Annotated in this window: 46 protein-coding genes and 1 riboswitch (2 of these 47 only partly in view); of the genes, 27 read left to right on the top strand and 19 right to left on the bottom strand. The window is 46.4% G+C overall.

The window, feature by feature from the left end:
- The 3 genes from ACLHR0_RS01120 to ACLHR0_RS01130 all read left to right on the top strand — a co-directional run.
- Nucleotides 1-2,281: the 3' portion of a SusC/RagA family TonB-linked outer membrane protein gene (locus ACLHR0_RS01120; RefSeq protein ID WP_429045665.1), read on the top strand. 1,007 nt of this gene lie to the left of the window's left edge; the window shows 2,281 of its 3,288 coding nt (coding positions 1,008-3,288); its start codon lies off the left edge, out of view; the stop codon is at nucleotides 2,279-2,281.
- 24 nt (nucleotides 2,282-2,305) lie between these two features.
- Entirely contained in the window at nucleotides 2,306-3,943 is a 1,638-nt protein-coding gene (locus ACLHR0_RS01125; RefSeq protein WP_429045663.1) for a RagB/SusD family nutrient uptake outer membrane protein, read from the top strand.
- A gap of 166 nt (nucleotides 3,944-4,109) precedes the next feature.
- On the top strand, nucleotides 4,110-5,063 hold the full coding sequence (locus ACLHR0_RS01130) for an endo-beta-N-acetylglucosaminidase H (RefSeq protein WP_436484291.1): 954 nt from the start codon (nucleotides 4,110-4,112) through the stop codon (nucleotides 5,061-5,063).
- A gap of 56 nt (nucleotides 5,064-5,119) precedes the next feature.
- On the opposite strand, the gene zwf is transcribed toward ACLHR0_RS01130, so the two are convergent.
- Both zwf and ACLHR0_RS01140 read right to left on the bottom strand, forming a co-directional pair.
- Nucleotides 5,120-6,625: a glucose-6-phosphate dehydrogenase gene (zwf, locus tag ACLHR0_RS01135; RefSeq protein WP_429061177.1), complete on the bottom strand. Its 1,506-nt coding sequence runs from the start codon at nucleotides 6,623-6,625 to the stop codon at nucleotides 5,120-5,122.
- 85 nt (nucleotides 6,626-6,710) lie between these two features.
- Nucleotides 6,711-7,103 carry a hypothetical protein gene (locus ACLHR0_RS01140; protein WP_436484292.1) on the bottom strand — a complete coding sequence of 131 codons (393 nt, stop codon included), beginning with the start codon at nucleotides 7,101-7,103 and terminating at the stop codon, nucleotides 6,711-6,713.
- Between the two features lie 181 nt (nucleotides 7,104-7,284).
- On the opposite strand from ACLHR0_RS01140, the gene ACLHR0_RS01145 reads away from it, so the two are divergent.
- The 7 genes from ACLHR0_RS01145 (at nucleotide 7,285) to ACLHR0_RS01175 (ending at nucleotide 15,427) form a co-directional block, all read left to right on the top strand.
- Nucleotides 7,285-7,779, top strand: a complete 495-nt coding sequence (locus ACLHR0_RS01145) for a molybdopterin-dependent oxidoreductase (RefSeq protein WP_436484293.1) — start codon at nucleotides 7,285-7,287, stop codon at nucleotides 7,777-7,779.
- 87 nt (nucleotides 7,780-7,866) lie between these two features.
- Nucleotides 7,867-9,183, top strand: a complete 1,317-nt coding sequence (gene eat, locus ACLHR0_RS01150; RefSeq protein WP_370909852.1) for an ethanolamine permease — start codon at nucleotides 7,867-7,869, stop codon at nucleotides 9,181-9,183.
- Nucleotides 9,180-10,538 (top strand): glutamine synthetase family protein, encoded by a 1,359-nt coding sequence (locus ACLHR0_RS01155; protein WP_436484294.1) that lies wholly within the window; start codon nucleotides 9,180-9,182, stop codon nucleotides 10,536-10,538. The genes eat and ACLHR0_RS01155 overlap by 4 nt, the downstream gene beginning before the upstream one ends.
- A 10-nt stretch (nucleotides 10,539-10,548) precedes the next feature.
- Nucleotides 10,549-11,685: an iron-containing alcohol dehydrogenase gene (locus ACLHR0_RS01160; RefSeq protein WP_436484295.1), complete on the top strand. Its 1,137-nt coding sequence runs from the start codon at nucleotides 10,549-10,551 to the stop codon at nucleotides 11,683-11,685.
- A gap of 3 nt (nucleotides 11,686-11,688) precedes the next feature.
- On the top strand, nucleotides 11,689-12,405 hold the full coding sequence (locus ACLHR0_RS01165) for a gamma-glutamyl-gamma-aminobutyrate hydrolase family protein (protein WP_436484296.1): 717 nt from the start codon (nucleotides 11,689-11,691) through the stop codon (nucleotides 12,403-12,405).
- Nucleotides 12,402-13,766 carry an aldehyde dehydrogenase family protein gene (locus ACLHR0_RS01170; protein WP_436484297.1) on the top strand — a complete coding sequence of 455 codons (1,365 nt, stop codon included), beginning with the start codon at nucleotides 12,402-12,404 and terminating at the stop codon, nucleotides 13,764-13,766. The genes ACLHR0_RS01165 and ACLHR0_RS01170 overlap by 4 nt, the downstream gene beginning before the upstream one ends.
- Nucleotides 13,767-13,909: 143 nt before the next feature.
- Nucleotides 13,910-14,121: riboswitch (cobalamin riboswitch) on the top strand.
- A gap of 175 nt (nucleotides 14,122-14,296) precedes the next feature.
- On the top strand, nucleotides 14,297-15,427 hold the full coding sequence (locus tag ACLHR0_RS01175; protein ID WP_436484298.1) for a DUF5074 domain-containing protein: 1,131 nt from the start codon (nucleotides 14,297-14,299) through the stop codon (nucleotides 15,425-15,427).
- A 65-nt stretch (nucleotides 15,428-15,492) separates the two neighbouring features.
- On the opposite strand, the gene ACLHR0_RS01180 is transcribed toward ACLHR0_RS01175, so the two are convergent.
- The 7 genes from ACLHR0_RS01180 to ACLHR0_RS01210 form a co-directional block, all read right to left on the bottom strand.
- The gene (locus ACLHR0_RS01180; protein WP_436484299.1) at nucleotides 15,493-16,503 is read right to left on the bottom strand and encodes a PDDEXK nuclease domain-containing protein; all 1,011 of its coding nucleotides are present in this window, start codon (nucleotides 16,501-16,503) and stop codon (nucleotides 15,493-15,495) included.
- Between the two features lie 262 nt (nucleotides 16,504-16,765).
- On the bottom strand, nucleotides 16,766-17,848 hold the full coding sequence (locus ACLHR0_RS01185) for a DUF2652 domain-containing protein (RefSeq protein WP_436484300.1): 1,083 nt from the start codon (nucleotides 17,846-17,848) through the stop codon (nucleotides 16,766-16,768).
- A 70-nt stretch (nucleotides 17,849-17,918) separates the two neighbouring features.
- Nucleotides 17,919-19,880, bottom strand: coding sequence for a hypothetical protein (locus tag ACLHR0_RS01190; protein ID WP_436484301.1), 1,962 nt, complete (start codon nucleotides 19,878-19,880; stop codon nucleotides 17,919-17,921).
- Nucleotides 19,881-19,924: 44 nt separating this feature from the next.
- The gene (locus tag ACLHR0_RS01195) at nucleotides 19,925-21,523 is read right to left on the bottom strand and encodes a solute:sodium symporter family transporter (protein WP_429045646.1); all 1,599 of its coding nucleotides are present in this window, start codon (nucleotides 21,521-21,523) and stop codon (nucleotides 19,925-19,927) included.
- A 12-nt stretch (nucleotides 21,524-21,535) separates the two neighbouring features.
- Nucleotides 21,536-22,552 carry a GntR family transcriptional regulator gene (locus ACLHR0_RS01200; RefSeq protein ID WP_436484302.1) on the bottom strand — a complete coding sequence of 339 codons (1,017 nt, stop codon included), beginning with the start codon at nucleotides 22,550-22,552 and terminating at the stop codon, nucleotides 21,536-21,538.
- 48 nt (nucleotides 22,553-22,600) lie between these two features.
- Nucleotides 22,601-23,674 carry a UDP-glucose--hexose-1-phosphate uridylyltransferase gene (locus ACLHR0_RS01205; protein ID WP_436484303.1) on the bottom strand — a complete coding sequence of 358 codons (1,074 nt, stop codon included), beginning with the start codon at nucleotides 23,672-23,674 and terminating at the stop codon, nucleotides 22,601-22,603.
- 6 nt (nucleotides 23,675-23,680) lie between these two features.
- Nucleotides 23,681-25,888 (bottom strand): alpha-galactosidase, encoded by a 2,208-nt coding sequence (locus tag ACLHR0_RS01210; protein ID WP_436484304.1) that lies wholly within the window; start codon nucleotides 25,886-25,888, stop codon nucleotides 23,681-23,683.
- A 112-nt stretch (nucleotides 25,889-26,000) separates the two neighbouring features.
- On the opposite strand from ACLHR0_RS01210, the gene ACLHR0_RS01215 reads away from it, so the two are divergent.
- A complete protein-coding gene (locus ACLHR0_RS01215; RefSeq protein WP_436484305.1) occupies nucleotides 26,001-26,309 on the top strand; it encodes a hypothetical protein in 309 nt (102 codons plus the stop codon).
- Nucleotides 26,310-26,338: 29 nt separating this feature from the next.
- Here ACLHR0_RS01215 and ACLHR0_RS01220 read toward each other — a convergent pair whose 3' ends face one another.
- The 5 genes from ACLHR0_RS01220 to ACLHR0_RS01240 form a co-directional block, all read right to left on the bottom strand.
- Nucleotides 26,339-26,683, bottom strand: a complete 345-nt coding sequence (locus tag ACLHR0_RS01220) for a winged helix-turn-helix transcriptional regulator (protein ID WP_436484306.1) — start codon at nucleotides 26,681-26,683, stop codon at nucleotides 26,339-26,341.
- Nucleotides 26,684-26,753: 70 nt separating this feature from the next.
- Nucleotides 26,754-27,389, bottom strand: coding sequence for a DUF4142 domain-containing protein (locus ACLHR0_RS01225; RefSeq protein WP_436484307.1), 636 nt, complete (start codon nucleotides 27,387-27,389; stop codon nucleotides 26,754-26,756).
- A 60-nt stretch (nucleotides 27,390-27,449) separates the two neighbouring features.
- Complete coding sequence (locus tag ACLHR0_RS01230; protein ID WP_436484308.1) at nucleotides 27,450-29,618, bottom strand: amylo-alpha-1,6-glucosidase; 2,169 nt, start codon at nucleotides 29,616-29,618, stop codon at nucleotides 27,450-27,452.
- Between the two features lie 17 nt (nucleotides 29,619-29,635).
- Nucleotides 29,636-30,712: a glycosyltransferase family 4 protein gene (locus ACLHR0_RS01235; RefSeq protein ID WP_436484309.1), complete on the bottom strand. Its 1,077-nt coding sequence runs from the start codon at nucleotides 30,710-30,712 to the stop codon at nucleotides 29,636-29,638.
- A gap of 82 nt (nucleotides 30,713-30,794) precedes the next feature.
- Nucleotides 30,795-31,022 carry a dodecin family protein gene (locus ACLHR0_RS01240; RefSeq protein ID WP_436484310.1) on the bottom strand — a complete coding sequence of 76 codons (228 nt, stop codon included), beginning with the start codon at nucleotides 31,020-31,022 and terminating at the stop codon, nucleotides 30,795-30,797.
- Nucleotides 31,023-31,332: 310 nt separating this feature from the next.
- Here ACLHR0_RS01240 and ACLHR0_RS01245 point away from each other — a divergent pair, with 310 nt between their 5' ends.
- The 15 genes from ACLHR0_RS01245 (at nucleotide 31,333) to ACLHR0_RS01315 (ending at nucleotide 52,661) form a co-directional block, all read left to right on the top strand.
- Complete coding sequence (locus ACLHR0_RS01245; protein WP_436484311.1) at nucleotides 31,333-31,590, top strand: hypothetical protein; 258 nt, start codon at nucleotides 31,333-31,335, stop codon at nucleotides 31,588-31,590.
- Between the two features lie 824 nt (nucleotides 31,591-32,414).
- Nucleotides 32,415-33,017 (top strand): RNA polymerase sigma factor, encoded by a 603-nt coding sequence (locus ACLHR0_RS01250; RefSeq protein ID WP_370909831.1) that lies wholly within the window; start codon nucleotides 32,415-32,417, stop codon nucleotides 33,015-33,017.
- 58 nt (nucleotides 33,018-33,075) lie between these two features.
- Complete coding sequence (locus ACLHR0_RS01255) at nucleotides 33,076-34,269, top strand: FecR domain-containing protein (protein WP_436484312.1); 1,194 nt, start codon at nucleotides 33,076-33,078, stop codon at nucleotides 34,267-34,269.
- A 258-nt stretch (nucleotides 34,270-34,527) separates the two neighbouring features.
- Complete coding sequence (locus ACLHR0_RS01260) at nucleotides 34,528-38,112, top strand: SusC/RagA family TonB-linked outer membrane protein (protein WP_436484313.1); 3,585 nt, start codon at nucleotides 34,528-34,530, stop codon at nucleotides 38,110-38,112.
- Between the two features lie 11 nt (nucleotides 38,113-38,123).
- Nucleotides 38,124-39,548 carry a RagB/SusD family nutrient uptake outer membrane protein gene (locus ACLHR0_RS01265; protein ID WP_429045622.1) on the top strand — a complete coding sequence of 475 codons (1,425 nt, stop codon included), beginning with the start codon at nucleotides 38,124-38,126 and terminating at the stop codon, nucleotides 39,546-39,548.
- Nucleotides 39,549-39,575: 27 nt separating this feature from the next.
- Nucleotides 39,576-40,502, top strand: a complete 927-nt coding sequence (locus tag ACLHR0_RS01270) for a hypothetical protein (protein ID WP_436484314.1) — start codon at nucleotides 39,576-39,578, stop codon at nucleotides 40,500-40,502.
- A gap of 146 nt (nucleotides 40,503-40,648) precedes the next feature.
- Entirely contained in the window at nucleotides 40,649-41,578 is a 930-nt protein-coding gene (locus ACLHR0_RS01275; RefSeq protein ID WP_429045619.1) for an ABC transporter ATP-binding protein, read from the top strand.
- Between the two features lie 21 nt (nucleotides 41,579-41,599).
- A complete protein-coding gene (locus tag ACLHR0_RS01280; RefSeq protein ID WP_436484315.1) occupies nucleotides 41,600-43,900 on the top strand; it encodes a Gldg family protein in 2,301 nt (766 codons plus the stop codon).
- Between the two features lie 14 nt (nucleotides 43,901-43,914).
- Nucleotides 43,915-45,264, top strand: coding sequence for a MutS-related protein (locus ACLHR0_RS01285; RefSeq protein WP_436484316.1), 1,350 nt, complete (start codon nucleotides 43,915-43,917; stop codon nucleotides 45,262-45,264).
- Nucleotides 45,261-46,571, top strand: coding sequence for a MutS-related protein (locus ACLHR0_RS01290; RefSeq protein ID WP_436484317.1), 1,311 nt, complete (start codon nucleotides 45,261-45,263; stop codon nucleotides 46,569-46,571). Before ACLHR0_RS01285 ends, ACLHR0_RS01290 begins: the two co-directional genes overlap by 4 nt.
- A gap of 65 nt (nucleotides 46,572-46,636) precedes the next feature.
- Nucleotides 46,637-49,441: a M16 family metallopeptidase gene (locus ACLHR0_RS01295; RefSeq protein ID WP_436484318.1), complete on the top strand. Its 2,805-nt coding sequence runs from the start codon at nucleotides 46,637-46,639 to the stop codon at nucleotides 49,439-49,441.
- A 273-nt stretch (nucleotides 49,442-49,714) separates the two neighbouring features.
- Nucleotides 49,715-50,629, top strand: a complete 915-nt coding sequence (locus ACLHR0_RS01300; RefSeq protein ID WP_436484319.1) for a hypothetical protein — start codon at nucleotides 49,715-49,717, stop codon at nucleotides 50,627-50,629.
- Between the two features lie 114 nt (nucleotides 50,630-50,743).
- Entirely contained in the window at nucleotides 50,744-51,604 is an 861-nt protein-coding gene (locus ACLHR0_RS01305; protein WP_436484320.1) for an NmrA family NAD(P)-binding protein, read from the top strand.
- Between the two features lie 80 nt (nucleotides 51,605-51,684).
- On the top strand, nucleotides 51,685-52,206 hold the full coding sequence (locus tag ACLHR0_RS01310) for a hypothetical protein (protein WP_429045589.1): 522 nt from the start codon (nucleotides 51,685-51,687) through the stop codon (nucleotides 52,204-52,206).
- 113 nt (nucleotides 52,207-52,319) lie between these two features.
- Nucleotides 52,320-52,661, top strand: coding sequence for a HopJ type III effector protein (locus ACLHR0_RS01315; protein ID WP_429045588.1), 342 nt, complete (start codon nucleotides 52,320-52,322; stop codon nucleotides 52,659-52,661).
- A gap of 81 nt (nucleotides 52,662-52,742) precedes the next feature.
- Here ACLHR0_RS01315 and ACLHR0_RS01320 read toward each other — a convergent pair whose 3' ends face one another.
- Nucleotides 52,743-53,525 (bottom strand): phytanoyl-CoA dioxygenase family protein, encoded by a 783-nt coding sequence (locus ACLHR0_RS01320; RefSeq protein WP_436484321.1) that lies wholly within the window; start codon nucleotides 53,523-53,525, stop codon nucleotides 52,743-52,745.
- A 228-nt stretch (nucleotides 53,526-53,753) separates the two neighbouring features.
- Here ACLHR0_RS01320 and ACLHR0_RS01325 point away from each other — a divergent pair, with 228 nt between their 5' ends.
- Complete coding sequence (locus tag ACLHR0_RS01325) at nucleotides 53,754-55,217, top strand: TlpA family protein disulfide reductase (RefSeq protein ID WP_436484322.1); 1,464 nt, start codon at nucleotides 53,754-53,756, stop codon at nucleotides 55,215-55,217.
- A 50-nt stretch (nucleotides 55,218-55,267) separates the two neighbouring features.
- Here ACLHR0_RS01325 and ACLHR0_RS01330 read toward each other — a convergent pair whose 3' ends face one another.
- The 4 genes from ACLHR0_RS01330 to ACLHR0_RS01345 all read right to left on the bottom strand — a co-directional run.
- The gene (locus ACLHR0_RS01330) at nucleotides 55,268-55,906 is read right to left on the bottom strand and encodes an NAD(P)H-binding protein (RefSeq protein ID WP_436484323.1); all 639 of its coding nucleotides are present in this window, start codon (nucleotides 55,904-55,906) and stop codon (nucleotides 55,268-55,270) included.
- Between the two features lie 40 nt (nucleotides 55,907-55,946).
- Nucleotides 55,947-56,762, bottom strand: a complete 816-nt coding sequence (locus ACLHR0_RS01335; RefSeq protein ID WP_429045583.1) for a DJ-1/PfpI/YhbO family deglycase/protease — start codon at nucleotides 56,760-56,762, stop codon at nucleotides 55,947-55,949.
- A 49-nt stretch (nucleotides 56,763-56,811) separates the two neighbouring features.
- On the bottom strand, nucleotides 56,812-57,510 hold the full coding sequence (locus ACLHR0_RS01340; RefSeq protein WP_436484324.1) for a putative quinol monooxygenase: 699 nt from the start codon (nucleotides 57,508-57,510) through the stop codon (nucleotides 56,812-56,814).
- A 126-nt stretch (nucleotides 57,511-57,636) separates the two neighbouring features.
- Nucleotides 57,637-57,671 carry the end of an alpha/beta fold hydrolase gene (locus tag ACLHR0_RS01345; RefSeq protein WP_436484325.1) on the bottom strand. The gene runs 778 nt beyond the window's last position, so only the last 35 of its 813 coding nucleotides appear in the window; its start codon lies beyond the right edge, outside the window; it ends in the stop codon at nucleotides 57,637-57,639.

The following is a 57,671-nucleotide window of genomic DNA, read 5'->3' on the forward strand; positions in this document are numbered from 1 at the left end:
TGGTAAAGTGGGGCGCACTACTATCAATATATCATCCGGATTCAATGTTAGCCAGGCTGCCTATAAGCCAAAGTTCCAGAACAACTATGGCCAGTCGGCCGACCCAACCACCAAAAGCTGGGGCAGCAAAATCAGCGGCGCAACCGATAATGTATCCGATTTCCTTCAAACAGGACGCAACTTCACCAACGCCATCAGCCTGGCCGGTGGTTCTGAAAAAGCGCAAACTTATTTTTCTTATGCCAATACCTCCGCGCGAGGTTTAGAGGCAGGCAATAAACTCGGTCGTCACAACCTGAGCTTCAAAGAAACCGGTCACTTTCTGAATGATAAACTCACCGCTTCTGCAGATGTGAATTACATGACCCAGAAAATTGACAACACGCCTTTGTCCGGGTTTTACTTCAACCCCCTCACCGGTTTATATCTTTTCCCGCGCGGAGTGGATATCAGCCCTTACCGGGACCAGTATGAAATTCCTGATCCTTCCCGGAATAACCTCATGGTGCAGAACTGGCCTTTTTCAGAAGATGTGCAGCAGAATCCCTGGTGGATCCTCAACCGCAACACCAATTCGCTTTCGCGCAACAGGATACTCGCCAATGCCAGCCTGAAATATGACATCAACTCCTGGTTGAATGTACAGGGAAGAGGAAGTATTGACCGTATGAATGATGTGTATGAGCAAAAGATATACGCCGGCACTCAAACCACGCTGGCCTCCAAGAACGGCGGTTATAACTATACCAACAATACCACTACGCAACAATACGGAGACCTGATCGCCAATTTTAATATCCCGGCAAATGATTTTCATTTTACGGGTATCGTTGGCGGTAGTATCCGCGATGTTAAAACAAACGGTATCTATTTCGCAGCAGGTCAGGAAGGTTTATATCTCCCGAATATATTCACCATCCAGAACATGAAAACGATCAACGCAGCGAACTCCGGTAGCTCACAGGAGAAACACAGCCAGTGGCAATCTGTTTTCGGAAGTGTGAATATTTCTTACAAAGACTGGGCATACATGGATCTGACGGCAAGGAATGACTGGGCCTCCAACCTGGCGTTTACCAACCAGTTATCTTACTTTTATCCATCAGTGGGATTGAATGTAATCCTCACCCAACTGCTTAAAATGCCAGAGGCTATTACCTACGGTAAGATCCGTGGTTCCTATGCTATTGTAGGCAATTCTCCGCTGGCCTACCAGAGTAATACACCGGATAACCTGATCAATACCGGCGGTAACGTAAAAGTGAATACCACAGCTCCATTCAGGGATCTGAAACCGGAAAAAACAAAGTCACTGGAACTGGGTACAGAATGGCGCTTTTTCGACAGCCGTCTGAGCGTGGATCTCACTTACTATAAAACCAATACCACTAACCAGACCATGGAAATTGCCGCACCTAATGCAACCTTGTATAACACCTACTTTATTAATGCAGGTGATATCCAGAACCAGGGTGTAGAAGCCATGATACGGTATGATGTGTTGCGCGATACAAAACTGAAGTGGAATACTGCTTTAAACTATGCAGTAAATGACAACAGGATCATTTCCCTGTCGCCGTTTGTAGACCGTTTCAGCCTGACCGGCGACGGCACCGGCGCCAACTACGCTTCACAATTTAAGGTAGGCGGTTCGTTTGGCGACATTTACGGTACGGTGTTAAACCGTGATGCACAGGGACGTGTGATCATTAACAATGGCGCTCCTTCTCTCGCAGGCGGCCAGATGCAATATCTTGGTAATGCCAATACCAAATGGCAATTAGGCTGGAACAATAATTTTGCATACAACAACTTTACCTTATCCTTCCTGATAGATGGTAAGTTTGGCGGACAGGTAATGTCTGTAACTCAGGCAATGATGGACGGATACGGCGTTTCTGCTACTTCCGGCCAGGCAAGGGATGCCGGTGGCGTAAAAGTAAACGGGGCAGATGCCAATGGCAATCCGGTTACCTCTGTGGATGCAGAGAAATGGTACAATGTGGTAGGCGGCAGAACGGGTGCTTCCGGGGAATATATGTACAGCGCTACTACTGTAAGACTGAGAGAAGCATCGCTGGGATATACCATCCCGTTGAAAAGCAATGCAGTGAAGGCACTGAAGGTATCTGCCAACGGCCGTAACCTGTTTTACTTCTCTAAGAAAGCTCCATTCGATCCTGAGCAAACCATGTCTACCTCCAATGGTCTGAGTGGTGTGGATGTATTTATGTTACCTGCTTCCCGCAGCTATGGCGTTACTGTAAATGCCACTTTCTAATCATTTACCGCAAAACTGAAAACGATGAAACTGTATAATAAAATGAAGCGTTACAGATCTGGTTTACTGGTGGCCACTGCCGCCCTGGTAACCGGGATGAGTGCATGTACCAAAAACTTTGAACGTTATAATACCGACAATACCGGCGTAACGGATGGTCAGCTGGGACCCGATTTTAATTCACTGGGGCTGTACCTTAAATCCGCGCAGATGTCGATCCTGAACTTTTCCGGCGGCGGGGATCCCAACTCTTACCAGGTACAACAGAACCTCAATGCCGACTGTTTTTCCGGTTACTTTATGACACCCAATCCATTCAGCAGCTCCAATAATACTAATTACGGCCTGGTGCCGGGCTGGAATGGGGAAGCGTATAAAGTGGGTTATCTCAATGTGATGTCGCCGGTAGTGAAGCTGAGGGCAAGCGGCATAGATAAAAACTTCCCGGCAGTATGGGCAGTGGCGCAGATAATACAGGTAACCGCCATGAGCCGTGTAACCGATATTTACGGCCCTATTCCGTATAGCCGTGTAGGTGAAGGCCTGTCATCTGTTCCATACGACAGCCAGCAGGATGTATACAAGCGTTTCTTTGCACAGCTGGACACCGCAACAGAAAGTTTGCGCGCCCAGGTTAACAGCGGCACGCAGCTACCTTTCGACTTTTCCAATTTTGATGTTGTTTACAACGGCAATTTTGCGCAGTGGCTGCGCTTCGCTAACTCGCTGCGGTTACGCCTGGCCATGCACATCGTAAAAGCTGATCCGGCCAGCGCAAAAACGGAAGCAGAGAAAGCGCTGAACCCTGCCAGCGGCGGCATCATCACCGATAATGCCGATAACATGACCGTAAAAGTAACCGGCGACTTTACCAATCCACTTGTTTTCATTGCGAAAAACTGGGCAGACATCCGCATCGGCGCCTCTTTGCAGTGCTACCTCACCGGTTTTAAAGACCCGCGGGTTTCAAGGTACATGGACAAAGCCACTGATCCTGCCACCGGGCTTAAAGGCGTATACAAAGGCATCCGTATCGGTAGCCTGGTAGATAAACCGAAATACCAGACCTATTCTTCCTTAAATACAGAAGATGGCGCTTCTCCTGCTTTTACCCTGAAAACGCCAATGCAGGTAATGACTGCCGCAGAAGTGTATTTCCTGCGCGCAGAAGCAGCTGTAAGAGGCTGGAGCAATGCAGGCGGTAGTGCGCAACAATTGTATGAGCAAGGAGTTACTACGTCCATGGCGCAGTGGCAGGTAAGCGCTCCCGGCTATCTTGCCAATGATTCAAGTCATGCCGATGCTTACACCGATCCTAAGAATGCAGCGAATAATATAGGCAGTCCATCTTCCATTACTATTAAATGGAATGAAGGCGATGATGTGGCTAAGAAAATGGAACGCATCATTACACAAAAATGGTTGGCCATGTTCCCCGAAGGACAGGAAGCGTGGACAGAATTCCGCCGTACCGGCTATCCTAAATTGTTCCCGGTAGTGAACAACAATAGCGGTAATACCATTGACGCGGCCATACAGATCCGCAGACTGCCATTCCCGCAAAATGAATATAACACCAATCCTGCTGCAGTGGCGGCTGCCGTGCAGCTGCTGAGTACACCGGCAGATAACGGGGGTACCCGTCTCTGGTGGGATAAATAAAAATAAAGAGCATTTAAGGAGATGGCCGGTAAATGGCCGGCCATCTCTTCTATTACTATCTTTAAGTTAACCTGAGCATACGTTTGTTATAAGAGCCACCAGACCGGAAAACCCGTAACCAAAATTTGAACCCAGATTTCCTGATCATTTAAACATTCATTCCATTATGAAAAAACAATTTCACCCGTTACGGCTATTGGCCGTAGGAATGGCGTGCGCCGCCCTGTTTTTTACCGCCTGTAAAAAAGAAAACAACACCAGCATTTCAACCGATCCCGGCAAAATCGCCACCGGCGCGCATGTAGAAACCGTTACCAAAGCCGGAGGCATGTCCGTTTGCTATGTGGAAGTAAACAGCAACAGTTTACTCAATACCGGCAAGTACACCTTAACCACCGGCGGGCAACAGCTGTTTGATATTGCCATTATTTTTGCCGCCAATATCAACTACAACACCAGTACCCAGAAAGCCGTGCTGTACAACAATCCCAACGTATCCAACGTGCTGGCCAACAAGGCTACGCAAATTGTGCCCCTGCAAAATAAAGGGATGAAAGTATTGCTGTCTATTCTCGGCAATCACCAGGGCGCGGGCTTCTGTAACTTCACCAGCAGAACCGCTGCACGTGCCTTTGCCCAACAGCTCAGCGACACCGTTACGTACTACGGACTGGATGGAATTGACTTTGATGATGAGTATGCCGACTACGGCAACAACGGCACCACGCAGCCAAACGACAGCTCCTTTGTGATGCTGGTAGATGAACTGCGTAAGCTGATGCCCACAAAAATTATCTCCTTCTACTACTATGGCCCGGCAGCATCCAGGTTATCGTGGGGTGGGAAAAAAGTGGGCGACTTTGTTAACTACAGCTGGAATGCTATTTATGGCTCTTATTCCGTACCTAACGTAGCCGGCCTTACAAAGGCACAGTTAGGCCCTGCGGCGGTGGACATTCAGAGTACCAGCCAGAGCACTGCCAATTCACTGGCCACGCAAACGAAGAACAACGGTTATGGTATTTATCTCTGGTACAACCTTACCAGCACCGATAAACATGTGTACTTCTCCGGTGTATCCAGTATCCTCTACGGCAGTAATGTTACCTACACGCCTTAATAAAAAGAAAGGAGTCGTTTATAAAAACGACTCCTTTCTTTTTATTCGATACTCTTCTATTTAATACTGTCTTCCCTTGCCGATAAACGGAACCAGTCCTTCGCGTAAGGCTTTAGCAGGGCGGTAGCCGCTGTGGGCCCCCAGGTGCCGGCCTTATACAAATGCAGTTCTTTCGCCGGGTATTTTTTCCAGGTATCCAGGATGGGCATTACTACTTTCCAGGCAGCTTCCACCTGGTCTGCACGCATGAACAAAGTAGGGTTACCATCCAGCACATCCAGCAACAATGCTTCGTATGCTTCGGGAATTGTTTCTGTATAAGATTCCTGGTAAGTGAAATCCATCTCCACCGGTTTTAATTTCATCTTCAAACCAGGCACTTTACTTTCAAACAACAAACTTATTTCCAGCTCCGGCTGGATACTGATGATCAGCCTGTTGGGCGTGATATCGTCTTTAAAAATTTTATGGGGAGAATCTTTAAACTGCACCACAATTACAGACGATTGCACCGGCATGGATTTTCCCGTGCGTAAAAAGAAAGGCACGCCTTTCCACCGGTCGTTGTCAATAAATAATCTTGCAGCCACAAAGGTTTCCGTATTGGAAGCGGACAGCACATGTTCTTCCTTACGGTAGGGCAAACGTGGCACACCGTGTACATTACCGGCCGTATACTGGCCACGGATAACGTTTTTCAGCACCTGTGCCGGTGTATACGGCCTGATGTCTTTGAGTACTTTTACTTTCGCATCGCGGATCAGTTCCGACTGGTAAAACTCCGGTGAATCCATCGCAACAATACACAACAGCTGCAGCAGGTGATTCTGCACCATATCACGCAGGGCGCCGCTGCCTTCGTAGTAGCCGCCGCGTTTTCCTACGCCTACTTCTTCTGCCACGCTGATCTGCACATGATCAATATATTTTTTATTCCACAGCGGTTCAAATACATAGTTGGCAAAGCGGAACGCCATAATGTTCTGCACGGCTTCCTTACCGAGGTAGTGATCAATTCGGTAGATCTGTTTTTCAGCAAAACGTTTTGTCAGGAAGCGGTTGAGTTTTTTAGCCGTATCAAGGTCGGTGCCGAAGGGTTTTTCCACTACGATACGGTCCAGGCCATCGCGGTTGCAAATGGTGTGCTTGTATAAGCCTTCCGCAATGATTTCGATAAAGCGTGGCGCCACTGCAAAGTAAAAGATGCGGGAACCGTTTTGTTTCTGCTTCTTTCCAAACGCATCCAGCTTTTCTTTCAGGCCGGTATAGGTTTCTGTTTTCAGGAAATCGCCCTGGAGGTAAGAGATATTTTTAGCAAATCCTTCCCATTCTTTCGGATCTGCTTTGCCGTTGCGGCTAAACTCATTGATCCCTGCCAGCAGGTCGAGTTTAAAGGCAGTTTCATCTTCGGGCAGGAAATCCACGCAATAAATGGTGAATACAGGCGGAAGGTGTTTATCGGTGTACAGATTATAAAGCGCAGGAATCAGTTTTCTTTTAGTCAGATCCCCTTTGGCGCCGAAGATGGTAATGGCGGCGGGGAGTGTTTTTCCAGTTTTCATCTAAGCATCGGTTTATTCCCCTGTAATTTAAGCATCATTCCTGTAATCTTTTCATCCATTTTTGGATGCCGGTGGATTCAAAAGATTACCGGTTGCGGGCCAGTATGGCGGCGCAAACGGCCAGGATACACGTCATTGGCGTGAAGATCAGCTGCTCCCATTTATTGATGGAGATGAGGTTACCCAGGGTGTTTACAAAAAATAAAAGACACATCAGCCACAGTACCAGGCTTAAAACCTTGCCATTGGCGGGCAGCTTCAATAGCTTCCTTTTCCCCAGCACCACCAGCAGGAAAAATACATTCACCAGAACAGAGATAGCCTCTAACCGGTACATTTCCATTGGTGACCTCAGTCTTCCTCCCCATACAAGGGAATAAGGTAAAACTTTCGCCACGATCAGCAGGTGAAAAAGAATAAGCAGGGAGAAAATAGTGATCATCACTATCCCCGCTATTTTTGGCATACGGATACTCATAAAGCGATTAACTTGCGTCAAAGGTAAGAATAGCGGCGTTAAACGGGCGGGAAAGAATTTAAACCGCATTGGACCCGGATTAAACATTAGCCTAATAATGCATATTAATGTCAGATGGAGTTACGTTTTTTGTCTGCAAAGTGATATTATTGTCTTCTATTCTTTTAATTTAAAAACGATCATGCTTTTCAAATTAACCGGGTTATTTCTCGCTATACTGGCAACATCCGTCGTATCCGCACAAACGTCTTCTGCCACCATCATTGTACAAGGGGAAGTTACCCACCCGCTGAAACTCAATGCCGATGATATCAGCAGGATGAAAAAAACGGAAGTCACGGCTACTGATCATGACGGGAAACCGCATCGTTATTCCGGTATACCTGTAGCGGACCTTTTGCAGCGGGCAGGCGTAACACAAGGCGCTCAGCTGAGAGGAAAAAATATGTCCAAATACCTGCTGGTGAAAGCCAGCGATGGATACGAAGCAGTATTTGCCCTTGCAGAACTGGATACCGCCTTCACCAACCGGGTAGTGATACTGGCCGACCAGGTGGACGGGCAGCCGCTGCCGGCCGGCATAGGGCCATTCAGAATAGTAGTGCCCGGCGAAAAGAAGCCGGCGCGTTGGGTACGGGAAGTAACCACTATGACCATACGATTTGCAAAAGAATAGGTCCGGCTGGAAAGGTCTTCTTCCCTGTAGTAAAATAATATTTTAATTTATATTATATTACACATACACGCAATAGAGATCTTTCAAATGACACAAAACAAGGGCTTAAAGAAAACACTGACTCCCTTTATGTTGTGGGGACTTGGAGTAGGATACGTTATTTCAGGAATGTATTTTGGTTGGAATCTTGGCCTTGAAAAAGGCGGTACAGGAGGTATGGCCATTGCCACACTTGTGATCATGGTGATGTATGTAACGTTTACTTTCAGCTATGCTGAACTGGCCTGCGCCATCCCCAAAGCAGGAGGAGTTTTTGACTACGCAAACAGGGCAATGGGAAAGAATATCGGCTTTATTGCCGGTATAGCCCAGGTCATTGAATTTATCCTGGCGCCGCCTGCCATTGCATTCGCCATCGGCGCTTATTTCAACGCTTTTTTTCCGCAGGTACCCATCCTCACCAGTGCCATTGCCATTTATTTTGTGTTCACCGGGCTGAATGTTTATGGTGTAAAAGCTGCTGCTTCTTTTGAGGTGATCGTTACCGTTTTTGCTGTGGGAGAACTGTTGCTCTTCGCCGGTTTGTCGTTGCCGAAATTCCAGGCGGTCCACCTTACCAACAACGCACTTCCCAACGGATGGGGCGGCGCCTTTGCCGCCATCCCTTTTGCCATCTGGTTTTTCCTTGGTATCGAAGGCATTGCCAATGTAGCCGAAGAAACCAAAAACCCGCAGCGCGATATCAGCAAAGGTTTTGGATGGGCCATCCTCACGCTGGCCATTCTCTGTGTCCTTATATTTATTTCCGCCACCGGCATTGCCGGATGGGAGGCAATTGTATATAAGAACGGGATCAGCGGGGAAACCTCCGACTCTCCTCTCCCGCTGGCGCTGGCAAAAATTACCGGGAGCAGTCACCTGATGTATCACCTGCTGATCACCGTAGGATTATTCGGGCTGGTGGCTTCCTTTCACGGACTTATCCTCGCCGCCGGGCGCTCTACTTACGAGATGGGCAGGGTACACAACCTTCCTGCTGCCCTCGGTAAAATTTCACCGCGGTTCCATACGCCCGCCAACGCGCTTCTTGGCAACATGGTGATCGGGATACTGGCACTGCTTTCGGGCAAAACTTCCGAAATCATTATCGTATCCGTTTTCGGCGCGCTCACCTTGTATATCATTTCCATGGTGTCTATTATTATTTTGAGAAGACAGGAGCCTGATCTGCCACGGCCTTTCCGGGTAGCCTTCTACCCTGCCTTCCCGGTAATTGCACTGGTGATCGCCAGCATTTCCATTGTTGCGATGTTTTTCTTCAACCTGCAACTTGGACTGATCTATTTCTCCCTGCTGGCCGTTTCCTTTTTGTTGTACAAAATTTTTAAACCTGCTCACACATGACAACTTCCGAAATATTAACGTACGTAAAAAACCATCCGTCGGGTAAGGTAAAAGTAGCGGTAGCGGACATCGACGGTGTACTGAGAGGGAAATATATTGCAGCAGAAAAATTTGCGTCTGTAACAGAGAGCAGGCTGGGATTCTGCGATGTTACCTTTGGCTGGGACATGAGCGATGTGGTGTACGACAACGTGAAATATACCGGCTGGCATACCGGTTATCCCGATGCACAGGTAAAAATTGACCTCAGCACTTTCCGGAAAATTCCCTGGGAAAACGATGTGCCTTTTTTCCTCGGGGATTTTGTACAGGCCGACAATGCACCGGTGTACACCTGTCCGCGGCAGCTCCTGAAAAAAGTGCTGGCAGATGCCGAAAACAGTGGCTTCCTGCCGTATTTCTCACAGGAATTTGAATGGTTTAACTTTACAGAAACGCCTGATACCGTTCACCAGAAACAGTTCCGCGACCTTACGCCTTTATCGCCCGGCATGTTTGGATATTCTATCCTGCGCAGCGCGTTAAAGAATGAGTACATGAGCAGCCTGTTTGAACAACTGGTAAAATTTGATATCCCGGTAGAAGGATTACATACAGAAACAGGGCCCGGCGTTTATGAAGCAGCTATTAAGTATGGCAGGGTTTTACAGGCGGCCGACCAGGCCATACTGTTTAAAACCGCGGTAAAAGAGATCGCGTACAAACATGGCGTAATGGCCACCTTCATGGCTAAGATCCATGAAAGTCTGCCGGGCTGCAGCGGGCATGTGCACCAGAGCCTCTGGGATGCGGGCAGTCAACAGAATTTATTTTACGACGAACACGACGAACATAAAATGAGTGCCATCATGAAAAGTTACATCGCCGGGCAGCTGCACTGTTTACCTTTCATATTACCCATGATAGCGCCTACCATTAACAGCTACAAACGGCTGGTAGAAGGCGCCTGGGCTCCTACTACGCTCACCTGGGGCATAGACAACAGAACGGTGGCATTACGGGCCTTGCCGGGCGATAAAAAGGCCACCCGCCTGGAAACGAGGGTAGTTGGCTCGGATACCAACCCCTACCTCGCATTGGCCGCCTGCCTGGCCGCCGGGTTGTATGGCGTGAAAAATAAAATGGTGCTTGAAAAAAAATTGACCACCGGCAATGGGTACAAAGACACCTCGAATGGTGTATTACCACAGAACCTTCATGTGGCCACCCAACAAATGAAGGAATCGGCCCTTGCAAAAGAACTGTTTGGTGAACCTTTTGTGGAACATTTTACGTTAACCAGGGAATGGGAGTGGCGGCAATATGCCAAAGCAGTGACCGATTGGGAACTTAAAAGATATTTCGAAATCATCTAAGCATCAGCATATGGCATTTCAGTATAATTTTCCTACTACTATCCGTTTCGGCGCAGGCGTCATCAGCGAGCTGCCAGCCTATTTACAGAAAAACGGATTATCACGGCCCATGATCGTTACCGATCCAACGATAGCTGGATTATCATTTTTTAAATCGATCGTGAATGACCTGCAGGCACATCACATCTCCGTGGAAGTATTCAGTGATATCCACAAAAACCCGGTGAAGAGCGATGTGTATAAAGGCACAGATCTCTGGGATCATACACAACGCGACAGTATCATCGGTATTGGCGGGGGCGCCGCGCTGGATGTGGCACGCGCCATTGTGCTGCGGGTTAATCACCGGGAAGACCTGTTTAAATACGACGACCTGATAGGCGGCGATATTTATGTGACCAACGACGTACCTCATTTTATCACCGTACCTACTACCGCCGGCACGGGTAGCGAAGTGGGCAGAAGCGCCATCATTGCCGACGACGACACCCATCAGAAAAAAATACTGTTCTCACCCAAACTGATGGCGAAGATTGTATTTGCGGATCCGGCCCTTACCATGGACCTGCCGCCGTTTATCACCGCCGCCACGGGCATGGATGCATTGACCCACAACATGGAAGCATTCCTGGCAAAGAATCCACATCCCCTGTGTGATGGCATTGCCCTGGAAGGTATCTATCTCATTAAAAACTCACTGGAAAAAGCTACTAACAAACCGGACATAGAAAGCAGGAGCAACATGCTCATGGCTTCCATGATGGGCGCTATCGCTTTTCAGAAAGGACTGGGCGTGGTGCATTCCCTTGCACATCCCCTCTCCTCCCTGCTGGACACGCATCACGGTCTCGCTAATGCCGTAAATATTCCTTATGGTATGCAATTCAATATTGCGGGCTTTGAAGAGAAGTTCCGGCGCATCGCCAGAACACTGGAGTTAAAAGAAGAAACCGGCGAAGCAGTGGTACAATATCTTTTCGATCTTAATGCAAAGATAAATATCCCGCATCACCTCCGAGATATCGGTGTTACCAACGCACATGTGGACACACTGGCAGATCTGGCACTTGCCGATTTCGCCCATCCCAATAACCCTAAACCGGTTACCCGGGAAGATTTCAAACAGTTGTACCTAAACGCGCTTTAGATCATGAAGAAAAAGATAGGGATCAGCTATACGGAAGCCAGTTTTGTCAATTATGAAAACTGGTTTACACCCGAAGACCTCGGCGATGACCTCGAAGTGGTGATCCTTTCCTTCCTGCGTAATAACGTGGAAGATATTTATACCTGCGATGGCCTGGTGCTTACCGGTGGCGTGGATGTGATTCCCTCGCTGTATGGCGGCGTCGAAAACTATCCGCATCAGCCGCAGGAATTTTTGCCGGAAAGGGATGCTTTTGAAAAACGCATCTACGAGTATTCCCAACAGCAACGGCTGCCTGTATTAGGCATCTGCCGCGGGTTACAATACATCAACATCCTGGAAGGCGGGAAAGTGTATGAAGACATCGGTGAAGCCGCCAACAAAATTCATAAAAAAGATACCAGCGATAAAATACACGGCGTAAATATCCGGAAAGACTCATTGCTGTACAGCATTACCGGCCAGGAAAAAGGACAGGTGAACAGCGCGCATCACCAGGGCATCCACCCGGCCAGGCTGGGAAATAATATTATGGTAAGCGCCACCTCCGACACCAGCGATGAAATGATTGAGGGTATTGAGTTCAAAGATAAAACCGGTAAAGGCTTTATGCTTTGCGTGCAATGGCATCCGGAAAGAATGCCGGAGAAAGAAAGCAACCCGCTTTCCCAACAAATCAAAACACAATTTCTTCAAGCAGTTAGAAACCATACGAAATGAGAATCTTTAATCCTGCCACCGCACAAACCCTCGCCGTTCTCAGAGAAGATTCACTGGCAAGGGTAGTTGAAAAAACCGCGTTGCTGCGGCTGGCATTCGACCGCTGGTCGGCCAAGCCACTGGCAGAACGCATCAAAGTAATTACCCGGTTCAACCAGCAGCTGGAAAAGAGAGTGGAAAAACTGGCGGGCGTGCTTACAGCTGAAACCGGAAAACCATTGCAGCAATCACGCAATGAAATCAACGGCGCCGTAGCCAGGATTAACTGGATGCTGGAGAACGCAGAGAAGTACCTGTCGGACGAATGGGTAACGAATACAGATAGCTTAAAAGAAAAAATCTCCTACGAACCACTGGGCGTTATCTGCAATATCTCCGCCTGGAATTATCCCTACCTGGTAGGTGTAAATGTTTTTATTCCGGCCCTGCTGGCGGGCAATACTGTGTTGTATAAACCTTCCGAATATGCTACCCTAACGGGTATGGAAATAGAGAAACTTTTTTACTATGCCGGTCTTGAGCAAAATGCTTTCAAGGTAGCCATTGGCGGGAAAGCCACCGGCGAAAGCCTCATGGATCTGCGGGTAGACGGCTACTTCTTTACCGGCTCTTATAAAACCGGTAAATACATTTATGAAAAAGTTGCTTCCAGGATGCTGCCCTGTCAACTCGAACTGGGTGGAAAAGATCCGCTGTATGTAACAGACGACATCGAAGATATCGCAGCAGTGGCATCAGCTACAGCCGACGGCGCCTTTTATAACAACGGCCAGAGCTGCTGCGCAGTAGAACGCATTTATGTACATGAAAAAGTATACGATGAATATGTAGCTGAATTTGTAAAAGCAGTGAAATCCTGGAAACTGGGACTACCTACAGACGAGGGCGTGTACTTTGGCGCCATCACGAGAAAGGAACAGTTAAAAGTACTCGAAAACCAGGTACTGGAAGCCCGTGCAAAAGGCGCCACGCTGAAACTCGGCGGTCATATCATTGTACATGATGGCAACTTCTTTGAGCCCACCGTTCTCACGGATGTGGATCACAACATGAAAATTATGCAGGAAGAAAGCTTTGGCCCGGTGATAGGCATCATGAAAGTAACCAGTGATAAAGAAGCTATTCAATTAATGAACGATACGGAGTATGGTCTTACTGCATCGGTATACTCTTCCAATGGTGAAAGGGCGCAGGAAATCCTTTCGCAGGTAAATGCGGGTACCGGCTACTGGAACTGTTGCGACCGGGTTACAGCAGGATTGCCGTGGGCGGGCAGGAAGCACTCCGGCTTTGGCGCAACGTTATCGCACCAGGGATTGAGAGCGTTTACCAAAACGAAGGCGTGGCAGATGAAGGGATAAGTTTTATAGAAATATTGTTTGTAAAGCGTGATGCAATGTTGAATTGCATCACGCTTTTTTTATGAGTTAACAGGTTACAAAGGCAACCCATCCACTGAAATTCCTCCTACCACATCATTTTGGCAATTATACCTAATTACCGTAGGTTTGCTTCCGCATTTGGTTCCGCCCCGTGGCGGATTAAAAGGGAATCCGGTGTAAAACCGGAGCTATCCCCGTAGCTGTAATCCTGCATTTATCGTCAGATAAATTGTTTTTCCGGATGAACTCCATACCACTGTCTGCCTGTCCGGCAGATGGGAAGGTCCCGGAAAAGCAGGTAAGCCAGAAGACCTGCCTCTTGTAATTAATCATTCAACGCTTTCGGGTGAAATGCTACGAATGTGGGCCTGCCAGCCATTTTATGCGCTGTTATTTTTTTTCGTTTAGCCTTAGGCGTAATGCCTGAGGATAGCCGGCATTATGATCATTTCTCCAGGGCTTTACCCTGGGAGAAAACCACGTTGTATTTTCTTAATAAAACAATAAATATGAAAAAACAGTTATTATCCTTTCTGTCTGCAGCATTGATGCTGTTTGTTGCTTCCTGCCAAAAAGATGATGCGTTACAGCCGCTCGAACGCCAACGCACAAACGAAACCGGTACCGGCGGTGTTACGGCTTCGTTAATCGCCGGTAAATACGGCAATGGATTTTTTATCGCCAACGAAGGGTGGTTTGGCCACGGCACCGGTGACCTGCATTTCTACTCCTACAGTGGCGATAGTCTTGTCCCTAACATTTATCATGCAGAGAACCCCGCCGGCGCGCTGGGCGGCCCTTCCAACACGCTGCAGTATGCTACTATCTTCAACGGTAAAATGTATATTGTTGTAAAAGCAGGCGGCCCGCTGGTAGTGACAGATGCCGGCAGCCTCGTGGAAACCGGTCGTATTACTACCCTGCCAGGTAATGATGGTCACGCTTTTATCGGTGTGGATGCCACCCGCGGATTGCTGAGTGCGAAAGATGGCGTATATCCCATCACGTTACCTTCCCTCGCTGTAGGCGCTAAAATAACCGGTGTAGCCGGTTATACCGGTGATATGTTAAAAGCCGGCAGCTATATTTTTGTGTTGTCCCAAACAGATGGCATCGTTGCTTTAAACAGCAGCACCTATGCCGTAGTAAAAAAGTTCGGTGCGGCCAACCTGGCCTTTGCTGCCGGTAAAGATGGCGGCGTATATGCCACCAACGCAGATTCCCTGATCCGTATAGATCCGGCTACCCTGGCGCGTACCGCAGTAAAATTGCCTTTCACAGTACCTTCCCCATGGGGCGCATGGCGTCATGCGGCCATCACTGCCTCTACAACGGAAAATGCCGTTTACATTGTGCGTAACAACGGCTTTGCCGGGGGCACTCAACTGTATCGCTATATCATTGGTAACACGGCATCTCTTGCATCTCCTTTTATTACACTGCCTTCCGGCCAGTATTTCTATGGCGCCGGCGCAGCGTATAACAAGGATAAAAATGAACTGGTGATGACTACGCTGAACGGTTCCTTCACCGGGGATGTGAACAGGGTGCTGATGTATGATGCCACTACGGCCACATTGAAAAAAACGCTCACTTACAACGGATGGTATTTCCCGGCCATGCCTGTATTTCATGAGTAGAGGAGGAAATAAAAAGAGGGTGCCTCAAATTTACTTTTGAGGCACCCTCTTTGATTATTTGCCAATTATTCATCCATTAATTCCCTTTCCATCTCCTCAATAGTAGGTAGTTGAGTCTTCAAATTATCCGGTATAATTTCAGAGAGCTCAAAGGAACTTATACCAATAGGTTTATTCAAATCACGTAAAGCGTATTCCACTTCTATTTTATCCTTCATTCTGCACAATATCATTCCAATTGAGGGACTATCAGTAGGATGTTTTAATTGGCTGTCCACTGCTGATAAATAGAAGTTTAATTTACCGGCATACTCGGGTTGAAATTTTCCAGCCTTCAATTCAATAACCACAAAACAACGAAGGTGCAAGTGATAAAATAATAAATCCAGGAAATAATCCGATTCACTGATTTCTATTTTATACTGACGACCAACAAAAGCAAAGCCCTTTCCAAGTTCCAGCATGAAGTGAGTTATTTTCTGTGTAAGCGCCAGTTCGATTTCCCGCTCCTGGGCATTCTCTTCCAACCCAAGAAAATCAAAATGATAGGGATCTTTGATGCTTTCAGCTGCAAGGTCAGACTGTGGCTTTGGAAGAGTAAATGCAAAGTTATGGTCTGCTTTCCCTTGCCTTAAGTGGTAATTACCCTTAATATTAATTTCAAGCTGATCTCTTGACCAGCCATTTCTTTGTGTGGCTTTCGCGTACTGTATGGCTATTTTAAGGTCTTTTATTTTTGAAATCAGGAGCCGTTGATAAGACCAGGGTAATTGTGCCACAGGTTGTGGCACAAATTCAAATTCCTTCGAAAAGAAGAGATACCATTGCCGGATTGTATATAAATTTCGTCGCGAGAAGCCGTTTATTTCCGGGAAACTCCTCTTCAAATCAATAGCAAGTTGCTCAAGAAAGTTATCCCCCCATTTCGCTTCCATTTGTCGTTGGACGATTTCCTTCCCTAGCTCCCAATACAGTTCAATCAAAGTAGTATTGAAATTGGCTGCCGCTTTTAATTGAGCTTGTCTTACTTTATTCTTTATTTCTAGTAGCCATTCTTTATAACCATCTCTACTCATTTATTTTTATTTACCGTTAAATGATCTGCATTTATCATTAGGCCAATAAATTAAAAAAACGATGATGGTAGAAATAAATCAAGTAAGTGAATAAAGAAGTATTAACTACCTGATAACATTTTGGTAAATAAGAATGATAAACGTTATGCTGGATTAAGAATATGCGTGCTTCAATGAGTTGCTGATTTAATGCAATCGCCGATTAGGTTGCTAATACTCTGTTAGAGATGATAATGCTTTATTTCCGGAATTACACCCTTCATTAAAAATCCAACGGCAATTTCATATTCATTACCACAGGCTCCAGCTTTTCAAGCGATTTCCATAAACCCGCTTCCACCTTATCTTTTTCCGTGAACCGGAAAAGCCATTGCCGTATAAAATTTTTAGGGAGATAATAATCAATAGTTAACCGGCTTCTCCGGTCTGTTACCTTTTCCACCGTATAGTAGAAAGCGTTATGCCGCTTCTCATCTGTTTCACTGAACAACGCCTTTTGTTCCGGGTTGTACGAGAAACTGCTGGTGAACATGATCACATGTTCGCCATTATCCATCACATGCCGGTGACGGCTACCTATACCAGGGAGAAAATGTTCTACCTCATCTATTGCGATCACACCGGTTTGCCACAGGTGCCTGAACTCAAAATGCACTACGGTATAAATAAGTGTTTTAATATCCGTGTCAAATTCCTTCGACACGGAAATCATCTTCGTTTTATTTTTAAGCTCTACCTGTGGGTCGGGATCGGGTGGTAACGTATTGCGCAGTTCACTTAAATGGGTGTAGTGAAAAGAAATATTACCGGTTTCTGTTTGTTTGATGCTGGCATCCCATGTCATCCATTGCGCCAGTCCTTCCGGCGGCTCATCACGCAACAGGTTATCTGTTACCAGCCAGTATTCATGCTGCTCAATATCATTTTTCAACAGCTGGTGCGCCACGATCACATCTTTCCCTATCAGCTTACTGAAATTCTTTACCTGGTAGGTGGTAAACTCGCCATAGTGGGTAATTACCTTCAGGGTAAGGTCAATAGCGGATACACATGCCTTACACTGGCAAATTTTGCGGTGATTGTAATTGACCAGGTACCGATGAAATTCGCAGAACATCTTTTCCACCTGCTTATACAGTACTTCCAGCTCCGGCGGGGATCCAAACTTATAGAACAGGATGGCGTCACCTTCCACTTCAGATACTTCCAGGCCCGACTGATTAGCATTTATCAGCAGTTCCAACAGTTGCTGGATAATATGGCGGCTGTGCTCAATCTCTATTTCATTCACAAAACGGGTAAAGCCACTTATATCCGGAATAAAAAGCAGCCCTCTATTTTCCATTTTTTTTATTAAAGTTAGAGATAAAAATAATAAAAACGGCATATAGCTGCTCTTCCGGGTATGCCGGTCCTTATTTCTTCTCCAACCGGAAGATCATGGCGTCCGCAGCATCTACCGTTACATGGATCTTCCCTTTCTCTGTGGATGTTTTAGCGGAGAATAATTCTTTACAGCGATATTCCCCGGTGCTGAGTCCCAGCTTACTAAAATCAGCTTCGAAAACGGTGGGTTTCCTGTTGTAGTTCACCACAGCCAGGTAGGTAAACCGGCCGCTGTTGTGTACAAACAGGCTGGAAGGGGTGTCGCCGGTATGATGATCTACCGGAACAAAACCATTGGGCAACTGCGCCGCTTCCATCACATCGCGGTTTTGCAGCAGTTGCTGCGCCACGCCGGAAGCGCTGCTGTACTCAGCATAGTCATCGCCGGTAATAACGGTGCCGGTAACGATGGCAGAGGTAAGGCGCGCCCTGTTTTCACCAGGACTGGCGCCCGCAAACACCACGTGATCCGCATCTGTAAAATCGTATACTTTATTTTGCCACCAACCCAAACTGGTGGCATTAAGGGTATAGGCTGTTTCGTCAATGTTCTTAAACGCATCGCAGGCGATACGGCGCATATGCACATACCTGCCGGTGGCCATACCGGGCGAAATAGCGGCGTATACCAGCATCTTGCTATCCAGCTGATCTACCAGGAATTCCATGCCCTTCCTGAACGCCTGCATGCCCGTATGCACAGAAGGATCATACCAGCCATCTGCCTCTATGGCCGCATGGCCAATGAAGTCGATCTTAATCATTTCAAAGCCGGTTTCCCTGAACCGTTTGATGAGATAGGCGATGCGGTCGCGGGTAGCGGGATGAGTGGGGTCCATGGCACGGGCGCCATCAAAATCGTGGTATTGCCCGTTTACTTTTGTCCAGGTTTCCTCGTAATTATAACGGCTTCCTTCTACCATGCGGGAGGATTTGGACCAGTCTACGAACGGCGCCCAGTAAATACCGGGTTTACATCCCCGTTGTCTGCAATAAGCCACAAATTCTTTCAACTGGCTGAAATCGCCGGTCATGCCGCCTTTGGTCATGTTATCCCAATAAGAGTCGAGGTCTATGTAAAGGCTGCCATCCTTGCCACGGAACGTTTTACAGGAGTCTGCAAAAAAATCGACCACCTGTTTGGCTTTCACCAGGTTCAACTTCGTTTGCATACTTCCCCAGCTGTTCCAGCCCAGCGGCTTTGCCCCCGTCCATTCAAAAATATAGCGGGGCTCTGCGAGGCGGTTAGCACTGCCATATTGCTCCATGCCTTTGCGCCAGTTGGCCGCCGGCAGTACCAGGATTTTCGGGGAGCTGCACAGGGTATCGCCCTGCGTAACTATGCCATGGGGTATTTTGTCGCGGGTAACAAGACTATCAGTCCACCCCGCCACTACAGAAACGTGTGAATTTTCCACCTTTACCCCTGTTTTCCAATTGTTATGCTCTACCGAGCCGAGTATCAGTCCAGCGTTGGTAAGACTGTCGTACAACGCAGTTACCTCTGAACTGGTAAATGCCGGGCCGCGCTGATCCGCTACATGGTACCTGATCCATGCATCATTATCAAAAGGAACGACTACCCCGCTGGTATAAATAGCCGCTTCCCCTGTTAAAGGGCTCATGGCCCGGGAACGGGCGCCCTTTCCCTGCAGAGTTAACGAAGTATAAAAACCATCTTTCCCTTTATATACATAAAATATTTGCTGTTTTTTTACGCCGTTACCGGCAGATGTAATCACATACCGGGTTCCTTCTCCCATACCATCTTTCACGGGTACACTGGTAAAAGTGCGGTTAACAGGAAGGGTATCCGGCCGGCCGGCATCTTCATAAAACGCAAATGCATGCCGGATGATTTCTTTTCCGCCGGTCCACACGGAGTAGGTACCTTTCCGTAAATCGTAGGCGATGTAATTGTTTTTCCCGAAGGAAATATGTTTGACATGAGCGGCCTGCTGCGCATGCAACGGCGTTAACAGGCAAAGCATTCCCGTAACAGATAAAAGGTATCTGCACCAGATCAGAGCGTTATTCATTTTGCAAGTCCTAGTGGTGAAAAGATGATAAATAGCAACACCATTAATATCAATAAAGCAGCGCTGTACCAGTGCCGGTTCTTCCAGGGTTCTACCGATACCACCGGGATCACCGCCGGCTGATAAGGTACGGCCATCGGTTTTATTTTACCGATGATCAGCATCAGCACTGCCGTTATCACAAACGTCATCGCCAACAAATGCAGGTAATGAATACCGGTGTCGAATACCCATTGCAGTAATACATTTACAGCCAGGAAAAATACCAATCCCGCTTTGGCCGCCACCGGCGGAACATGCCGGGTAGCCATGCCCACCACCATGATGGTAAAAATCGGGAGACTGAAAAACCCCGCCAGCATCTGGATATAATTATAAAAACCTCCCTTGAACAACATGATAAAGGGTGCAATCACAATACCCGTGAGCAATACCAGTACCTGGAACAGGCGGGTTCTGCTGATCAGTTCTTTATCCGTGATGCTGCCTTTGCGGGCTATCATAAAAGGTTTATACAAATTCATAGTGAACAGTGTACCCACGCTGTTCAACCCTGCGTTAAAAGTGCTGAGCGCTGCACCAAAAACAATGGCCGCAATTAAACCGGTGTATACCGGCGGCAGCACATCCGCCGCCATCCTGGGAAACACTTCCGCCGTTGCCTGTGGATGGATATACAGGTGCACGGCAATAAGGCCGGGAATGTTGAGCATGAGCGGCGACAACAATTTACACAAACATGCCAGCGCAATCCCCTTCTGGCTTTGCTCCAGGTTCACGGAACCCAGCGCCTGCTGCACAATAAACTGTTCCATGCCCCAGTAATAAATATTCACCAGCAGCATACCGGTAAAAATAGTGCTGAAGGGAACTGCATCGTGTGCACCACCGATAGCATTTAAATGGCTGGTATGGGTGCCGAGTACGGTTAGCAAACCGGTTTCCGCATCGCCATGCCCCAGGTATTTAAACCCGAAATACGGCAGCAGCAATCCGCCGATGATCATACCGCCGCCCAGCAAAGTATCGGAGATACTGATCACTTTTAATCCGCCCAGTACATTGTAGAAAAAGCCCATGATGCCTATCAGGCAGGCCAGCAGCCAGATGGTAGACCAATAGCTGATATGCAGCAGCTCATTCAGGTGAAAGATCCCGTTAAAAGCCACCGCACCGCCGTACAATACCGCGGGAATCAGGTTTACCAGGTAGCTGAGCAGGAAAATAACGGAAACAATTTTCTTGGTGCCCCGGTCATACCGTACTTCCAGGAAATCCGGTGTGGTAACAGCGCCTATACGCAAGTAGATGGGCATCAGGAACTCGCCTACCAGCAACATCGCAAATACAGAAGTAACACCCCACGACATAATAGACATGTTATTGATGAAAACAGATTCGTTTTCACCAATAAACTGGTTGGCGCTGATGTTGGTCATGATGAGCGCACCGCCTATTACCAGCCAGTTTAAACTGCGGCTGCCAAGGAATACGTCGGCGGCTGTTTTCAACTGGTGCCTCCTTGTAATGTACCACGACAATACCGTCATGAGCACCACGAAAAAAGCAAAGCTTATAATAGTAGAAAGTGGCATTAATAATTACTGTTACAAAGATTTTCTTCTTATCAGCACGGTAGGCAATACTTCCTGGATCTTCTCCCGGTTCAGTACAAAAACTGCTGCCTTCTCCGCCATTAATTTAAAGTCCGTGGAATAAGTGGTAATTCCATTGCAGATAATTTCCTTTACCACATCATCATTGTGAGATAAAATGCCTACATCCGTTCCAAGCGTCATTTTCTTTTCCACACAGTCTTTCAGGATAGCCCACAACTCCGTATTATTGATGGTGTAATATACTTTTCCCTTTGCCACCGTACCAGGTACGTATTCCGTTTTAATAACACCGTTGATCTTATGATCTTTTATAAAACGCTTAAAAGCCTTGAGTATTTCTATCGGCGTATCCGTAGAGGGCCGGTAATAAAAGATCATTTCATCAAACTGCTTTATGGTAGCTGTTAACGCAGTGAATGCCCTGTAGGAAGATTCCCCGAACTCCTGCACAATGTAAGAACAATCCATGTTCAACGGTTCGTAGCGGTCAATCATCAGGAACTTATCCACCGGCAGCCCCCGCAGGATCTCCGCGGTTTTGGGATGCGGAATAGGCGCCACCACGTACATGCCATAGCGGCCCTTTACAGATGCCACAATGCTCTCAAATACCTCGATGTTATTGTGATGAAAGAAAACATCCAGCTGTATGTTCTCCCCGAGATGTGCCCGGAAAGTTTTATAAAATGTTTCCTGGAAAGTATCAAACGCAAATAATAACAACGCTACTTTCAACTGCTGGCCGGTATCATCGCTGCTTACAAAAAAGCCCTTCCGGTTTTGCGATGCCACAATACCTCTTTCCACCAGCTCCTTATAACCTTTGGCAATAGTTTCCCTTGCAAATCCCAGCTCTCCGATCAGGTTATTCACAGAAGGCAATGAGTCGCCCCTCGACAACAATCTTGAATTGATAGCATTGATAATTCCCTGAACAAATTGTTCATGTTTAGAAAGACCGGGAATTCCTTCCAGTTCATGTATCTGTTCGTATACGTCCTGCATGTAAGGAAAATTAATCTGGAATTAACTGTACTACACTATCCTACTAAGCTATTGCGTTTTTTCAACACTTGCAACTTTTTGCAGTGAATAATGGGTTTCAGACAGGGATTGTAACTTCCTGGCGGCCCATTCCGGCGTAATATCGCGCTGCGGACTGGCCAGCAGCTCATATCCTACCATAAACTTTTTCACGGATGCAGAACGCAACAGCGGTGGGTAAAAATGCATGTGCCAGTGCCATTCCGGATGATCCCCCGAATTTACGGGCGCCTGGTGCATACCAGCGGAGTAAGGGAAAGATGTTTCAAAAAGGTTATCATATTTTGTGGTTAATCTTTTTAAAATATCCGCCAGCGCAAGATGCTCTTCTTCCGTAAAATGTATCAGATCCGGTACATGCCGTTTGCTGATGATCATGGTTTCAAAAGGCCAAACCGCCCAGAAGGGCACTAATGCCACGAAGTGATCATTCTCACAAACAATCCGTTCCTGTTTCTTTAACTCCAGGGCAACATAACTTTGCAGCAGGCTTTTGCCGGTAGCTTCATAATATTTTTCCTGGTGAGATGTTTCCTTGATCAGTTCCGCCGGCAAATCGCTGGTTGCCCAGATCTGTCCGTGTGGATGAGGGTTGCTGCATCCCATGATATCGCCTTTGTTCTCAAAGATCTGGATATACCTGATAGCCGGATCTGCGGAGAGCTGCCGGTATTCCTCCTGCCACAACGTGATCACTTTCCTGATGTCTGCTACTTCCAGCAATGGCAATGTGAGATCATGCCGCGGAGAAAAACAGATCACGCGGCAGATGCCTTTCACGCCCCGCGCATGCAGTAAGTTATCTGTTATTGTTGCGCCTGCGGGCGTATCTGCCATCAATGCGCCAAAATCATTGGTAAATGCGAAAGGCGCTGTGTAGGCCGGGTTCAGATCCCCGCCCATGCGGCTGTTCCCCGGACATAAGTAACAGGAATCGTCGTACGCCGGCAGCGGATCTTTGTTTACCTTTTCTACTTTGCCCTGCCATGGCCTTTTGGTACGGTGCGGCGATACTAATACCCACTCACCCGTTAAAATGTTTAATCGCTGGTGTGGATGTTCTTCTAACTGGAAATTGTTCATAGATAATCAGGATACTTCGTTGATCTGGATAACCACGCTGGCTCTTTTAACATTCAGCTGCGGATTAAACCCGATGTTCATTAAAAATTCGCCGGTAAATATAGGACTATCCGGGATAGTTGTTGCTTCGCCGGGATAAAGATTAATTTCTTTCAGGCGGTATTTCTTTGCAGGATCCAGGCCCTTTAACCGGATGGGAAATTTGCTGCCTTCGCCATAGCGGTAATTGACCAGGTAGTTAAACAACACGCCGGTGGTTTTCTTTTCATCGAGATACATTATGGCGGCTACGCTGCCCTCGTGCGGATCTGCCAACCGGTACTGGTCGCCGTGCCAGATCACCTCTTTCAAAGCACCATAATTGTTAATCGCCTCCTTGCAGAAAGCAAGATCTTTCTCTTTTAAATCTTTTACCACAATGTCAAAACCCAGCTTGCCCATCATGGCTACATCCACCCTGAACTTAATCGGTTGTTTTCCCCAGTCGGTTACATGGTTGGCGCTGGCAATAGCCGGGTAGAAATAGGAATTTTCCCACTGGATGTAGATCCGCTCCAAAGGATCTGTATTATCGCTGGGCCAATACTCCGTGAAGTACTGCAACGCGGCATAGTCCACACGGCCGCCGCCACCGGAACAAAGCATCATCGACACCTTTGGATATTTAGCGCGTACCCTGGCCAGTACTTTATACAGGCCCCGCACATATTCCACGTATAACTGCGATTGCTGCTGCCGCTGGTAAGCCGACCATGTGTTGTAAATAACGGCATTACAATCCCACTTGATATAAGATAATTTAGGCGCTTTTATGAACAACGAATCCACCACCTTAAACACAAAATCCTGCACCTTTGGATTACTTAAATCCAGCACCAGCTGGTTCCGGAAATAATGTTCTTCGCGGCCGGGTTGTCTTAACACCCAATCGGGGTGTGTGGCATTCAGCTCACTTTTTGGATTCACCATTTCCGGCTCTATCCAGATACCAAATTTCACCCCGTTAAGCTGTGCCATGCTATCCAGTGCAGCGATGCCGTTAGGCAGTTTTTTGCGGTTCTCCTGCCAGTCGCCCAGCCCGGCATGATCACTGTTGCGCGGGAACTTATTCCCAAACCAGCCATCATCCAGCAGGAACAAGTCCACGCCCAGGTCTTTGGTATCTTTTAATAACCCTTTCAGTGCAGATTCATCGAAGTTGAAATAAGTGGCTTCCCAGTTATTTAATAACGTGAGCCGTTCTCCTTTTCCATCCGGTATTTTATAATTCCTCGCCCAGCTTTGCAGCTTACGGCTGGCATCTCCTTTTCCTTTTGTGGAAAAGGTATAGAGGAACGGCGGTGTTTCAAAAGCAGTATTTGCTTTTAATACATAGGGAGATGCATAATTGTTGATCCCTGCTATGATCCGTAAGTTATCCAGGTTATCAAGCTCCAGATCGATCCTGAAATTTCCGCTCCACTCCAGCGATCCGTATAACACGCTGCCCTGGTCTTCTGTAGCCGGTTGATCCAGCGACACCATAAACACCGGCGGCTGGAATAAATTGGCGCGGGTGCCCAGTTTGGAGTCCAGCGTTTTAATGCCATGTGTGAGCAGCCCTTCCTCAGGCTGCATTTCTTTTGCCCAGTCGCCATGATATTGGCGGAGCCAGTAACGGGGAGCTTTGAGATAAAGATTGGCAGATGCAAATTTCTGCAGGGTAACATTTCCTTTTTCCTGGTGCCTGATCACCGACCATTGCTCTATTACATCTTCCGCTTTATATACTTTATAGTACAACGTTACTTCAAACGGGTATACCGGGTCTTTCAGCAGGATACTGATTTCTTCCACACCGGCTTCGCGGGCAGTCACCTTATGACTTACATAACGCAGGTCCAGTGCATTGTTGCCATCGGCATGCGTTACTGCGATGGCGGGTTCCATCAGGTTTTTTGTGCCGGCGGCAGCATAAGCGGCATTGGATACGGTTGAATAGTCTTCGGCTTGTTTGTATGCCAGCGGCGCCTGTTGGTATTCTGCCGCATTGGATAGCTTAGTGCCAAAGTAGATGGTAGACAGTTGTCCTTTTGCATCTACCTGTAATACCACGGCGTTGTTCTTTGATTCCACAGGTATCGTCAATGGCCTGGCATCCTGTGCGAATGCTTGTCCGCAGCAGCACATCGCCAATAACCAGATGCCCTGTTTCAAATGGAAGAATCGTGTCATGAAAAAATCTTTTTAAATTTATAGCTACAGGTCATTATGCGCAATACGGATAACAGGTTGCCCGCTATGGCAATCATTTTTTAATTTAAGCCGTAAATAGCATACGAATATCGTGGAACGGTGTGGTGATCTCATCATTCATAACGCGCTTTCACTAATCGATTTATATCATCTACATCTGTTCTATACTATACTATTCTACAAATATAATTTCCGGTATCGAAACTTCCAAAAAAATCCCCCTGCCACCACCGGGATAAATATATTAGCCCCTCATACCCCCGGCGATGAAGCCGCCACCATCAATATAGAAAAGCTGACAAAAATAGCCCGGTGGATGTATGCCACCGGCTTTACCATATCCAATCTGCAGAACGGCCGGCAATGGAACCCGGCTTTCAGCTGGAAAGGTAAAATATAAGAAAGCAACTGCTTAGGGCAGTTGCTTTCTTATATTATAATCTGCTCCTCCTTCATCAGGAACACGCCATAAGCATTCAATGCATCAATAACAGACAATGCCCGCCGGGCTCTTTCAGTAAGCGCATAATCCACTCGTGGAGGCTTCTCCTGGTATGCCTTCCTGGTGACCATATTTTTTTCTTCGAGGTCGCGCAATTGCGTGATCAGCATTTTATCGGTGATATGCGGGATGGATTTTTTCAGATCACCATATCTTACAGGTCCTTCCTGCAACGCCTCCAGGATAGGAATTTTCCAGGTGCCACCGATATAATTCATCGCAAATTCAACAGGACTGTAATACAGCCTGTTCTGATGCCGGAAATCTTTCATGCCGGAAATTTACTCACGGATTCCCGGTTTTTTGCCTTTACATACCAAAAAGTATATAACAAGGCTATTTCTATTCGTAAGGTGGCGGGCCAACCGGTATCTCCTTAATGCCTAACCGCTTCTGCAACTGCTGCACAGAATCAAGATGCGCATATAACATCGGCAGATTGGCCGCCGCAAATGATTTTATATCACTGTCTGTTGCATTCTTTGCTGCCCGTTGAAATTCCCGGATGTCTTTTTTATGGTCGCTGAGCATCGCATTTACATAAGCCCTGTCGAATTCGTCTCCCTTCTTTTTTCCAAGCCGATCCTTTTCTTTCTGTTGGGAATTTGAGATGGAATCCGGCAACGTTATTTTTTTGGAAGCGGCTAATGCCTTTATTTGCGCTCCCCCGCCGCTGTGATCTTTTACCATCAATGCACCGAAATCCTTTACCTGTTGGTTCCGGGAATTTGTTTGTGCCAACTGTCCCAGTTGCACTTCCATCATTCCCCCACTGGCTGCTTCCACCACGAAATCAGCATCTGCCTGCGACAAAACCACTGATACCGAGTCCGAGGACTTGTTGTTCATAATCTGGCTGTCGATCCGCTCACTATTGGCTTCTTTGGCTTTCTTCTCACTATCTGCAGACCTGTTGTTACAACTCCATAAAAGGAATGCCAATGGCAATGTATAATAAACGAAAAGTGAGTTTTTCATAATACCCTCCTTTTTCGAAAAAACGCCCAAAACATATGCCACGCGCTTCAAAGCAGGCATTTATTTCTTTATGATCACCGACCAGTCGTCTGGTTTTTGCAGCAGGTTGAAACCCACGTCTGTATGTAGGCGGGTCAGGTTAAGATGACAGAGGCTGTCACCCAGGATGAGGTTGGAAATATACACTTGCTCGAGGTAAGAGGGCAGCAACGGTTTTTCAAACGTAACAGTTTTGGTAACCGCGTTTATGTGCACCCGGAAACATGCCTGCAACAACATAAATACCGCTGCCACTGACCACGCCTGTGGCGAGCAGGCAACAGGATAGGCTGTAGGCCCCTCTCCCCTGCGGCGGTCCAGTCCGCAAAACAGCTCCGGCAAACGTTGCAACTCAATAAATAAACCCGCATCAAACATGCCCTGCATTATTTTTAACACCTGTTGCTCAAAGCCGTACAACGATAAACCATAAGCAATCATGGCATTATCATGCGGCCATATAGAGCCGTTGTGGTATGACATGGGGTTATATCGCTTCTCAACGGCACTCAGCGTGCGGATGCCCCAGCCTGTAAACATATTATTGCTCAGCAGGGTATCGGCCAAAGTTCGTGCATGCTCTTCCGTAGCTATTTGGGTAAAAAGACAATGGCCCGCATTGGAGCTCACCACCCGGCAAGGACGTTTATTATTATCCAGGGCCAGCACAAAGCAATTCAGCTGGTCGTCCCAGAATTGTTCATTGAACTTTTGCTTCAGTAGCGCCGCTTCCTTTTCCAGCTGGCCGGCAAGCGACAATTCACCACGGACGACCGCGAGCTTGGCCGCGTGTTTTTTTGCCGCGTATACATAACCCTGTACCTCACAAAGCGCAATGGTGGGTTCGGCCAGTTCTCCATCTTCATACATAATAGAATCAAAGGAATCTTTCCAGCCCTGGTTGGTCAGTCCGTTCCTGGCTTTGTGCTTATATTCCACCCATCCATCACCGTCGATATCACCATAATTATCTATCCAAAACAATGCAGCCGTGATATGGGGCCATAGCTGTTTAATGGTATCTGCATCAGCGGTGCGTTCATAATACATCCCCGCCAGCATAATAAAAAGCGGCGTGGCATCTATGGTGCCGTAGTACTCTTTAAACGGAACTTCGCCAGTGTTGGCCATTTCCCCGTTACGTGTTTCATGCATGATCTTGCCCGGCTCCGCATCTTTTTCCGGTATGAATTCAGTAGCCTGTTTGCTGGCAAGGAACAACAATACATCCCTGCCGATAGCGGGAGCCAGCCATAACAATTCCATTGCAGTGATGATGCCATCGCGGCCAAAAGCCGTATTATACCAGGGAACACCGGCGTAAGGATAATAGCCGGATTCCGTACGCGTCAATAGTGAAAGCATATCAGCCATCGACCGGTTGATCCAGTGATTGAACTGGGTATTGGAGGTGTAAATGCTGGCAAACAGGCGGCGGGTGCTGCTCAATTCCTCATTGGTTGTTTCCTGTGCCAGCTGAAAATCGATATCCATATTTTTTTCCTGGTCCGTTTTCAGATAAATAGTGTAACTGATAACGGTCTGCTCTGCGGGTTGAAGCATCACCGTGAAATGTACTGTATCCCGGATAACATAAAAGTCGGCCGTACTGCTGATCACGATCGTTGTTTCGCGTGCTACGTTATCCAATCCCATGTATTGAAAGCTGAGGCGGTCGCCTTCTTTCTTTAATTTTACAGGGGGAATTTTTACCTCCCGCTGCGTGCCTCGCACTTCAAAGATGTCCCTGAAATCTGCACCAAAAGAAAGGGAAAGATCAAACTGGCAGGGCTGATCACCAAAATACCTGCACTGTAGTTCTTCTAAAAAAACCTTATTCCGGATCAGTTGTGTGCGGGAAATATGAACGGTATTTTCGGCTACTTTTCCTTCTGAAAGCACCGGGTTGGTGAGGTCAACGGACAAAATTTCGTTATCTTCTTTAATAGCATTGCTCAATAGCAAAGGTTTTTTACCATCGATAGCCAGATTTAATTTATTTAAAAACCGGGTGCCATCATGATAGATCCCCTGCACCATTTTACCACCGGGAGAAATATTACCCAACTGGTCGAAAAGGCCAAACGTATTACAGTGATTGAGTACCTTATTCCGCTCATCTATATTAATTACATCAGCTGATATATGAAATTTAGTTTCTTCTTCAGTTGGATGAATAATATTTTCCATAGTACTGTTTTTATAGTTTACAATACCTGTTGTTGCTCCATTAAAAGATCCAACGGCATATTGTTACGTTTACCTGCGATAATCAACTCATATAATTGCACATAATCTGTTGCCATCCTGTTTGCAGTAAATCTTTCTTCAAAAACACGGCGAACTTCCCTGCGCGATAAACGAGTAATTGCTGAAACGGCGTGCAGTGCTTCCTCCTGCGTTTCCACCATAAAACCACTGACCCCGTTTTTGATGACTTCAGGTACAGATCCTTTTTTAAATGCAATCACAGGAGTACCGCAGCTCATCGCTTCTATCATCACCAGTCCGAAAGGTTCTATCCAATCAATGGGAAACAGCAATGCCATCGCATTTCCTAAAAAGGAAGTTTTCTGCTTCTCATTAATTTCACCTACATATTCGATCAGCGGATGTGCTAACAGGCGCTCAATATTTTCTTTATAATACTGCTGGTCTTCCCTGTCCACCTTGGCCGCTATTTTCAACGGGCAATTTGCCTGGATGGCAATTTCAATAGCCTTGTCCACACCCTTTTCAGGAGAAATCCTCCCGATAAAAGCCAGGTATTTACCTGCCTCTTCCTGTAACGAATGCAGATGAACAGGCAATCCGTGATACACTGTACCTATCCAGTTGGCTGCCGGCAAAGGCAGACGCTGGTTATCGGAAACAGAGACCACCGGCTGCTGCTGAAACATACGGTAAACTGATTGCAGATCAGGAATATCAAGCCGCCCGTGCAATGTGGTAATACAAGGCGTACTGCAATGTGCACTAAATGGAAAATGCAGGTAGTCGGTATGAAAATGTATGATATCAAATTGATCTGCCCGCCGGATCACTTCTTCCATTTGCACAATATGATACGCCAGCGGATCAGTACAGTTACCATTTAACCGCAGCGACTGGCCAACCGTAGCAACCAGTTCAGCATTTGTAACAGAATCTCCTGAAGCAAACAAAGTAACCTCATGTCCTTCTTTCACCAGCTCCTCTGTCAGATAATAAATCACCCTCTCTGTACCGCCGTACAAAGAGGGTGGCACTGCTTCGAATAATGGAGCTACTTGTGCTATTCTCATAAATTAATTCCATTTGATTCATCATTATAAAAACAAGAGATGTGCCATTTGGAATATAATTTTATGAGACCGGATGAAAGACCTACGCCGTTTTTTGATTCCGTTCTGCTTCATCTATCCGGAAAGATACCTTACAGATCAATCCATAAGTGGTTATCTTCCCATCTTTTACATGCACTTTAATATCTTTTACGAAAACAGAATCTATATTATGGATTGTTTTTGATACTTCTGTTACCGCATTACTGATAGCATCTTCAATACTTTTTTCAGAAGAGGAAATGATTTCAATTACTTTTACAATAGCCATAAAATTATCTTTTAAGATGTGAAAGAAATTGTTTTTTGTTCCCTTCCGCGGCACAAAAACCCGGCCACCCATGCCAATTTATCTGCTATAAAAAAAATAACGATCACGTTTTGAATCAGCTTCACGAACGGCTCCAGCTGCTATGGGAAAAATCTGCTACAGCAGTGATGAACAATTAATACATCCACAGATGGTCGGGGGTATCATAATTGTGACGGAGCAGGTAAAAGACGTTTAGGCACACGTTAAATGACAGCGCCGGTTTACAGGCCCTGATGGATGATATCGCTGACAGGTGCATCGTTAGTTTATGGGATTCCATACAGCAATGATCAACTATCTGCAAAAGGAAGATCAGCAAGCGGCGCAGTTTGCAAAAAAGGCGATCTCTTGTTTTGAGCCATTTAATCAGAATGAACAGCAGTACGCAACTCGTTCAACAGACATCATTGCAGGGACGAAGGTATACTGCAGTATGATGGAGTTTGATAACAACAGCTGGAATACCGACCAGCTGGCAGGGAGTGGGCCGGCAATTATGTGCCTCCATTTTATCAAAACGCTATGATGCTTTTATCTGCCCGGATGAAACCACTGCGTTGCATCCGCTGCACATACAACCACATGATGAAAAGATACCGGAAACTTATCCTTTTGGTATGTAAAACTGTAGTTGCTGCCTCCGGCATAGAAGATCTATGCCTAATTTTCATAACGCAGCGTTTCCTTTCCTGATGTTTTTTCTGAAAAATACCCACGTGAAAGCAACCAGGTAAACAAAAACAGCAATAACCAGCAACAACGGCATATTCCCGTAAATACTAAACTTTAACAATATGGCTTCCAACAAGAGTAAACCAATCCAATACTACACAAAAGGCATCCGCCCGCCTTCATTAAAACGCTTTAGCAGGTAAGCGTATGGCCATACGAAAAGCAACGCATCGAGTAAGGTAACAGGCAGTATAAAAAATAAAATGGCAGATAATAAGTTCGATTTAAAGGAGATTTACAATATGCTCCCACGCCTTCTCATTACTCATAAATCCAAACACGATTAGCATGATCGGAATATTTCTCAGCATAAAATAAATCAGGAACTTTTTTATAATCGCTTTATTCATTGTGGTCTCTTTTAAATCTTCAGCTGTAATTGGCTATTATCCTATAGGTGCGATATTCTTATTAATTATTAAAATATGTAATAAAATGCTGAAAACTTCCACAAAATTAATATGTTCTATGGCAGACTCATTTAACACCAGCAGCCTCAAACAGGTTTATAGATTCATAATTCATAACCTATTAATTTTCAATCATTTAAACACACCCCTTTTTCCTTGAGAATTTTTGCTCTAGTTTGTGCTTCCAAACATGAACATAAAATAAGCATTGTCAAGTAAGCAAGCATACGGGGAAATTGAGCTGATATCTTCTTTTCAGCAGGGCGAACACAAAGCACTGCATCAAATTTATGCGCTATACCAGCGGCCACTCTGCTTTTTTACGGAACAGCTGACTTCCGATACCATGGCCGCAGAAGATATTGTTTCTGAATGCTTCATCCAGGCATTTCAAAAAAAAGAGGACTTTCCTACACTCGGGCAACTCAAAGCTTTCCTGTTCACCGCAGCAAGGAATGCCGCCCTCAATTATCTCAAGGCGCAAAAACGACATGGTGATATCCACCAGTCGATAGAAAGGAACGCCGACCGCTTTTCCATAGATGTTGAAAAAGCCTATATTAAAACGGAGGTCACCCAGGCTATTTTTCTTGAAATTGAAAAACTGCCGCCACAATGCCGGCAGGTAGTCCGCCTTTCCGTTATCGACGGGAAAAAGCCACAGGAAATAGCCGACGAACTCAATATGGCCTACCAGACCGTTCTGAACCAAAAAGCAAAAGGCGTGGGATTATTGCGTACCGCCCTTTTAAAAAATGAGTTGATATCCCTGCCAGTCCTCGTTTCCGCGCTGTTAATGCTGCAGCGGTAAATTTTTTTTTGAAAAGGGCGGTATAAAAAGAGGAGTTAGTTGTTTTAGTAGTATCGACATGACTGAGAACAATCATTACATAGCCGGCCTGATTGGCAAATACCTGGACAATAGTCTGAATGCTGACGAGAAGATGGCGTTAACGGAATGGATCAACGCCTCCGACGATAACCGTCATCTTTTTGCGGAATTAAGCGATCAGCAACAGCTGGTGGCGAATCTTCAGCGGTTTTATGCCTATGATGCTGACAGGATTTCCAGGAAGATCAGTGAACAGATTCCCGGATTTGACCAACCCATTATGAGGCCGGTTCACCGGGTTCATTTTATCCGCAGATGGGGCTGGGCAGCTGCTGCGGCACTGCTGCTTGCAGGAAGTACCTACCTGCTGGTAATGAATAAAAAAGATCAGTCTCCCACCATCGCATCCCGTGTAGCGGATATCACTCCCGGCAGCCAGGGCGCCATACTTACCCTGGCCGACGGACGACAGGTAGTGCTGGATAGCCTGACCAGCGGGGTTGTTGCGCAACAGAACGGCAGCTCCATCGTACTGTCGGATGGTAAACTCAAGTATGATCCTTCCGGGGAAGCCGTCTCCGACATTCAATATAACAAAATGACCACGCCCAAGGGGCGGCAATTTCAGCTGACCTTACCTGATGGAACAAAGGTGTGGTTAAATGCAGCCAGCTCTATCCGCTACCCTACTGCATTTGCCGGTAAGGAACGAAAAGTGGAGATATATGGGGAGGCCTGTTTTGAAGTAGCAAAAGATGCCAATAAACCTTTCCGGGTAAATGTAAATAATAAAGCTTCCATAGAAGTACTGGGCACGTTGTTTAACGTAAACGCCTACGAAAATGAAAAAACGATCAATACTACATTGCTCGATGGAAGCGTAAAAGTAATCAATGAACCTGCCAGCGTAATCCTCAAACCTGGCCAGCAGGCACAGATCAGCAACACACCGGGAGGAAAAATAGCTATAGTAAACAAACCGGACATTGAAAAAATAATGGCCTGGAAAAGCGGCCTGTTCAACTTTGAAGGCGCTAATCTTGAAGAAGTAATGCGACAGCTGGAACGCTGGTACAATATAGATGTAGTTTATGAAAATGGTATACCGGATATACAATTCATGGGAGAAATGAGCAGACAAATTTCATTAACAGACCTGCTGGAAATATTAAGGAGAACAGAAGTGGACTTTAGAGTAGAAGGACGCAAATTGATTGTGCTGAATAAATAAGTATCAGTTACACTGCACCGGGAATCACAGAAGGGGCCTGCATGGCCCGGCCTGACTATGTAATTTAACAAGCCAACCATTAAAAAACCGTCACGGATTGCGGCCGTGACGGTGTATTTGACTTAGTTGGTTTCTAAACGGTTTATTGCAATTCACATTTATTAACAACCAAATCTCATGCAATTTATGCAAAAAAAATGCTATTGGCCGCCGGATCGCCGGGGAAAAAACACGGGCCTAACCAAAATCTTTCTGGTAATGAGACTTACTGTCATTCTATTAACAGCCGCCATCTTTCAGGCAAGTGCCTCGGGTCACGCACAAACCGTTACCCTGTCGGGTAAAGCCATCCCTATCAAACAAGTATTTAGTGCTATTAAGCAACAAACCGGGTACGTAGTTTTCAGTAATAATAACACGATCAATGATGCAAGGAATGTATCGCTTTCTGTACGGGATATGCCCCTGAAAGACTTGCTGAATGAAGTATTGAAAGACTTACCCGTTACCTACGTGATCAAGGACAAAACGATTGTACTGTCACGCAAAACAATACCAGCCGGCGATATCCTGGCTCCTCCCAATACGATTACCGGCACCATCCGGTCTTCCACTGGTGAACTATTGCCAGGCGTATCTGTCCGGATAAAAAATACGGTCAACGGTACCATCACCGGTTCCGACGGGTCCTTCTTCTTTAACCGTCCACCTGAAGATGCCGTATTCGTGATCAGCATGCTGGGGTATGAAACCCTGGAAATCGCTGTTCTGAAGGGCGACAACGGATATACCGCCAACACGCTGGATAAAGCACAATCGAAGTCGCTGCTGGTGAAAGAAGGAGCCAACCTCCTGCTGAACATTACGCTGAACAGGAAAGACCTGGAAATGAACGACGTGGTGATCACCGGGTATATGAACGTGAATAAAAAGAATTACGTAGGCTCCGTTTATTCCGTAAAGGCAGATGATATCAAGATCGCCGGCGAAACCAGCATCGATCAGATGTTACAGGGCGTTGTACCGGGCATGTCTGTTATCACGCAATCAGGACAGGTAGGTTCCACGCCAAAGATCCGTATCCGCGGTACCTCCACCATCCTGGGCAACCAGGAACCGGTTTGGGTAGTGGATGGCGTAATCCAGCGCGATCCCCTGCCAATGCCCAATGGTAGCGGATCACTGGCTGGAGATATGAGCGAACTGCGGCTGATCGCCTCCAATGCCATTTCTTGGCTCAATCCAAACGATATTGAAACCATCACCGTTTTAAAAGATGCTTCGGCCACCGCTATTTATGGTTCACAGGCAGCCAACGGCGTAATTGTGCTCACCACGAAAAAAGCGCGCCCCGGCCAGTTATCGGTGTCTTATAGCTCCAACCTCACAGTGGGTCAGAAACCTACCTACGGCGACTTCGACCTGATGAACTCCCAGGAACTGATGCAGTTTTCGAAAGAAGTATACGAAGCCCGCGACAGCTATACCGCTGAAGTATTGCCGATCGGCTATGCCGCATTGATCCAGCAGTTACAGAGAAAAGAAATCGATTATGCCACTTATATGGAACGCTACCGCAAGCTGGAAAACCAGAATACCGACTGGTTCTCACTCCTGTTCCGCAACCCGTTCAGTCAGAATCATAGCCTGAGCATCTCCGGCGGCACCGAGAAGATCTCCAACAGAACCTCTTTCAGTCTTCAGCAGCAGAACGGGGAAGCCAAAGGGAATGACCTTACTTCTTTCGCCGCTTCCTCCAATACCACTCTCCGGTTCGGAAAACGGCTGACCGTAAACCTGATGCTAAACGGCAGCCGGCGGGAAACAAATGGTTTTTCGTATGGCGTAGATCCGTTCAACCATGCTTATAATACTGCCAGAACCATTCCTATGTATAATGATGACGGATCCCTTTTTTACCATGAGAAAAGAGGAGAACCCAGCACCGTTTTCCCCGGCAACAACAGCTACCGGTATAACATTCAGAATGAAATTAATAATACAGGAAATAAAAATGTTACCAATAACCTCGCATCTACTGTAGATGTAAACCTGCAGTTAACAAAGGACCTGCAATACCAGGGACTGTTATCTTACACCCTTACCAATTCCAGCGTAAAATCCTACGCAACGGAATTATCTTACTTTATCACTCAAACAAGAGGATATGAGTTCGGCAGCGTACTGTCCAACTCTCCGCAGGAACTGGCCAGCCGCCTGCCTTTCGGAGGACTCGCACAACTGCAGAACGCCGACAACAGTGGCTATACCTGGAGAAACAGCCTGGTATATAACCACTTATTTGGTACCCGCCATGCCGTGACCCTTCAGGCTGGAATGGAAGCCAGATCCGCATTAATGCAGGGTAATACCGATAGCCGTTATGGTTATCTACGGTATCGCGGGGAAAGCTATGCACCTGTTCCGGTAATGCCCGCGATGATTTCCGCCAATGGCGACAACCTGCTTGATCTCATGCGCACAAATTCAGGAATCGTCAATCAAAAAAGTAATTTCCTGAGTGAGTACTTCTCTGCGGTATATGCTTTTGATCAGCGATTTATCTTCAACTTCAATGCGAGATTGGATGCCTCCAACCGTTTTGGCCAGGATAAAAACAAGAAATTCCAGCCAACCTGGTCGTTTGGTGGAAAGTGGCGCGTTGCCAATGAAAAAATCCTGAGCTCCGTGAAATGGCTGAACGCACTTGACCTGTCTGCCACCTACGGCTACCAGGGAAATGCAGTGGAAGCGGTATCTCCTTACCTGATTGCCACCGATGGGGGACTTAGCAATGTCTTCAAACAATATGTCCTCAACATCAAATCGCTGCCTTATCCTGAACTGGGTTGGGAGAAAACAAAAACATGGAACTTCGGACTGGACCTGGCAATGTTTAACGGCCGCCTGAGCGCCACCGCCAACTGGTACAAAAAAAGCAGCAATATCCTGGCTTCACGGGACGTACCCATTGAAAATGGGATGAACTCCGCTACCGTATTTGGTTCCCTGATGGAAAACACCGGGTACGACCTGATCATCAGCGTAGTGCCGGTGCGTACGAAAGACTTCATGTGGCAGTTTTCTGTGAATACCGGTCTTGCCCGGAACGTGCTGAAACAAAACGAAAGGATCAATACAAAAGATGATTACCTGAACGGAACTGCTATTGTGAACGGAGAGGCTTACTCCACCTTTTATTCCTTTGCCTATGCCGGTTTAAATCCAGCCAATGGCGTGCCTCTCTTTAAAAACATGGATATTAAACCTACTGCCAATGACCTGGATTACCTCGTTAAATCCGGTAAGCTGGATCCCGATTTTTCCGGCGGATTCAATACCATGGTGCGATATAAAAACCTTTCGTTAAGCGCGCAGTTTGCCATGGCTTTCGGAAATCAAAAAAGGCTGCCGGTGTTCTACAATTCTTCCGGGGCGCCTACTCCTGAACAGAATGCACCCAGGATCCTGAAGGACCGCTGGAAACAACCAGGCGATGAGCAGCACACCAACATCCCTGCTGTTCCACCCGGTAATCCCCGCAGGATAGAGTTCTACCTGCCCACGATAGCGTCAAACAGAGTAACGCCGTATGACCTGTATAATCAATCCGATTACATGGTGGCAGATGCTGACTTTATCCGTTGCCGGCAGATTGCGTTGAACTATGAGTTTACACAGGAACTGCTGAAAAAGATACACATCAAACGACTGAGTACGTCCCTCAGCATGACCAACCCATTCCTGGTAACTTTTGACGACGCATGGAGAGGTTACGATCCGGAAACAAACGGATGGCCTGCCCGCAGAACAACGTCATTATCTTTTAATATGACTTTCTAATATTGAAGCGCATGAAATATAAGTTATTTGCTGTTTTCTTTGTCTTCACGGTGCTGACATCCAGCTGCACCAAATTCCTGGAAGAACAATCACAGAGCGAGATTATTCCCAAAACGGCTACCGACTTCCGGGAGCTATTGATGGGATCAGGTTATATGGGAAATCAGGAGCCAACTGATTTTCTTTCCCGCATGGACGACGATGTGGACCTGAACATTGAATGGGGCGCGGGCACCCCCTACACTATCGTAGGCACCGCTACGGTTAAAACAGATTACCTGTTTTATACCTGGCAGCCCCAGTTGGCCGACAGGAATGGGTTAGGCGATCTTATCAGTGAAGATCCCGCGTCTACCGCCTATTACTATTTTTATGAGAAGATAATGGGATGTAACGCCGTATTGGATAATATCAATACCGCGATCGGTAGCCAGCAGGATAAAGACAGGGTAAAAGCCGAAGCCCTGGCGATGCGGTCGTTCTATTATTTCCGGTTGGTAAATCTCTATGGAGCACCTTACAACAACAATCCACAGGCGCTTTCCATTCCTTTAAAGCTGAACTCCAATGTTACAGCCGAATACACGGAGCAGTCGACGGTAGCAAGGGTGTACGAGCAAATCGTTAACGATCTGAAAGAAGCTGCCACGCTGATGGATCCGCTGCCTGTTGCGCGCAGGGACTTTCACATCAATCAACCAGCCATTCACATTCTTTTGTCCAGGGTATATCTTTATATGGAAAAATGGGAAGAGTGCGTAGCAGAAGCCAGTAAAGTTTTTGAACAGTCGTCAGTACTGATGAACATGACCGGCATCACCACTGGTTACTGGCTCACCTATACCAACCCTGAAGTAGAGTGGATGTTTGGTGCAAAACCGCAAGGGGGCGACCAAACCGCCTTTATTCCTTCTCCGGATCTCCTGTCAGTTTTTGATCAGAACAATGATGTGCGCCTAAAATATGGTATAACGAATTCAGGTGGCACACCGCTCATCACGAAGTATACAATCATAAACGGAGAACTGACCCAATGCATTCGTACAGCAGAAGCAGTGTTAAACAGGGCGGAGGCAAACGTGCAGCTCGGAAAACTGCCTGCTGCCATGAAAGACCTGAATGACCTGCGCCGTACACGCATCATTGGTTACACAGATGAAAATATTGGCGACAAGGCAGCACTGCTGCAGGCAGTCCGGGTAGAGCGCCGTAAGGAATTTTTCCTGGAAGGATTCCGCTGGTTTGATCTCCGACGCTATGGCATGCCTGCCATTACGCACCGGTATCAGCATGAGCCGGGGGAAGCAGTATTGCATTATACCCTGAAGGAAAAAGATCCGATGTACACGCTGCCTCTTCCCAATAGCATACTGCAGAGAAACCAGGCACTGAAACAAAATCCATCCGGCACTATGCCCGACAGGATCGGCCAGTAATGTTTAAACAAGCAATAACATCATAACATGAAGCATATATTTCTAATCGGCTGCATCTCCAGCATATTACTATTTTCCTGTGCGAAGGATACTGAAATCGGCGCACCAACGCCGATCGGACCTGATTATGTTTTACCGCAGGGCAACGCCCCAAAAGAGGCAAATGATAAAATTCAACAGCTCTATAACAACTACGGATCTTACTTCCTGTATGTGTTTACACAAAAGGATTTTGAATGGATGCAGGCAGCCGGCGGCAGCGCATCAAAGATCGATACAGCGGTATTGGGCAACCCTGCTTATACCGGTGATATGCTGAATTTCCTGAACGATGTGTGGTTGAAATTCCTGCCGGATGATTTCAAGAAAAACCAGGGGATTCCTTACCGCGTTCTCATGGCAGATACCATCAAACAATACAGGACCGGGTATCCCCCCGGCAGGGAATACCTCTACTTCGATTACAAGGTAGTAGGTAAGTCCATCACTTTCGCCGGCATGAACGCATCACTGCGTACCATGACCCCGGCTCAAAAGGTGGACAAAAAGAATGTCCTGACAGGCGCTATCTGGAACTATTATATCAGTAATAATATTCTTGATATTCCGGCAGCATTCTACACGGTCAGCAATTATGCAGCAGAAGCAGCACCCACAGCGCCGCTGTCCATTCCTGCCAACCTGGAGGCCTTCCGCAGCAGCGGCTTTTTACCAACCAGCTATGATGCCCTCAGTGGCAGAATAGGTGAATGGTATTATGGCACCTATTCCTGGGGAACGGCCAAATCAAATGATATCACGTCATTTATCATGCATATTACAACCCGGACGGATGCACAAATGCAGCCTTACCTGCAGTATCCGCTCATTAAACAGAAGTTTGATATCCTGGTGGATTATTACAAAACAAAATATCATATAGATGTGCGTGCTATCGCCAACGCCACCTACTGATGTATAACCTTTCCTTTCGCCCGGGGCTTCGTCCCCGGCGAAAGGTATCTTTCAGCAGCACATCTTCATAAAAAATATTCAACTGCAATCACCGTGTAAGCAAAAGCTTACGCCTGCTATATTATTTAATAAACAATCCGTAATGAATGGAAAACGCCATCGTAAAAGTTGAAAATCTGTCTCACCGTTACGCTTCCCAGTGGGCGGTTCGGGACATAAATTTTGAGATCCATAGCCAGGGAGTGGTGGGACTGCTGGGTTCCAACGGAGCCGGCAAATCCACTACCATGAACATCATTTGTGGAGTATTAAAACAATCGAAGGGAGAGGTATTCATCAACGGGATCAACCTGAAAGATGACCCGGTAACCGCCAAGCGCAACATCGGGTTTATGCCGCAAAAACTGCCGCTGTACCTCGATTTCACCGTGGAAGAATACCTCACCTACTGCGCTGATCTGCGGATGGTGGAAAAAAGCCAGTTAAAAAAAGCAGTCGACCAGGCCCTGGAAAGATGCGGTGTGGCACATTTCAGGGAACGTCTGCTCCGCAACCTCTCCGGTGGATACCAGCAACGCGTGGGCATCGCCCAGGCCATTGTGCACAACCCTAAATTTGTAGTGCTCGATGAACCCACCAACGGCCTGGATCCCAACCAGATCGTGGAAGTACGGAACCTGATCAAAGAAATTGCGATAGACCGCTCGGTGCTGCTATCCACGCACATCCTCACAGAAGTACAGGCTACCTGCAAGGAAATCAAAATGATTGAAGAAGGCCAGATGGTATTTTCCGGCACACTGGAAATGTTCGATAATTATATTGAACCCAACTCACTGGTAGTTATGCTGGACGCAGCTCCTGCACCTGAAGAACTGCTGAAGCTGGAAGGTATCAGATCTATCGAACAACTGGCCCCCTCCCGTTTCAGGCTCGGATACGACGGGGAAAAGAAAACAGCACAGCGGCTAGCGGAAATAAGTGTGGGCAAAGGCTGGGGACTAACAGAACTGATTATCGAAAAGAGTTCACTGGACGCAGTATTTGCCAGGTTGTCTAAAAAAAATACCAAATAAAAAATCATTAAAAGATATTCAATGAGACAAATTTTTAAGATCGCCAAAGCAGAGTTATTCACTTTGTTTTATTCACCGATCGCCTGGATGATCCTCGTGGTATTTACTTTTCAGACGGGAATGGGCTTTGCAGACACCCTGCAGGAGATGCTGCGTGGCCAGAGCAGCGGTATGGGCCTCTCCTTTATTACCGCTAATATTTTCTCCGGACAAAGGGGAATGCTGGCTTCCGTACAAAATTACCTGTACCTCTATATGCCCCTGCTTACAATGGGATTGATGAGCCGGGAGTTAAGCAGCGGTTCTATCAAATTACTGTATTCATCCCCGGTTACTTCCTCACAGATCATTCGTGGTAAGTTCCTTGCCATGATGACCTATAGCTTACTACTCATCGCCGTATTACTGGTGTATGTAATAGTGGGTATGTTTGTGGTAGATAACTTTGAACTGGCGCCTGTACTATCAGGTCTCTTTGCCATTTACCTCCTGATGTGCGCCTATGCGGCTATCGGGTTGTTTATGTCTTCCCTCACCTCTTACCAGGTAGTAGCGGCTCTCGGCACATTGGTGCTGCTGGGAACACTCAGCTATATGAACAAAGTATGGCAGAGCATCGATTTTGTACGTGACATTACGTACTGGCTGTCTATTTCCGGCCGTTGCAACGAAATGATCAGTGGGTTGATCTGCACAGAAGATGTGCTTTATTTTGTGATCGTAGTTGCCATGTTCCTGGCACTGAGCATCCTGAAATTGCAGTCCAACCGCACCCATGCCTCTTTTTCCTCGGTATGGAGCAAATATGCAGTTGTAGTGATCGCCGCTATGGCGCTGGGTTATACCACTTCCCGCCCAATATTCATGGCTTATTACGACGCTACCGAAACCAAGCGGAATACCCTCACCCCCAATAGCCAGCAGATCATGGCTAAACTGGATGGCGGTCTCACCATCACCACCTATGTAAACCTCCTCGACCGGGAAGGCTATAATGGTATGCCCGAAATGGTAAATGAAGATAAACAACAGCTGAAACAATACATCCGCTTCAAACCGGAAACAAAGCTGAAATACGTTTATTACTACGATTCTGCCAGCAATAACCCCCGCCTGAATTTTGTTTATAAAAACAAATCACTCGCGGAAATGGCACAAAAGGAAGCAGAGATCAAAGACCTCGATATTGATCTCTTCCTGACACCGGAAGAAATAAGGAAGAAGATCAACCTCCGGGATGAAGGCAATATTTTTGTCCGCCTAGTAGAAAGAGAAAACGGGCAAAAGGCATTTCTCAGGATCTATGAAGATATGATGAAATTTCCCGACGAAGCGGAAGTATCAGCCGTTTTCAAACGCATGGTAATGAAGCTGCCAAAAATTGCTTTCCTGCAGGGACAAGGAGAACGGAAAATAGAAGGGGATCGTATAAAAGATTATACCCTGTTCTCTTCTGTTAAAACATTCCGTTATGCGCTCACTAACCAGGGCTGCGATGTGGAAACGCTGGATCTTTCCGGTAATAACCAGATTCCCGCAGGAGTAGACATTATCGTGATTTCCGATATGCAGCAGGAGATGGATTCCGTTTCCAAACGAAAACTGGATACCTATATTGCCAATGGCGGAAACCTGGTGGTGACCCTTAAACCAGGATCAGCGGTCATGGAATCTTTCATTTCCCAATTTGGCGTAAAAACAATACCCGGCCAACTGGTACAACCTAAAATAGATGTAGTTGCGAATGCCGTTATATGCCGGCCCACAAATGCTGCTATCAGCATCGCACCTATGTTCGATCTCATGATCAAACAACATGCGTATGTGGGCATGGTGAAAGCGGCTGGTTTGGTAATGGCGGAAAACAAAGGCTTTAAAGCCACCCCCGTTCTTCAGACCGATACCATGAAAACATGGAATGAAACGCAGACCATCGATTTTGTGAATGATTCTGCTTCCGTAGATGTAATGGCCGGAGAAAGGGCAGATAGCTTTGTTACGGCAATGGCTTTATCGAGAAAGATAGGTAATAAAGAGCAACGCATCATGATCATAGGAGATGCCGACTGTATCAGTAACGGGGGTATGAAACCGCCTATCAGATATTACGGCGCTTCCAACTTTTCTTTGATTCCGGGTATGTTCCATTGGTTATCTTACGGCACTGTACCAGTAGACGTAAGCCGTCCGCATTCAAAAGACAACACCCTCTTTCTTACCAAAGGAAGCCTGAAGGTGGTGAAATACGGATTAATGGGCGTGATCCCGGGATTATTGCTGATAGGAAGCAGCATTTTACTCATCAGGAGAAGAAGAAAGTAAAACAAACAGCTGGTATGAGCCTAATGACCGATAAACAAACGCTGAATGACCTGAACATTTTCGGGAAAGGTGGAGGCGATTCAATGTACACGATATTTAACCGCACCTTTACCCGCGGCGGCTCTGAGCTGCTGGAAGAAATGTTCCGCAGCCCGCTCTCCGACGCTGCCGCCATCAATGCGCGCAGCACCATCATCCGCGCCTTTTCTGAACAGCAGATAAGCTTTCCGTATGAGGGTGAATGGTTCGATGCAGCAGAACAACACCTGCAAAATACCGATGAGCGCACGAAGCTGAATGACCAGGAACATACGCTGGGCAGAAAGTTTAATCACCTGATTGCCGCCGACACAGAATACAAAGCCATTGAAAAAGGCGTGGTAAGCCTGATCGGTATCTTACAGGCCACCCGGGTGTTTGCAGACAGCATCCGGCAACAGGTAGCAGGTATTCCTTACAACAGGGAACTCGCTTCCATCGACCGGTTATTACAAACAACAGAATTGCAGTCCCTCCTGCAGGAACATACCAAACAGAAATTTTCTTTTGCCAAGGTAGCGGAGTATGATAAAATACTCCGCTTCCGGCAACGGAACATCATCCTCCAATTGCTGGGACATATTTACCTGGCCGATGTATACCTGTCGGTGGCCCGTACTGCCAGGGAACGGAAGTTCTGCTTCCCGGTTGCCCTGGATGCGGAAAAGCAAACAGTAATACTGGAAGATTTTTACCATCCGTCTTTAACCAGGCCGGTGGCGAATACATTAACCATCACTCCTTCCAGTAACATTATTTTCCTGACAGGAGCCAATATGGCGGGAAAATCCACCTTTATGAAAGCGCTGGGTATTGCTATGTTCCTGGGCCAGATGGGATTCCCGGTGCCGGCAGCCAAAATGGAATTTTCTGTAAGGGATGGTATTTTCACCACCATCAACCTGCCGGATAACCTGAGCCAGGGGGCCAGTCACTTTTATGCGGAAGTGCTGCGGGTTAAAACCATTGCACAGGAGCTAAGCCGCGACAAATACCTGTTTGTCATTTTCGATGAACTGTTCCGCGGCACCAATGTAAAAGATGCATATGAAGCCACCATCGCCATTACATCGGCCATCGCACGCAGGAAGAATTGTATGTTCGTGGTATCTACACATATCATTGAAGCCGGCGACGTGCTCAAAGAGAAATGTGACAATATCAACTTCGTATACCTGCCAACGTTAATGGAAGGCAATAAGCCCGTTTATACGCATAAACTGGCCTCCGGTATTACTTCCGACCGGCATGGTATGGTAATTATAAAAAATGAAGGTATCCTGGACCTATTGGCCAGGAAAAAATCAATAAAGAAGACCACATGAGCTTTATTGCCGATAAACAAACACTGGACGATCTGTCGCTGCTTGGAAAGTATAATGCCAATTCCATCTTCTCCCTTTTTAACCAGGTAAAAACCCGGGGGGCAGAAAAACTGCTGGATGCCATGTTCCTCCATCCACTAACCGATGCGGATCAGATCAATGCCAGGAGCACTGCCTTCCGTTATTTTGGAGAACAGCCCATTCCGTTTCCTTTCAACGAACAACTGCTGGGCAACACGGAAGCCTTCCTGGATGAAGGAAGTAACAGCAGCTTCCCCCTCGCCCTCTGGCAAATGGGCCGGAAAAAGTTAGCGGCCCTTCTGGTAAAGGATGATGCATTTGAATTGCAGCTGCAGGGAATAGATACCTGCGTACAGCTGCTAAAAGGCTTTTCTACCCTACTTGATCATCTCGAAAAAGAAGGTCGTGATAAAAATACCCCTTGGGAAAAATGGGTCACAAGTGCCCGGAACATCCTCCGGGATAAGCGGCTGCAAAATATCAATTCCCAAAGATCCCTGCTGCAAACCGCCAGGTTACACTATCTGCTCGCACACATATTCCAGGATAAGCTAAAAACCCTGTTGGCACTCACCTACGAAATAGAAGTGTATCTCACCGTTTCCGGCATTGCCAAAGCAAAAGGATTTTCCTATGCAAAGGCATTGCCGAAAGAGAAGAATACGCTGATAGCCAAAGGGGTTAAACATCCCGGCCTGGATAAAGCGGTTCCCAACAGCCTTTCGTTTAATGGCAACAGTAATGTACTGTTCCTCACCGGGGCCAACATGGCGGGCAAATCCACCCTGATGAAAGCGACCGGTATCATGATGTACCTGGCACATATGGGATTTCCTGTAGCGGCCCGGGAACTGGAGTTTTCTGTGCTGGATGGTATTTATTCTTCGGTAAATGTACCTGATGACCTGAACCGTGGATACAGTCATTTTTATGCGGAAGTGCTCCGGGTAAAAAAAGTAGCGGAAGAAGTAAATGCTGACAAACACCTCTTCGTTATTTTCGACGAACTGTTTAAAGGTACCAACGTGAAAGATGCCTATGACGCCACACTGGCAGTAACAGAAGCTTTCACCGCCTTCAGGGATTGTTTCTTTATTATTTCCACACATATCTTTGAAGTGGGAGACGCGCTAAAAACAGCAGGCGATCATATACAGTTTGAATTCCTGCCAACTATTATGGAAGGTACCGTACCCAAATACACCTATACCTTGCAAAAAGGTATTACAACAGACAGACAAGGAATGATTATTATCGAGAATGAAGGTATCTTAGACATGTTATAATGTTTAAGCCGCTTCTTTATAACGGGAACATGTTACACACAAAAACCAACAAAAGATAAACATCTATGCATTATCGTTATCTGGCCATAGCAGGACTGCTATGTCTTTCCACTGCAGGCAGCTTTGCACAGGGCTCCGGTCAGGGCCAGCTCATTCCGCTGGACACGGCTGTTCGCACAGGACAATTACCCAATGGCTTTACCTACTACATCCGCAAAAACAATGAGCCTTCCAAACGTGCATTATTCTACCTGGCCAACAAAGTAGGCTCTATCCTGGAAGATGAGGATCAGCGCGGTCTTGCTCATTTCCTGGAGCACATGAACTTCAACGGCACCACCCATTTCCCCAAAAATGAACTGATCGACTACCTGCAAAAGGCAGGCGTACGCTTTGGCGCCGACCTGAACGCCTTTACATCGTTCGATGAAACCGTTTACCAGTTGCCTATCCCTACTGCCGACCCTAAGATGGTGAGCCGCGGACTGGATATTATGCGCGACTGGGCACAGGAAGCCCTGCTGGAAACAGATGATATTGACAAAGAAAGAGGTGTGATCATTGAAGAAAAACGCCTGCGCGAAGGAGCAGCTGCACGCATACAGGATAAGACACTTCCCGTGGTGTTAAATAATGCCAGGTATGCCAACCGCTCCCCTATTGGTACAGACAGCATACTCCTGCACTTCCCGGCAGCCACGCTCCGCCGCTTTTACCACGACTGGTACCGTCCCAACCTGCAAGCCCTCATCGTAGTAGGCGATGTGGATGTTGACCAGGTGGAACAACAGATCCGCAAACAATTTGCAGACCTGAAAAACCCCGCCAACGAAAAACCCAGACCCGATTATAAAATTGCCCTCACCGGTAAAAATCAATTCCTGACTATTACCGACCCGGAAGTATCTGCCACCAACCTGGAAATCGCCATCAAACATACCGCCGGTAAATTGACTACCACCACCGATTATCTCAATACCGTAAAGCGGTCGTTGTTTAACCAGGTACTCGGCGCCCGGATCGGCGAGTTATCTCAAAAACCCAATCCTCCATTCCTGGGCGTAAATGCAGGCATCGGCAACTTAATGGGCGGACTCGATCAGTTCTCCTTCTCCGTAACGGCGAAACCCGGCAAACTGGCGGAAGCCTTTGCCGCCGGCTGGTCGGAAGTAGAACAAGTGAAACGCTTCGGCTTTACACAGTCTGAACTGGACCGGGCCAAAGCAGCCTATATGGCAAGCCTGGAAAAAGCAGCAAAAGAAAAAAATAAAACCGTTTCTGAAAGCTACGTGAAAGAATACCAGGCACTGTTCCTCGAAGGAGCTGCTTCTCCAGGGTTCGACTGGGAATACAACTTCCTGAAAAAAGAATTACCGGGTATCAGCCTGGATGACCTGAAAGCAGTTGCCAACGAATACATCACAGATACCAACCGTGATATTTTCATCGTAGCTCCCGATAAAGAGAAGAATAATCTTCCTGATTCCGCCACCGTTACAGGATGGTTTAAAACCGTTGCTGCAGCTTCGCTGGCAGAGTATAAGGACAACGTTACCGACCAGCCGCTGTTGAAAAAAATACCGGCGCCTGGAAAAGTAACAGCGCAAAAAAATTATCCGGCATTAGGCATACAGCAATTAACCCTGAGCAATGGTGTGAAAGTATGGCTCAAACCAACCACTTACAAAAATGATGTTATCCAGTTCCTTTCATTTGCACCGGGTGGTATCAATAAATATTCAAATGAAGACTTTCCCAGCGCGTCCAGTGCAAACGGTATTATAAGTGGTTCCGGTCTGGCTAACTTCTCACCCGTTCAATTATCGAAGATATTAAACGGTAAATCAGTCTCCGTAGGCGCCTTCATCAGCGGACGTAGCCAGGGTATCGGCGGCGCCAGCATCGTAAAGGACTTTGAAACCGCACTGCAACTGATATACCTGCGGTTCACCGCACCCCGGAAAGACACCGTGTTATTTGAAAATGCATTAGCCCAATCCAGGGAGCAGATCCAAACCCGCTACAATGATCCGGGCAATGTATTTAAAGATACCGTGACTGCAGTATTGAGCGGCTACAATTACCGCACAAGCCCTGCCACCTTGGCCAGGCTCGATAGCATCAGTTTGGAAAAAGCTTATGAGGTTTACCGCGACCGCTTTGCAGATGCGTCCCAGGCCAACTTTGTATTTGTAGGTAATTTCAATACCGACAGCATCAAACCTTTGCTCGAACAGTATCTCGGCGCACTGCCTTCCCTGAACAGAAAAGAGAAAGCTGTTAAACTGCCGGTACTTGTACCCAAAGGACAACTGGTAAAAACAGTCACCAAAGGAACAGACAACAAAGCCAGTGTATTACTGGTTTACAACGGCGATTGTGTTTACAGTACGGAGAACAAAATGCAGTTGCAGGCGTTGTCTGAAATCCTGCAATACCGGCTGCTGACAAGCCTGCGGGAAAACGCCGGCGAAGTATACACCCCTTCGGTAAATGCAAATATGTCGAAAGAACCCGATCAGCGCTTCGGCGTAAATGTATCATTCGGATGTGCACCTGAACACGTGGAACACCTGGTAGGACTGGTACAACAGGATATTGCGAATTTACAGCAGCAGGGCGCCACTACCGATGAAGTACAAAAGTTCAAAGCCGGCTTTCAGAAGCAATATGAATTGCAGTCCGAAAGCAATGAGTTCTGGTTACAATTTATCTCCGGGAAAATAGAAGGCAAGGAAGAATTGAAAGAGCTGCCCAATATAGAAAAACAATTGAGCCGGGTTAACGGTGCATCCATTAAGGCTGCGTCGAAGAACTACCTGAGTGGAAAGAATGTGATCCGTTTTGTGGCATTGCCTGAAAAGAAATAGAAATTGTTTTTGAGTGATGATGTAAAAGCCGTTTCCTTTTTTGGGAAGCGGCTTTTTTTATGGAGAAAATTTTAATTACGGTTACACCAGAATAATGGCTCCGTTATTTTGCCTATTTCTTCCCTAATTTTAATGATCATGTAATTCTTCTTATCGAATGGGGAACCAATCTAATAGTAAATCCTCCCCTTACATCCCCTCCAAACTCTACTACTACGAGTAACAAAAAAGGCACGGAATAAAGTTAACTTAATCTACCTAAATTCTTCAACCATGTCTAAAACTGCTCCCCTGGTATGGCTTGCCGGCGCCATACTATTCGTTTCCTGTAACAAAAGCACTGAACAACCTGCCAACATTGAAGCCAGTGCCGGACCTGCCTTCCCCGTTACTTTTAATGTCAACGATTTTACGCAGCAGCTGGACAGCTTTGGCCGCATCGCCGGCGACGCTCCAACTGCAAAAGATTCCCTGGATGGTCATGTAAAATACCTTTACTACAAAGTGTATGGTACGGGTGCACAGGCAGCCATAAAACATGAAATTATGCAGGAAGTTGGTACCCCTTCTTTTGGTGTAATCAGGGATACATTGCCGCCGGGTAATTACAAGTTTACTTTGCTGGCTGCGGGCGACAAGTATCTTTCCTACATCACCAATGCCGGGTTTAAATATCCCGGCAGTGATGCCTTCAGCACTCACTTCGAAATGGTGGTAAACGGACCGGCTAACGCCAAAGTTTCCCTGGATCGTATTGTGGCAAGGCTGCAATTTATTATCCAGGACCCGCTACCTGCTGATGCTGCCTGGATGGACATCCAGTTTGGGGGCATCCCACGGGTGTTTAACTTCCCGACTGGTGAAGTGAGCAACCCTGCCAACGGTACCGCTTATTCGAATTACATGGGCTATACGTTCCAGATACCCGCCTATAACCAGGGAAAGCCGGGCTTTAAAACACAGGCATATTTTCCCCTGCAGGGCAGTTACATCGTGCCTTCGATAACCATTGTCTGCCGGAGCAGACTGGGCAATTTGCTGGCCAACAAAGTTATTAACAATGTTAAGTTTGAAACTAACAAACGCACCGTTTTAAAAGGTAATCTCTTTGCGCCAACCAGCAGTGGTATAGAAGTGGACCTCAACGACACCAACTGGAAAGCAGACAGCATCGCTGTATTCTACTGACAGTCACTTTTATTGCTATCATTCCACCAGCAGCTTCTCTTATGGGAAGCTGTTGTTATTGGCAGCATCATGGTATGATTTGTGGGTTCCATCCGCACACCAAACTACTGATGTATGCATATTGTTTTAGGCGGCACAGGACATATAGGGTCTGCATTGGCAGAAACCCTGATTAAAAAGGGGGAGCCGGTTACCATTATCTCCCGCGATCCTAAAAAGAAACAGCAATGGGAACAAAAGGGAGCGGAAGTGGCCATCGCTGATGCGCTGGATGTAAAGCGTTTGCAGAAAATATTTAATACCGGCGAAAAATTATTTCTGCTCAATCCCCCGGCGGATCCGTCAACAGATACCGTAGCACAGGAAAAAGAAACCCTGAACGCTATTCTTACCGCACTCGGTGAATCACAGATAAAAAAAGTAGTAGCGGAGTCTACTTATGGTGCACAACCCGGGGACGGCCTGGGCGACCTGGGTGTGCTGTATAACATGGAACAACAATTGGCTGAAATGAATGTGCCTGCCAGTATTATCCGCGGCGCTTATTACATGAGCAACTGGGCCACTTCGCTGGCAACAGCGCGTGAATCGGGTATTGTTTATACCTTTTATCCCGTTGATTTTAAACTGCCAATGGTTTGTCCAGGGGATATTGGCAGCGTAGCTGCCCGGCTCATGCTGGAACCGGTTACCCAAACCGGACTGCACTATGTAGAAGGTCCGCAACAATACTCGGCAACCGATGTGGCAGAAGCTTTTTCTGCTGCATTGGGTAAAGACGTTAAAGCAGTGGAAATTCCCGAAACCAACTGGATGCAGGCGCTTAAAGACGCCGGCTTTTCAGAGCCGGCAGCAAAATCAATGGCAGCAATGACCCATGTTACGCTCAGGGAAAAATACGAGGATCCCAATCCTGTCAGGGGTACAACCACATTAAAAGCTTATATCGCGGATTTAGTGGAATCAGCAGCGTAGAGCGACTATAAACCCATCGGCATCCGGGAACACATTTTTTGTATATTTATTTGTTGCTCCCTTTAAATATTATTTAACAGATGTCGATACATGTAGCCATTACAAGAAAAGTGCTTCCCGGAAAAGAAGAGGAATTTAAAGAAGCGCTCAGGCAATTCCTCGGTGAATCATTTATTCATGGCGGCGTTCACGGCGCTGCCATGATCACGTCGCTGCCAGGTTCAGATTCCAATGAAATTGGCATCTTACGAACTTTTGCTGATGAAGCAGAAAGAGACGCATTTTATAATTCAAAGCTTTTTAGAGACTGGGAAGACTTTGCCTCAAAACTTACCGAGGAACCGGTTTACAGGCCGCTAACCGGGCTGGAAGCCTGGTTCCGCTACCCTTTGCCGCCACCACGGTGGAAAATGGCCATTACCACCTTATGCGGTGTTTTCCCCACCAGCCTGTTACTAACATACACACTCGGTCCTTACCTTCAAAAACTGCCTATACCGCTACGGGTATTTATTGTCGCAGGCTGCATGGTAGCCTTGTTAACATGGGTAGTGATGCCCGTAATTACCCGGCTGTTGAAAAAATGGTTGCGCCCATCATGAAAATAATAAAAAGACGATGTCATCTTTTTCTATTTTTGACCTGTTAAATGAGGTATGCCGGGCCTGAAGACTTCGCACCGCCTCACATTGATTTTAAATACATCATACGCTGGATGAAAGAACAACTAATTACGTTAATTAAAAATTTAAAAGACAATTCACTTAGTTTCAAAGAGGTGATTGAATTTATAGAAACTTACTATCAACACCAGCCTGCAGCCTTTAAAAACGGAGAGGTGCATAATGAAGCCACCCAAAACCAGGGAAGTGCAAAGGTGTTTGCTTTCGCGCAGCTAAATAACCTGGACAAAGAAGATACACTGCTGTTATTTGCAGAACACTACCAGGCTGTATTAAATACACCGGATGGCACAGATCACCAGAATATCAGGCAATTTATGATTCACGGCTGGCCCGGAGTAATCTTTGAAAGGCAAGCCCTGCTTGCGAAATAGGTCACAATACTTCTTTTGCAGAGGAAAAAGATTGTCCGGATATCCCGCAGGCATATCCGGACATCTGCTTTATTACACACGTTACTTACCTAATGCGATTTTTATTGCTTCCTCTACCGGACTGCACGGGCCTAAACCACTGATATCAAACCCGGTTCTCAGTAACAGCGGTGGCTGGGCCATAAACTTAGGTACCAGGCCACGATGCCGCTGGGCAGCATGCACCAGGAACGGATGACAGAGATATACCGTGCCGGCCTTTCCTGTAGCCAATACTTCCTCTCTCTCAGGTAATCCCGGCAACTTCGTTGCCAGTTCCATGAAAGAAAGTCCGTCTTCACCTTCCGGCCCCAGCAATCGGGCAACATCCATATGTGAGCCCTTTAAAATCCTGGTTGGCGCATCCCACTCGCTCACATCCGAAAATAGAAACAGCATCAGCAAGGCACGGCCTTTAGAGTTTACATTGATTCTGGCTGCGAAAAAGTCATTAGGATCTACACCGGCAAAACTTGCATCTACATGCCAACCGGTATCCCCGGAATCAACTTCCGACGGGAAACGAATGGGAAAGGACCCCATGCTCATACAGGGAATCCATTTTTCTTTACCGGCCAGCTGATCGAATGCACTATGAAGAACGGTGGTATTCGCAGCCTTAATAAATGGCTCCTGTGCATACATGCCCAGCCAAACGACCGGTTTTGTCCAGGTGTTGCTGTCGTTGGGATCGGCCGGAATATCTTTCCAAAGAATATCTCTTGCTTCGCTCGCAAGATCAGCAGAAAAAGCGTTATCGATACGGACAAAGCCGTCAGTAATAAATGACTGTATTTGTTGAGGATTCAGGGTATTATGCATCATGTTATACTATAAAAGTTCAGACAATAAAGAATTGATGCCCCTCGGGGCACATTGGTCTTAGTGGACTTGAAAATTTATATTATAACATCACAGTCATTCTCATACAGCAAATTTATTCATTTGTTTTAAAAATACAAGAGGATAGGATCATATCAACTTTCTGCTTATCTTATATGATAATGGCAGAGCAATTTTGTCACCGGATCCCATTAAAACGCACATACCGCTATGAAGCACAAACTTTTCCCACTGTTCCTTCCCTTTTTGTTGGTCCCTGTTTTCCTGTATGCACAGGATTTTAGTCATCCGGGGCAATTTGTTCTTAAGGGAAAAGTGAAGCATTATAAAGATAAAGTGTACGAATTCGGGATGTCCACCTTTTTTGGCAGTTTTGGAGATACGATCCGGATCAAAGCCGACGGAAGTTTTGAACAAACGGTGCCGGTGCAGCAACGGCAGCATATATACTTATACCTGGACGACGATCGTCCCTGGTTTACCGTGGCAGACAAGGATACGATTTACCTGCAATGGGATCAGAAGGAAGAAGTATCCTCCCTTACTATCCGCGCCCAGAACGAGGGACGCACGAAAGAGATAACGCAACAATTACAACTGCATAAAGTCCTGTCGGAATCATTTAGCAATCTCAATCAACAGTTGAGTACTGAAATGAAAAATCTCACTGCAGAAGAAAAATTTAAAAAGATAAACCTGCTCTTTAACAGCCAGGCAAAAAGCATATTTGAAGTAACGGATACTTTTTCCCAATTCTCTACCAGGCAAATCAGTGCCTTGTATTTTGAGTATTCGAACCTCTTATTTATGTTGCGGCTGCTGCCAAAGTTTGAGCTGAGCTTTATAGCGGATAGCGTTGGCAAGTATACACAAAAGCATAGCACCATCCAAACTACCCATTACAAAACGTTAAATGAAAACTGGTTTTGGAACGTACCGGAGTACCGTACTTTCATTTATAATTATCTGCGCATGGCCCGTCCGTTTAATGCAACTATAAGCGCAAGTATCCAAACCGCTCCCAATACAAAATCTAATTACACAATGGACTATTATCACCTGGCAGAGGCCAATATTCCTTTCACGGCTATGAAGGATTGGTTTATTACCAGCAGTATCATGAGTGGGTTTGAATATTACGAATTTAACGATGTAAAAAAAGTATATGATGCGTTTATGAATACTTGCAACACGCCTTTCCTGAAGGATACGCTGCAGCAATATTATACCACGATTGCACATTTAAAACCGGGAAGCCCGGCGCCTGATTTCACTTTAACGGATGCCACGGGGAAAAATATCTCTCTAAAAGATTATAAAGGAAAAGTAGTGTACATTGATTTTTGGGGAGTAGGCTGCGGGCCCTGCATTTATGATATCCAAAACCATGTGCCGCAGCTGCATAAAGACTTTGAGCATAAGGAAGTGGTATTTCTGAATATCTGTGTGGATGAAACAGAAGTGAAATGGAAAGATGCCCTTAAGAAATATCATTTGGAAGGGATAAACTTGGTGGCGGAAGGATGGACAGACCACCCGGTATGTAAAGCGTATAATGTAAATGGTATCCCGCATTATGTTTTGATTGACAAAACGGGTAAGTTATCCAATAACAATGCGCCACGACCCAGTGATGCGTCATTGAAGGGAGCTATTGAAAATTTGCTGAAATAGGGAGAAAATTTTCATCTTCGATAATTTCCGTCCCGATCTTTACACCTGTTCTAAAACCCGGATATTCTATCCAGCTCTATGACGTGCATTCCGGGCGCGAGTACTTTCGGAGCTTTGGCCATTTTCTCAGCAAGCGTAAACGTAGGTAATGGACGGAACTTCCTGATCAATCCCAAAAAATTCAGCACTTTTAATGCCCCCGCGGTCATTCGTTCACCCAACCGGTTGGTATTCTTCCGCAGCAATAATCCCGGCCTGAAAATGATGTATTGCTCAAATGCCAGGCTGGCGATCCTGTCCTCCAGATTGCCCTTTACCCTGGAATAAAATACACTGCTTTTGGCAGAAGCGCCGTAGGCGGATAGCAGCACTGCTTTGGTAACACCGTTTCGTTTGGCTATTTCAGCAAATTTTGCAGGAATATCATAATCTATATGCCATTGCTTTTCCTTCGAACCAGCTGCTTTCATAGTGGTTCCCAAACATGAAAACCATACATCTCCTTTGATAACCTCAGATTCATTTTCTAATTTGTTGAAATCAATCACGATCTCTATCAGTTTGGGATGAACAATTCCGGTGGAACGGCGCACAAATATTACAACGGCTGTGTAGTCACGGTCTTGCAACAATACCCGCACAAGATCTTTGCCGGTAGCCCCTGTTGCCCCTATGATTAATGCTTTCATACCTGGAATTTAGTTTATAACCGGACTACACCTCCTTTGATCATTTCTTTACCAACCAACTTTCCACTGCCCTTGAAAAATCAGCTACATCAATAGGATGCCTGCTGGTAATCAGGTTTCCGTCTGTTACCACAGGTTGCTCCAATACAATCCCGCCTGCATTCTTCAAATCTACCTGTATATTCCAATAACCTGTTAATTTTCTACCTTTCAAAATATCGGCAGATGCTAATACAACAGGTGCATGACAGATTGCCGCGATCAGTTTTCCCGATCTGTTGAAATCCTGTATAAATTTTATTACATCCTTATCGTAGCGTAAGTTATCAGGGTTCCATGCACCACCTGGAATGAACACAGCGTCGTAATCACTTACCTGGATCTGATCCGCAGTACGGTCGAATTTTAGCCAGCCCACAGGCTGTAAGTATTGTATGGCCATGATATGTGTTTTTGCCATTTCAGGAAACATAAGGCCATATCTTTCGGGCGCAGGAACGTATTTTGGTGCCACGATATCTACTGTAGCACCCAGTTGCCTGAAATACCACACGGGCCCCAGTAATTCAATTTCCTCGAAACCGTCGGCAGCGATTACAGCTATTTTTTTACCTTTTAATACGGTTACATCCTTTACAGGAGTAAAAAAGAAAGCCCGCAAAGCCTCGTTTCCGGGAGCATTTAATAATTGTGATACGGGCATGTTTACCACTACTGAAGGAGAAGCCAACTGATTCAATACAGACAGCTCATGGTCATTGATCCGTGTAGTACTTACTTTATCCTGAGCCTCCGCATTGAATACAGTAAGAACCCCTGCCATGCCTGTCATGACGATTTGATGAATAGCTTTCATTTTTAAATTTTTATTGTTATAAATGATTGTGTTTAAGTCATTGCCGCCTTCAAGGGGCAAAGGCTATCAGTCTGTGAAGACCCGTTTGAAAAGGCTGCTTTTTGATGCTGGTATTCAAATAATCGATCACAGGTTGTATAGGAGGGAAATCCAGATGATACCGGAAGGCATCTTCACTCCTGAATTTTTCATAAGTAACAAACCGGGTACTATCTTCTTCCATTTGTGAAAGCTGGTAATTAATAACACCTGGCTCGCTCCGGAACTGCGGCATGGCAGTGTGATACACTTCTTTAAAATTGCGTTCGGTACCTTCCCGGCTATCCACAAACAACATGATAGTGATTGGCTTGTCTTCTTTTAGGGGCCTCCGCTGCCATTCGTTCTTTGAAATCGGCTCCAGGTCTTTTATGTAGATTATTTTTGCAGGTTGTATCAGCCTCTTTTCAGATAATAACTTTATCGGGTTGTATTTCACACCTCCTCTCACGTTCTCCAACCCGTTTTTGCTATCCCATCTTTCTATAAGCCACAACACGGAAGGGTTTTCCTGCTCATAATACGCTTCTGCCATAATGTTGCTTTTATGAGCGATAGCATACTTCACGTACTTACGAAGCGCTTTGCTGAACTTCTTTTTGTACCTTTTCTTCACCTCGTACCTGGTTAACGCGGCTACTTCTTCCGTTTGGCTATGACCTGCTGCTACCAATGGATTCTTCTCTATATTATCCCGTTTTTCTGCCATTGCAAATGGGCTGCTAACCAAGAGGCACATAATTATAAATACAGGAACCTTATTGAATAGTGATAAAAACATTTTTGTTGCCATTACTTTTTGTTTTTAGTTCTCATCAATTTGCTTCACCCTGTGCTATTGTGCTATCTTAAGCAACAGGTCTGCAACTA

The organism is Chitinophaga sp. ARDCPP14 (assembly GCF_051362515.1).
Lineage (GTDB): Bacteria > Bacteroidota > Bacteroidia > Chitinophagales > Chitinophagaceae > Chitinophaga.

Bases quoted from the DNA above. Each gene is read 5' to 3' on its own strand.
- ACLHR0_RS01325 (WP_436484322.1), top strand. From the start codon at position 53,754: ATGAAGCACAAACTTTTCCCACTGTTCCTTCCCTTTTTGTTGGTCCCT.
- ACLHR0_RS01225 (WP_436484307.1), bottom strand. From the start codon at position 27,389: ATGAAAAACTCACTTTTCGTTTATTATACATTGCCATTGGCATTCCTT.
- ACLHR0_RS01330 (WP_436484323.1), bottom strand. From the start codon at position 55,906: ATGAAAGCATTAATCATAGGGGCAACAGGGGCTACCGGCAAAGATCTT.
- ACLHR0_RS01125 (WP_429045663.1), top strand. From the start codon at position 2,306: ATGAAACTGTATAATAAAATGAAGCGTTACAGATCTGGTTTACTGGTG.
- ACLHR0_RS01290 (WP_436484317.1), top strand. From the start codon at position 45,261: ATGAGCTTTATTGCCGATAAACAAACACTGGACGATCTGTCGCTGCTT.
- ACLHR0_RS01295 (WP_436484318.1), top strand. From the start codon at position 46,637: ATGCATTATCGTTATCTGGCCATAGCAGGACTGCTATGTCTTTCCACT.
- ACLHR0_RS01300 (WP_436484319.1), top strand. From the start codon at position 49,715: ATGTCTAAAACTGCTCCCCTGGTATGGCTTGCCGGCGCCATACTATTC.
- ACLHR0_RS01230 (WP_436484308.1), bottom strand. From the start codon at position 29,618: ATGGAAAATATTATTCATCCAACTGAAGAAGAAACTAAATTTCATATA.
- ACLHR0_RS01175 (WP_436484298.1), top strand. From the start codon at position 14,297: ATGAAAAAACAGTTATTATCCTTTCTGTCTGCAGCATTGATGCTGTTT.
- ACLHR0_RS01210 (WP_436484304.1), bottom strand. From the start codon at position 25,888: ATGACACGATTCTTCCATTTGAAACAGGGCATCTGGTTATTGGCGATG.
- ACLHR0_RS01160 (WP_436484295.1), top strand. From the start codon at position 10,549: ATGGCATTTCAGTATAATTTTCCTACTACTATCCGTTTCGGCGCAGGC.
- ACLHR0_RS01145 (WP_436484293.1), top strand. From the start codon at position 7,285: ATGCTTTTCAAATTAACCGGGTTATTTCTCGCTATACTGGCAACATCC.
- ACLHR0_RS01130 (WP_436484291.1), top strand. From the start codon at position 4,110: ATGAAAAAACAATTTCACCCGTTACGGCTATTGGCCGTAGGAATGGCG.
- ACLHR0_RS01185 (WP_436484300.1), bottom strand. From the start codon at position 17,848: ATGGAAAATAGAGGGCTGCTTTTTATTCCGGATATAAGTGGCTTTACC.
- eat (WP_370909852.1), top strand. From the start codon at position 7,867: ATGACACAAAACAAGGGCTTAAAGAAAACACTGACTCCCTTTATGTTG.
- ACLHR0_RS01275 (WP_429045619.1), top strand. From the start codon at position 40,649: ATGGAAAACGCCATCGTAAAAGTTGAAAATCTGTCTCACCGTTACGCT.
- ACLHR0_RS01335 (WP_429045583.1), bottom strand. From the start codon at position 56,762: ATGAAAGCTATTCATCAAATCGTCATGACAGGCATGGCAGGGGTTCTT.
- ACLHR0_RS01340 (WP_436484324.1), bottom strand. From the start codon at position 57,510: ATGGCAGAAAAACGGGATAATATAGAGAAGAATCCATTGGTAGCAGCA.
- ACLHR0_RS01180 (WP_436484299.1), bottom strand. From the start codon at position 16,503: ATGAGTAGAGATGGTTATAAAGAATGGCTACTAGAAATAAAGAATAAA.
- ACLHR0_RS01140 (WP_436484292.1), bottom strand. From the start codon at position 7,103: ATGAGTATCCGTATGCCAAAAATAGCGGGGATAGTGATGATCACTATT.
- zwf (WP_429061177.1), bottom strand. From the start codon at position 6,625: ATGAAAACTGGAAAAACACTCCCCGCCGCCATTACCATCTTCGGCGCC.
- ACLHR0_RS01260 (WP_436484313.1), top strand. From the start codon at position 34,528: ATGAGACTTACTGTCATTCTATTAACAGCCGCCATCTTTCAGGCAAGT.
- ACLHR0_RS01170 (WP_436484297.1), top strand. From the start codon at position 12,402: ATGAGAATCTTTAATCCTGCCACCGCACAAACCCTCGCCGTTCTCAGA.
- ACLHR0_RS01190 (WP_436484301.1), bottom strand. From the start codon at position 19,880: ATGCTTTGCCTGTTAACGCCGTTGCATGCGCAGCAGGCCGCTCATGTC.
- ACLHR0_RS01280 (WP_436484315.1), top strand. From the start codon at position 41,600: ATGAGACAAATTTTTAAGATCGCCAAAGCAGAGTTATTCACTTTGTTT.
- ACLHR0_RS01245 (WP_436484311.1), top strand. From the start codon at position 31,333: ATGGGATTCCATACAGCAATGATCAACTATCTGCAAAAGGAAGATCAG.
- ACLHR0_RS01220 (WP_436484306.1), bottom strand. From the start codon at position 26,683: ATGAAAGATTTCCGGCATCAGAACAGGCTGTATTACAGTCCTGTTGAA.
- ACLHR0_RS01235 (WP_436484309.1), bottom strand. From the start codon at position 30,712: ATGAGAATAGCACAAGTAGCTCCATTATTCGAAGCAGTGCCACCCTCT.
- ACLHR0_RS01310 (WP_429045589.1), top strand. From the start codon at position 51,685: ATGTCGATACATGTAGCCATTACAAGAAAAGTGCTTCCCGGAAAAGAA.
- ACLHR0_RS01305 (WP_436484320.1), top strand. From the start codon at position 50,744: ATGCATATTGTTTTAGGCGGCACAGGACATATAGGGTCTGCATTGGCA.
- ACLHR0_RS01240 (WP_436484310.1), bottom strand. From the start codon at position 31,022: ATGGCTATTGTAAAAGTAATTGAAATCATTTCCTCTTCTGAAAAAAGT.
- ACLHR0_RS01265 (WP_429045622.1), top strand. From the start codon at position 38,124: ATGAAATATAAGTTATTTGCTGTTTTCTTTGTCTTCACGGTGCTGACA.
- ACLHR0_RS01255 (WP_436484312.1), top strand. From the start codon at position 33,076: ATGACTGAGAACAATCATTACATAGCCGGCCTGATTGGCAAATACCTG.
- ACLHR0_RS01195 (WP_429045646.1), bottom strand. From the start codon at position 21,523: ATGCCACTTTCTACTATTATAAGCTTTGCTTTTTTCGTGGTGCTCATG.
- ACLHR0_RS01320 (WP_436484321.1), bottom strand. From the start codon at position 53,525: ATGATGCATAATACCCTGAATCCTCAACAAATACAGTCATTTATTACT.
- ACLHR0_RS01270 (WP_436484314.1), top strand. From the start codon at position 39,576: ATGAAGCATATATTTCTAATCGGCTGCATCTCCAGCATATTACTATTT.
- ACLHR0_RS01165 (WP_436484296.1), top strand. From the start codon at position 11,689: ATGAAGAAAAAGATAGGGATCAGCTATACGGAAGCCAGTTTTGTCAAT.
- ACLHR0_RS01315 (WP_429045588.1), top strand. From the start codon at position 52,320: ATGAAAGAACAACTAATTACGTTAATTAAAAATTTAAAAGACAATTCA.
- ACLHR0_RS01200 (WP_436484302.1), bottom strand. From the start codon at position 22,552: ATGCAGGACGTATACGAACAGATACATGAACTGGAAGGAATTCCCGGT.
- ACLHR0_RS01285 (WP_436484316.1), top strand. From the start codon at position 43,915: ATGAGCCTAATGACCGATAAACAAACGCTGAATGACCTGAACATTTTC.
- ACLHR0_RS01155 (WP_436484294.1), top strand. From the start codon at position 9,180: ATGACAACTTCCGAAATATTAACGTACGTAAAAAACCATCCGTCGGGT.
- ACLHR0_RS01205 (WP_436484303.1), bottom strand. From the start codon at position 23,674: ATGAACAATTTCCAGTTAGAAGAACATCCACACCAGCGATTAAACATT.